Source organism: Microbacterium sp. Leaf159 (genome assembly GCF_001423615.1).
Lineage (GTDB): Bacteria > Actinomycetota > Actinomycetes > Actinomycetales > Microbacteriaceae > Microbacterium.
Window position 1 is genome coordinate 210,742 of the sequence record NZ_LMOU01000001.1, and the last position, 56,693, is coordinate 267,434.

At 67.5% G+C, this 56,693-nt stretch carries 54 protein-coding genes, 1 tRNA gene and 1 pseudogene (1 of these 56 running past the window's edge); 33 read left to right on the plus strand and 23 right to left on the minus strand.

The features are described from left to right. On the minus strand, positions 1-151 hold a 151-nt coding region (gene rpsT, locus ASF80_RS01035; protein ID WP_414845669.1), incomplete at its 3' end, for a 30S ribosomal protein S20. Between the two features lie 325 nt (positions 152-476). Between rpsT and ASF80_RS01040 the strand changes: the two are divergent. After that, positions 477-1,787 (plus strand): annotated as a pseudogene (locus ASF80_RS01040) (MFS transporter); the annotation flags it as partial. On the opposite strand, the gene ASF80_RS01045 reads toward ASF80_RS01040, so the two are convergent. The 5 genes from ASF80_RS01045 to ASF80_RS01065 all read right to left on the minus strand — a co-directional run bounded on the left by ASF80_RS01045 (position 1,687) and on the right by ASF80_RS01065 (position 8,258). Next, on the minus strand, positions 1,687-2,505 hold the full coding sequence (locus ASF80_RS01045) for an alpha/beta fold hydrolase (RefSeq protein WP_082488135.1): 819 nt from the start codon (positions 2,503-2,505) through the stop codon (positions 1,687-1,689). The pseudogene ASF80_RS01040 and the gene ASF80_RS01045 sit on opposite strands and share 101 nt — an antisense overlap. A gap of 85 nt (positions 2,506-2,590) precedes the next feature. Then, complete coding sequence (locus ASF80_RS01050) at positions 2,591-4,303, minus strand: ABC transporter family substrate-binding protein (RefSeq protein ID WP_056307228.1); 1,713 nt, start codon at positions 4,301-4,303, stop codon at positions 2,591-2,593. A 117-nt stretch (positions 4,304-4,420) separates the two neighbouring features. Beyond that, positions 4,421-6,352, minus strand: coding sequence for an ABC transporter ATP-binding protein (locus ASF80_RS01055; RefSeq protein ID WP_056307230.1), 1,932 nt, complete (start codon positions 6,350-6,352; stop codon positions 4,421-4,423). Continuing rightward, positions 6,349-7,275 carry an ABC transporter permease gene (locus ASF80_RS01060; RefSeq protein ID WP_235559844.1) on the minus strand — a complete coding sequence of 309 codons (927 nt, stop codon included), beginning with the start codon at positions 7,273-7,275 and terminating at the stop codon, positions 6,349-6,351. Before ASF80_RS01060 ends, ASF80_RS01055 begins: the two co-directional genes overlap by 4 nt. Then, a complete protein-coding gene (locus ASF80_RS01065) occupies positions 7,275-8,258 on the minus strand; it encodes an ABC transporter permease (protein WP_056307232.1) in 984 nt (327 codons plus the stop codon). Before ASF80_RS01065 ends, ASF80_RS01060 begins: the two co-directional genes overlap by 1 nt. Before the next feature lie 240 nt (positions 8,259-8,498). Here ASF80_RS01065 and lepA point away from each other — a divergent pair, with 240 nt between their 5' ends. From lepA to hemW, 3 genes are all read left to right on the plus strand, one after another. Beyond that, positions 8,499-10,352 carry a translation elongation factor 4 gene (lepA, locus tag ASF80_RS01070; protein ID WP_056307234.1) on the plus strand — a complete coding sequence of 618 codons (1,854 nt, stop codon included), beginning with the start codon at positions 8,499-8,501 and terminating at the stop codon, positions 10,350-10,352. Between the two features lie 72 nt (positions 10,353-10,424). After that, positions 10,425-11,078, plus strand: a complete 654-nt coding sequence (locus tag ASF80_RS01075) for a DUF1990 family protein (protein WP_056307236.1) — start codon at positions 10,425-10,427, stop codon at positions 11,076-11,078. A gap of 100 nt (positions 11,079-11,178) precedes the next feature. Continuing rightward, the gene (hemW, locus tag ASF80_RS01080; protein ID WP_056307237.1) at positions 11,179-12,396 is read left to right on the plus strand and encodes a radical SAM family heme chaperone HemW; all 1,218 of its coding nucleotides are present in this window, start codon (positions 11,179-11,181) and stop codon (positions 12,394-12,396) included. Positions 12,397-12,412: 16 nt separating this feature from the next. Here the strand turns inward: hemW and ASF80_RS01085 are convergent, their stop codons facing one another. Beyond that, the gene (locus tag ASF80_RS01085) at positions 12,413-13,828 is read right to left on the minus strand and encodes a carboxylesterase/lipase family protein (RefSeq protein WP_056307239.1); all 1,416 of its coding nucleotides are present in this window, start codon (positions 13,826-13,828) and stop codon (positions 12,413-12,415) included. Positions 13,829-13,919: 91 nt separating this feature from the next. On the opposite strand from ASF80_RS01085, the gene hrcA reads away from it, so the two are divergent. The 10 genes from hrcA to leuA all read left to right on the plus strand — a co-directional run bounded on the left by hrcA (position 13,920) and on the right by leuA (position 23,841). After that, complete coding sequence (gene hrcA / locus ASF80_RS01090; protein ID WP_056307241.1) at positions 13,920-14,951, plus strand: heat-inducible transcriptional repressor HrcA; 1,032 nt, start codon at positions 13,920-13,922, stop codon at positions 14,949-14,951. A gap of 39 nt (positions 14,952-14,990) precedes the next feature. Beyond that, positions 14,991-16,106: a molecular chaperone DnaJ gene (gene dnaJ / locus ASF80_RS01095; protein WP_056307243.1), complete on the plus strand. Its 1,116-nt coding sequence runs from the start codon at positions 14,991-14,993 to the stop codon at positions 16,104-16,106. Between the two features lie 14 nt (positions 16,107-16,120). Continuing rightward, positions 16,121-16,849 (plus strand): 16S rRNA (uracil(1498)-N(3))-methyltransferase, encoded by a 729-nt coding sequence (locus ASF80_RS01100; RefSeq protein WP_056307245.1) that lies wholly within the window; start codon positions 16,121-16,123, stop codon positions 16,847-16,849. 44 nt (positions 16,850-16,893) lie between these two features. Then, the gene (locus ASF80_RS01105; protein WP_056307247.1) at positions 16,894-17,241 is read left to right on the plus strand and encodes an HIT domain-containing protein; all 348 of its coding nucleotides are present in this window, start codon (positions 16,894-16,896) and stop codon (positions 17,239-17,241) included. 64 nt (positions 17,242-17,305) lie between these two features. Further along, positions 17,306-18,331: a PhoH family protein gene (locus ASF80_RS01110; RefSeq protein ID WP_235559979.1), complete on the plus strand. Its 1,026-nt coding sequence runs from the start codon at positions 17,306-17,308 to the stop codon at positions 18,329-18,331. Between the two features lie 16 nt (positions 18,332-18,347). Then, positions 18,348-18,806, plus strand: a complete 459-nt coding sequence (gene ybeY / locus ASF80_RS01115; protein WP_056307252.1) for an rRNA maturation RNase YbeY — start codon at positions 18,348-18,350, stop codon at positions 18,804-18,806. Continuing rightward, the gene (locus tag ASF80_RS01120; RefSeq protein ID WP_056307253.1) at positions 18,803-20,098 is read left to right on the plus strand and encodes a hemolysin family protein; all 1,296 of its coding nucleotides are present in this window, start codon (positions 18,803-18,805) and stop codon (positions 20,096-20,098) included. Before ybeY ends, ASF80_RS01120 begins: the two co-directional genes overlap by 4 nt. After that, entirely contained in the window at positions 20,091-20,987 is an 897-nt protein-coding gene (era, locus tag ASF80_RS01125; RefSeq protein ID WP_056311591.1) for a GTPase Era, read from the plus strand. The genes ASF80_RS01120 and era overlap by 8 nt, the downstream gene beginning before the upstream one ends. After that, positions 20,987-21,931 carry a quinone oxidoreductase family protein gene (locus ASF80_RS01130; protein WP_056307255.1) on the plus strand — a complete coding sequence of 315 codons (945 nt, stop codon included), beginning with the start codon at positions 20,987-20,989 and terminating at the stop codon, positions 21,929-21,931. The genes era and ASF80_RS01130 overlap by 1 nt, the downstream gene beginning before the upstream one ends. A 155-nt stretch (positions 21,932-22,086) precedes the next feature. Further along, complete coding sequence (gene leuA, locus ASF80_RS01135; RefSeq protein ID WP_056307257.1) at positions 22,087-23,841, plus strand: 2-isopropylmalate synthase; 1,755 nt, start codon at positions 22,087-22,089, stop codon at positions 23,839-23,841. A gap of 75 nt (positions 23,842-23,916) precedes the next feature. Here leuA and ASF80_RS01140 read toward each other — a convergent pair whose 3' ends face one another. Continuing rightward, positions 23,917-24,612, minus strand: coding sequence for a trimeric intracellular cation channel family protein (locus ASF80_RS01140; RefSeq protein ID WP_056307259.1), 696 nt, complete (start codon positions 24,610-24,612; stop codon positions 23,917-23,919). A gap of 34 nt (positions 24,613-24,646) precedes the next feature. Between ASF80_RS01140 and recO the strand changes: the two genes are divergently transcribed. Both recO and ASF80_RS01150 read left to right on the plus strand, forming a co-directional pair. Beyond that, entirely contained in the window at positions 24,647-25,393 is a 747-nt protein-coding gene (gene recO / locus ASF80_RS01145) for a DNA repair protein RecO (protein ID WP_056307262.1), read from the plus strand. After that, positions 25,390-26,193, plus strand: a complete 804-nt coding sequence (locus ASF80_RS01150; protein ID WP_056307264.1) for an isoprenyl transferase — start codon at positions 25,390-25,392, stop codon at positions 26,191-26,193. Before recO ends, ASF80_RS01150 begins: the two co-directional genes overlap by 4 nt. Here the strand turns inward: ASF80_RS01150 and ASF80_RS01155 are convergent. After that, positions 26,133-26,744 (minus strand): AAA family ATPase, encoded by a 612-nt coding sequence (locus tag ASF80_RS01155; protein ID WP_056307266.1) that lies wholly within the window; start codon positions 26,742-26,744, stop codon positions 26,133-26,135. The two genes, ASF80_RS01150 and ASF80_RS01155, sit on opposite strands and share 61 nt — an antisense overlap. Before the next feature lie 53 nt (positions 26,745-26,797). Here ASF80_RS01155 and ASF80_RS01160 point away from each other — a divergent pair, with 53 nt between their 5' ends. Continuing rightward, positions 26,798-27,490 (plus strand): DsbA family protein, encoded by a 693-nt coding sequence (locus ASF80_RS01160; RefSeq protein ID WP_056307268.1) that lies wholly within the window; start codon positions 26,798-26,800, stop codon positions 27,488-27,490. On the opposite strand, the gene ASF80_RS01165 is transcribed toward ASF80_RS01160, so the two are convergent. Beyond that, positions 27,487-27,981, minus strand: coding sequence for a glutathione peroxidase (locus ASF80_RS01165; protein WP_056307270.1), 495 nt, complete (start codon positions 27,979-27,981; stop codon positions 27,487-27,489). The two genes, ASF80_RS01160 and ASF80_RS01165, sit on opposite strands and share 4 nt — an antisense overlap. Before the next feature lie 59 nt (positions 27,982-28,040). On the opposite strand from ASF80_RS01165, the gene dusB reads away from it, so the two are divergent. The 5 genes from dusB (at position 28,041) to ASF80_RS01190 (ending at position 33,427) form a co-directional block, all read left to right on the plus strand. Beyond that, positions 28,041-29,195, plus strand: a complete 1,155-nt coding sequence (gene dusB, locus ASF80_RS01170) for a tRNA dihydrouridine synthase DusB (protein ID WP_056307272.1) — start codon at positions 28,041-28,043, stop codon at positions 29,193-29,195. Beyond that, entirely contained in the window at positions 29,185-30,579 is a 1,395-nt protein-coding gene (locus ASF80_RS01175; protein WP_056307274.1) for a deoxyguanosinetriphosphate triphosphohydrolase, read from the plus strand. Before dusB ends, ASF80_RS01175 begins: the two co-directional genes overlap by 11 nt. Continuing rightward, positions 30,579-32,444, plus strand: a complete 1,866-nt coding sequence (gene dnaG / locus ASF80_RS01180; protein ID WP_056307276.1) for a DNA primase — start codon at positions 30,579-30,581, stop codon at positions 32,442-32,444. Before ASF80_RS01175 ends, dnaG begins: the two co-directional genes overlap by 1 nt. Before the next feature lie 36 nt (positions 32,445-32,480). After that, positions 32,481-33,254, plus strand: a complete 774-nt coding sequence (locus ASF80_RS01185; RefSeq protein ID WP_056307278.1) for an ATP-binding cassette domain-containing protein — start codon at positions 32,481-32,483, stop codon at positions 33,252-33,254. Positions 33,255-33,351: 97 nt separating this feature from the next. Next, positions 33,352-33,427, plus strand: a tRNA-Asn gene (locus tag ASF80_RS01190). Between the two features lie 143 nt (positions 33,428-33,570). Here the strand turns inward: ASF80_RS01190 and ASF80_RS01195 are convergent. Together ASF80_RS01195 and def are read right to left on the minus strand one after the other, a co-directional pair. Continuing rightward, complete coding sequence (locus ASF80_RS01195) at positions 33,571-34,086, minus strand: septum formation family protein (RefSeq protein WP_056307280.1); 516 nt, start codon at positions 34,084-34,086, stop codon at positions 33,571-33,573. Between the two features lie 120 nt (positions 34,087-34,206). Continuing rightward, positions 34,207-34,773, minus strand: a complete 567-nt coding sequence (gene def / locus ASF80_RS01200) for a peptide deformylase (protein ID WP_082488138.1) — start codon at positions 34,771-34,773, stop codon at positions 34,207-34,209. A 49-nt stretch (positions 34,774-34,822) separates the two neighbouring features. On the opposite strand from def, the gene ASF80_RS01205 reads away from it, so the two are divergent. After that, complete coding sequence (locus ASF80_RS01205; RefSeq protein WP_082488328.1) at positions 34,823-35,833, plus strand: DMT family transporter; 1,011 nt, start codon at positions 34,823-34,825, stop codon at positions 35,831-35,833. Positions 35,834-35,843: 10 nt separating this feature from the next. Here ASF80_RS01205 and pgl read toward each other — a convergent pair whose 3' ends face one another. Genes pgl through tkt form a run of 6 tightly spaced genes read right to left on the minus strand, consistent with a single transcriptional unit; the run spans position 35,844 to position 43,943 of the window. After that, positions 35,844-36,629 (minus strand): 6-phosphogluconolactonase, encoded by a 786-nt coding sequence (pgl, locus tag ASF80_RS01210; protein ID WP_164481735.1) that lies wholly within the window; start codon positions 36,627-36,629, stop codon positions 35,844-35,846. Then, positions 36,629-37,564, minus strand: a complete 936-nt coding sequence (locus ASF80_RS01215) for a glucose-6-phosphate dehydrogenase assembly protein OpcA (protein ID WP_056307286.1) — start codon at positions 37,562-37,564, stop codon at positions 36,629-36,631. The genes pgl and ASF80_RS01215 overlap by 1 nt, the downstream gene beginning before the upstream one ends. Then, entirely contained in the window at positions 37,561-39,111 is a 1,551-nt protein-coding gene (gene zwf / locus ASF80_RS01220; RefSeq protein ID WP_056307288.1) for a glucose-6-phosphate dehydrogenase, read from the minus strand. Before zwf ends, ASF80_RS01215 begins: the two co-directional genes overlap by 4 nt. 22 nt (positions 39,112-39,133) lie before the next feature. After that, the gene (locus tag ASF80_RS01225; RefSeq protein ID WP_056307291.1) at positions 39,134-40,741 is read right to left on the minus strand and encodes a glucose-6-phosphate isomerase; all 1,608 of its coding nucleotides are present in this window, start codon (positions 40,739-40,741) and stop codon (positions 39,134-39,136) included. Continuing rightward, positions 40,738-41,850, minus strand: a complete 1,113-nt coding sequence (tal, locus tag ASF80_RS01230; protein ID WP_056307293.1) for a transaldolase — start codon at positions 41,848-41,850, stop codon at positions 40,738-40,740. The genes ASF80_RS01225 and tal overlap by 4 nt, the downstream gene beginning before the upstream one ends. Beyond that, on the minus strand, positions 41,847-43,943 hold the full coding sequence (gene tkt / locus ASF80_RS01235; RefSeq protein WP_056311593.1) for a transketolase: 2,097 nt from the start codon (positions 43,941-43,943) through the stop codon (positions 41,847-41,849). The genes tal and tkt overlap by 4 nt, the downstream gene beginning before the upstream one ends. A 332-nt stretch (positions 43,944-44,275) precedes the next feature. Here tkt and ASF80_RS01240 point away from each other — a divergent pair, with 332 nt between their 5' ends. Beyond that, complete coding sequence (locus ASF80_RS01240; protein WP_414843793.1) at positions 44,276-45,190, plus strand: heme o synthase; 915 nt, start codon at positions 44,276-44,278, stop codon at positions 45,188-45,190. On the opposite strand, the gene ASF80_RS01245 is transcribed toward ASF80_RS01240, so the two are convergent. Together ASF80_RS01245 and ASF80_RS01250 are read right to left on the minus strand one after the other, a co-directional pair. Beyond that, positions 45,136-45,582 (minus strand): hypothetical protein, encoded by a 447-nt coding sequence (locus tag ASF80_RS01245; RefSeq protein WP_056307294.1) that lies wholly within the window; start codon positions 45,580-45,582, stop codon positions 45,136-45,138. The genes ASF80_RS01240 and ASF80_RS01245 overlap by 55 nt on opposite strands. Before the next feature lie 86 nt (positions 45,583-45,668). Further along, on the minus strand, positions 45,669-46,778 hold the full coding sequence (locus ASF80_RS01250; RefSeq protein ID WP_082488139.1) for a COX15/CtaA family protein: 1,110 nt from the start codon (positions 46,776-46,778) through the stop codon (positions 45,669-45,671). A 233-nt stretch (positions 46,779-47,011) separates the two neighbouring features. On the opposite strand from ASF80_RS01250, the gene sufB reads away from it, so the two are divergent. The 6 genes from sufB to ASF80_RS01280 are packed head-to-tail and all read left to right on the plus strand — an operon-like array spanning position 47,012 to position 52,228. Next, positions 47,012-48,430 carry a Fe-S cluster assembly protein SufB gene (gene sufB / locus ASF80_RS01255; RefSeq protein WP_042537589.1) on the plus strand — a complete coding sequence of 473 codons (1,419 nt, stop codon included), beginning with the start codon at positions 47,012-47,014 and terminating at the stop codon, positions 48,428-48,430. Between the two features lies 1 nt (position 48,431). Then, a complete protein-coding gene (sufD, locus tag ASF80_RS01260; protein WP_056307295.1) occupies positions 48,432-49,637 on the plus strand; it encodes a Fe-S cluster assembly protein SufD in 1,206 nt (401 codons plus the stop codon). Then, the gene (locus ASF80_RS01265) at positions 49,634-49,960 is read left to right on the plus strand and encodes a non-heme iron oxygenase ferredoxin subunit (RefSeq protein WP_053096453.1); all 327 of its coding nucleotides are present in this window, start codon (positions 49,634-49,636) and stop codon (positions 49,958-49,960) included. The genes sufD and ASF80_RS01265 overlap by 4 nt, the downstream gene beginning before the upstream one ends. Further along, complete coding sequence (gene sufC, locus ASF80_RS01270; protein WP_056307297.1) at positions 49,961-50,731, plus strand: Fe-S cluster assembly ATPase SufC; 771 nt, start codon at positions 49,961-49,963, stop codon at positions 50,729-50,731. A gap of 10 nt (positions 50,732-50,741) precedes the next feature. Continuing rightward, positions 50,742-51,071 carry a metal-sulfur cluster assembly factor gene (locus tag ASF80_RS01275; RefSeq protein ID WP_045280093.1) on the plus strand — a complete coding sequence of 110 codons (330 nt, stop codon included), beginning with the start codon at positions 50,742-50,744 and terminating at the stop codon, positions 51,069-51,071. 2 nt (positions 51,072-51,073) lie between these two features. Beyond that, positions 51,074-52,228, plus strand: a complete 1,155-nt coding sequence (locus tag ASF80_RS01280) for a MalY/PatB family protein (RefSeq protein WP_056307299.1) — start codon at positions 51,074-51,076, stop codon at positions 52,226-52,228. A 62-nt stretch (positions 52,229-52,290) separates the two neighbouring features. Here ASF80_RS01280 and ASF80_RS01285 read toward each other — a convergent pair whose 3' ends face one another. Next, on the minus strand, positions 52,291-52,875 hold the full coding sequence (locus tag ASF80_RS01285) for a TetR/AcrR family transcriptional regulator (protein ID WP_056307300.1): 585 nt from the start codon (positions 52,873-52,875) through the stop codon (positions 52,291-52,293). Positions 52,876-52,930: 55 nt separating this feature from the next. On the opposite strand from ASF80_RS01285, the gene ASF80_RS01290 reads away from it, so the two are divergent. From ASF80_RS01290 to ASF80_RS01300, 3 genes are read left to right on the plus strand one after another with little or no spacing between them, the layout of a single operon-like run. Then, positions 52,931-53,518, plus strand: coding sequence for a biotin transporter BioY (locus ASF80_RS01290; protein ID WP_056307302.1), 588 nt, complete (start codon positions 52,931-52,933; stop codon positions 53,516-53,518). Next, complete coding sequence (locus tag ASF80_RS01295) at positions 53,508-54,200, plus strand: energy-coupling factor ABC transporter ATP-binding protein (RefSeq protein WP_082488140.1); 693 nt, start codon at positions 53,508-53,510, stop codon at positions 54,198-54,200. Before ASF80_RS01290 ends, ASF80_RS01295 begins: the two co-directional genes overlap by 11 nt. A gap of 20 nt (positions 54,201-54,220) precedes the next feature. Further along, the gene (locus ASF80_RS01300) at positions 54,221-54,790 is read left to right on the plus strand and encodes an energy-coupling factor transporter transmembrane component T family protein (RefSeq protein WP_235559845.1); all 570 of its coding nucleotides are present in this window, start codon (positions 54,221-54,223) and stop codon (positions 54,788-54,790) included. Here ASF80_RS01300 and ASF80_RS01305 read toward each other — a convergent pair. After that, the gene (locus ASF80_RS01305) at positions 54,737-56,053 is read right to left on the minus strand and encodes an acyltransferase family protein (RefSeq protein WP_056307305.1); all 1,317 of its coding nucleotides are present in this window, start codon (positions 56,051-56,053) and stop codon (positions 54,737-54,739) included. The two genes, ASF80_RS01300 and ASF80_RS01305, sit on opposite strands and share 54 nt — an antisense overlap. A 111-nt stretch (positions 56,054-56,164) precedes the next feature. Then, positions 56,165-56,693: the 3' portion of a response regulator gene (locus ASF80_RS01310; RefSeq protein WP_056307306.1), read on the minus strand. It continues 143 nt past the right edge of the window; 529 of the gene's 672 nt are visible here — the last part of the coding sequence; its start codon lies off the right edge, out of view; it ends in the stop codon at positions 56,165-56,167.

Here is a 56,693-nt window from a genome sequence, read left to right on the forward strand (position 1 = left end):
GAGCAGCCTCGGCTGCAGCCTTGTCACCGGAGACGACAGCGGCGCGCGTCGCGCGGATGTGCGTCTTCAGCTCGCTCTTCACGGCCTTGTTGCGCTCGTGAGCCTTGTCGTTGGTCTTGTTGCGCTTGATCTGCGACTTGATGTTTGCCACGTGTGGACGCTTTCTGTACGGAGTTGTTAGGAAATGCCGGCAGAAGAAGAGGGCTTCCACACGGCGGTCGTGAGGGAAGAACCCACACGCAAGCCAAGAACCAACTCTACCAGCATCAGGGCGTTTCGCCCTAAACGGTGCGCGGGCCGTGCGCCAAGACAGGAGCGACACGCGACAGTGACAACGAGACTCGGTCGCGCACAGGACGGCACCGGGTGCACAATCATGAATATCCCGACATCCTCGTCGCGACATCGACGTCAAGGAGCGCCATGAGTTCTGCCCTCCCGCCCTTTTCCCGCGCGACAGCGACGACCCCGCAGGCAGCGCAGAGGTGAACGCCCTGAAGAAGGTCGGCGCGCGATGGATGACGGTGTTCACCCTCGCGTGGCTGGCGATCTGGACGGTGCAGCTGACTCCCGTGCAGCTGCTCCTGCCCCTGCAGCTCAACACCTCTGATGACGATTGGATCAGCGGGGTCGTCTCCTCCGGGTTCGTGCTGGGCATCGGCGGGCTGGCGGGCATCATCGCCGGGCCCGTCGCGGGCGCACTCTCCGACCGCGCAGGCGTCGGCCGGCGACGTCGGCGGCCGTGGGCGATCGGCGGGGTCATCCTCACTGCCGTGTTCCTCGTCGTCACCGGGTTCAGTGAGGGCCCCTGGGCCGTCGGGGGAGCCTGGGTCGGGGTGACGATCGGTGTGGCCGTGTCGTCGGCCGCGTTCACCGCTCTGATCGCCGACCAGCTTCCCGCGACGCAGCGCGGTGCGGCATCCGCAGCCGTGGGCTCGAGCCAGGCGGTGGGAATCGTGCTCGGCGTCGGACTCGTCGTGCTCCTCGGCCTCGGGATCCGCGACGGCTACCTGCTGCTCGCCGCGGTGATCGCGGTGATCGGCACAGGTGCCGCCCTGATCCTGCCGGATCCGCCCGCGCCTGTCGGGGCAACGGCGATCAGCCCGGCAGCGGATGAGAAGGACCGTCGACTGCTGGCATCCCTTCGCGATCGGGACTTCTCCTGGATGCTGTGGGGGCGCCTGGTCACCAACATCGGCAACGCGCTCGGCACCGCTCTCTTCCTCTTCTTCCTGCTCCACGGCCTACACCAGGAGACGGTCGTCGCGCAGGATAACCTGCTGCTGCTGATCGTCGTGTACACGCTGTTCGTCGTTCTCGCGTCGGTGCTCACCGGCATCGTGTCCGACCGCACCGGCAACCGGCGCACCCTCACGATCCTGGCCACGCTCGTGCAGGCCGCGTCCGGGGTCGTGATCGCCGTCGTGCCGACCTTCGAGGCGACCATGATCGCCGCAGCGCTCATGGGACTCGGCTACGGAGCGTTCTCGACCGTCGGGCTGGCCTTCGCCGCCGACCTGCTGCCGGACGAGAAGGACCACGCCCGAGACCTCGGGATCGTCAACGTGACGGCCGCGCTCGGCCAACTGATCGGCCCTGTCCTCGGTGCGGGCCTCGTGGCGCTCGTCGGCGGCTTCTGGCTCGTTTTCGTCGCAGCCGCAGTGTTGTCGCTCGTCGGCGGCGCACTCACCGCTCTGGCGCGACAGCCCGCTCGTCAGAACCAGGATCACCGTCTGGCTCAGGACCAGGCTCCGTCGCAGGACCAGGCTCCGTCTCGGGAGCCGTGAGTCGGGCGTCTATCGTCGCGACGGCCAGCCGCACGACGGCATTGAAGATCTGCGGCCGCATCGCCGTCACGAGGTGTGTCGTGCGAGGGACGATGATGAGCTCGGCGTGGGGCGCGAGCCGTTGGAACAGTGCCTCGTTCACCCGCAGCTGGTCCCACTGGCCGTTGACGAACCACAGCGGCACCCGGATGCGGCCGACCGCTGTCGCGAGGTCCAGTGCCGAGAGGTTGCGCAGCGCGGTGTCCTGCGTGTCGAGTGCATAGCCGCCGGCCGCGAAGTCGGAGCGCGTCTCTTCGGGGATCGTCGCCTCGAGGATCCGCTCGGTGAGCCACATCCCGCGGTCGGGCAGACGATCGACCGCTCTGGCGATGACGCGGTAGGCGGCGAGCCCGGCGCCACGGGGGAGCGAGGTGCACGACGCCGCGATGAGCCCCGCCACCTGCGGTGTCTGAGCACCGCCGACATAGGCGAGCGACAGCAGGCCACCCATCGAATGCCCCACGAGCAGCACGGGACCGCGCGTCGCCGCGTCTCTCACGGCGGCATCGATCGTATGCAGCGCCTCGTGCAGTGTGAAGTCCTCCGCCATGCGCGTCCCGTGACCGGGGAGGTCGACGGCGGTGGCCGCGATGCCCTGCTCCTCGAGGAAGGCGAGCTGCGATCGCCACATGGTCGCGGACGTGCGGATGCCGTGCACGAAGACGATTTGGACGCTCACGCGTTCAGCATAGAGAAAGCGGGGCCGGTGGATGAACCACCGGCCCCGCTTCCCGAAGAACTGATCGAGTCAGCCTTCTCAGGAATTACTTCTCGTATCCCACGTTCTCCACCGGCGTGATGCCGAAGAGGTCGAGACCCACGTAGGGCTCGGGCGTGAGGTTGGCGAGGCCTTCCTTGACGGTCCAGATCTCCGGGCCGTTGAGGACCGGGATGATGCCCCAGGTCTTCGCGAAGATCTCGGACTCCATCTCCATGGCCTTCTTGGTCTGCTCGACCGGGTCGGAGATCGTCTCGAGCTCCTCGTGGATCATCGTGTCGATCTCCTCGGTGCCGGTTCCCGACAGGTTCAGGCCGCTGTCCGAGCAGTACAGCTGGCAGAACCAGGCGGCACCGAACGGGTCGGACGACGTGAAGTTGAGGAAGAAGATGTCACCGTTCTGCGTGGTGTAGTCCTCGGCGAAGTCGGCGGACGGACGGGTGTCGATCGTCACCTCGACGCCGACCTCCTTCAGCTGCTGCTGCACTGCGAGCGAACGGGCCCGGGCGGTCTCGGTGTCGGAGTGGACCGGGAAGACGAGCGACAGACGCACGCCGTCCTTCTCACGGACGCCGTCGGAACCTGCGACCCAGCCGGCGTCATCGAGGAGCTTGTTGGCACCCTCGGTGTCGCCGTCCTTGCGGCCCGCCTCTTCCAGCGCGTTGACGTAGTTCGGCTGGAACGAGAACAGCGTGAGGGACCCTGCGGGCTCCTCGGTGTAGTTCAGACCGTTGAAGACGATGTCCTTGACCTGCTCGATGTTGATCGCCTCGAAGACGGCCTTGCGCACGTCGAGATCCGCGAGTGCGGGGTTCGACGAGTTGAGCGTGAAGATCGCGTTCGCGGTCGCCTGACCCTTGTAGGTCTTGACGCCCTCGAGGCCCTCGACCTGAGCGAGCAGCTCGGCGCTGCCGGTCTCGGCCATGTCGACCTCGCCGTTGCGCAGAGCGTTGACCGCAGCGGTCGGCTCCATCTGGATGAAGGAGACCTTGTCGAGCAGCGGAGCGTTGCCCCACCACTTCTCGTTCGGGACGAGAGTGACGACGCCACCGGTCTTGTCGAAGTTGTCGACCGTGTAGGGGCCAGCGCCCCACTCCGGGTGCCAGTCGCCGAGGAACGCCGTGTTGAAGAGCTCAGGCGTGTTGACGGCGGGGTGCAGGAGCTGCGAGTAGACCATCTCGGGCCAGGCGAACTCGCCCTTGAAGGTGACGATGACGTCGCGGTCGTTCTCGCCGGCCTCGACGGACTCGATCTCCTTCCAGCCGTCGGTCGCGTTCGGCTGGTACTCCTCGTTCTCGCCGTTCTGGGCTTCCCAGGTGGCCTTGAACGCGGTGACGTCGATCGGCGTGCCGTCGTTCCAGACAGCCTTCTCGTTGACCTTGAAGTGCAGGACGGTCTTGCCGTCTTCGACACCGAAGGAGTAGTCGTCGAGGTACGCGTCGTTCTTCTTGACCGTGCCGTCAGGATCCATCAGCAGGATCTGCGGGCGGAACCACGTGCCGACCTGGGTGACGCGAGCGTCGCCGTCGCTGTGGAAGTAGTTCAGCTGCTCGGCGATGTTCGAGATCGGGATGCGGAGTTCGCCACCCTCTGCGAGGTTCTCGCGGGGCTGCGGGTTGTAGTCCGCGCCCTCGACCGTCTGAGGGGTGTCGCCCTCGCCGTTGCCGCCGCCGTTACCTGCCGGTGCACACCCGCTCATGACGAGTGCGAAGGCGGCGCCGAGAGCAGCGATGCCCATCAGCTTCTGATGCCGTTTCATGGTACTCCTTAGTGCCTGTCGGCCTTACTTGGGATAGGGGCAGACTAACCCCGCATGTCGCGGGCGAAACCCCAGGGACACGGAACCGTTATCGGACTGTGCACAATTGTGCGCAGGTCAGCTGACGGCGACGGCCTCGGCGTCGAAACCCTCGACGGGGAGGATGATCCGCTCACGCGTGCGCTCGATGTCGGGATCCGGAATCGGGATCGCTGACAGCAGCGCCTTCGTGTACGGATGCTGCGGATCGTCGAACACCTGATCGACATCGCCGTGCTCGACGAACGATCCCTTGTACATGACGGCGACGCGATCGGCGATGTGGCGGACCACGGCCAGATCGTGGGCGACGAAGAGGTACGACAGCCCGAGCTTGGCCTTGAGCTCGTCGAGCAGGTTGATGACACCGGCCTGGATCGAGACGTCCAGAGCCGACACCGGCTCGTCGAGAACGACGATCTTGGGGTTCGTCGACAGCGCGCGGGCGATGCCGATGCGCTGGCGCTGTCCACCCGAGAACGCCTGCGGGAAGCGGTCGCTGTGTGCCGGGTCGAGACCGACGAGTCCCATGAGCTCCTCGACGCGGTCGAACACATCGTCCTTGCTCATCCCGATCGCGAACATCGGCTCGGCGATGATGTCCCAGACCGTCATGCGGGGGTCGAGTGCGCCCATCGGGTCCTGGAACACGATCTGCAGGTCACGACGGAGCTTGCGCTCCTCCGAACGGTTCTTGATGTCTGCGACGCTCGTGCCGCCGATGCGGATGTCACCGTCCTCCTGCTGGACGAGATCCATGATCTGCAGCAGGGTCGTCGTCTTGCCGCTGCCGGATTCGCCGACGATCGCGAGGGTCTCGCCCTGACGGATGTCGAAGCTGATGCCCTTGACCGCTCGTACCTCGCCGACCTTGCGCTTGAAGAAGGCGCCCTTCATCAGCGGGAACGTCTTGTTCAGGTTGACGGCCTCGAGAGTGATGGGTCGTTCCTCGCGCGGCACCTTGGCGAGCGAGCTCTCGGGGATCTCCGGGATCGGGAACACCGGCAGTCCGCCGATCTTCCCGTCGTCGTCGATGTCGTTCGCGCGGATGCACGCGACGGAGTGATTCGCGTGGCCGCTCGTGGTGATGGGCAGCAGATCGGGCTCCCGCTCACGGCACGCGTCGATCGCGATCGGGCAGCGCGCAGCGAACGGGCAGGCATCCGGCAGGTTGATCAGCAGAGGCGGGTTGCCCTTGATCGGGATCAGCGGCACCTTCTCGGTCTTGTCGACGCGAGGGATGGCTCCCAGCAGACCGATCGAGTAGGGCATCCGGGTGCGGTAGAACAGCTCGCGCACCGGGGCCTGCTCGACGGGCTTGCCCGCATACATCACGAGCACGTCGTCTGCCGTCTTCGCGACCACGCCCATGTCGTGGGTGATGATCATCATCGCGGCGCCGGTCTCCTCCTGCGCCTTCTCCATGAGTTCGAGGATCTGCGCCTGGATGGTCACGTCGAGCGCGGTTGTCGGCTCGTCGGCGATGATCAGTTTCGGGTCGTTGGCCATCGCGATCGCGATCACGACGCGCTGGCGCATTCCGCCGGAGAACTCGTGCGGGAACGCCTTCATGCGGCGCTCGGCCTCGGGGATCCCGACGAGCTTCAGCAGCTCCACCGAGCGGTCCCAGGCCTCCTTCTTCGACAGTCGGCGGTGCACGGTGAGCGCCTCGATCAGCTGGTCGCCGATCGTGAACACCGGGGTGAGCGAGGTGAGCGGGTCCTGGAAGACCATCGCCATGCCGTTGCCGCGGATCACCGAGAGCTGCTTGTCGGTCTTGCCGAGCAGCTCCTGGCCGTCGTAGACGATGGAGCCGGTGACCTTGGCGTTGTCGTCGAGCAGGCCCATGATCGCGAGGGACGTGACGGACTTGCCCGAGCCGGATTCGCCGACGATGCCGAGCGTCTTTCCTGCTTCGAGGTCGAACGAGACGCCGCGCACGGCGTCGACGCGGCCCGCTTCGGACGGGAAGCTGACCTTGAGGTCGCGGACGGACAGAACAGTACTCATGCGCGACCTCCAGCCGCCGAGGTCGGATCGAGGGCGTCGCGCAGACCGTCGGCGATGAGAGCCATCGAGACGGTGAGCAGCGTCAGCGCCGCCGCGGGGAAGTAGAACAGCCACGGCGCGCTCACGAGCGTGCTCGAGCCGTAGCCGATGAGCGCACCGAGCGAGACATCCGGCAGCTTCACACCGAAGCCGAGGAACGAGAGTGCGGTCTCGGTGAGAACGGCCGAGACGACGCCGAGCGTGAAGTTGATCACGAGCAGCGAACCGATGTTCGGCAGCATGTGGCGGATGACGATGCGCATGCCCGAGAGGCCGGCGTACCGTGCGGCGTGCACGTACTCGCGCTCACGGATCGAGAGCGAGAGCGTCCAGATGATGCGCGCGGGGAAGAACCAGCCGACGACGAAGATCATCACGAGCGAGATCACGAGCCAGTTTCCGCCGGCGTCGTTCGAGATCATCGCGAGGATCAGGAAGTTCGGGACCACCATCATGAAGTGGATGATCGCGAGCATGATCCGCTCGTACCGGCCGCCGAAGTAGGCGGCGGTGGCGCCGATGAGCGCCGAGACGACAGTGGTGCCGATCGCGACGAGCGCGGCGATCATCATGGAGCGCTGGAGGCCGACGGCCACCTGGGCGAAGTTGTCGTTGCCCGAACCGTTCGTCCCGAACCAGTGCTCGGCCGAGGGGGCCTGGCGAAGCGCGAGGAAGTCGAGGTCGGTGTGCGAATACGGCGCGATGAGAGGCCCGACGATCGCGAACACCACCAGCAGAGCGAGGATCACGACGCCGATCAGCGCGCCGCGGTTGCGCATGAACCGACGCGTGTACAGCGTCAGCATGGAGGTCCGCTTGCGGTTCTTCGGACGTTCGGGCTTTTCTGCGATCTCGGGGGAGACCCCGATGCTTTCCAGAGCCATCAGCTCACCCGCACTCTCGGATCGAGGACGACGACGGCGATGTCCGCGAGGATCGCGCCGATCGCCGTCATCAGGGCGCCGAATGCCGCGACCGCGACCACGCCGTGGATGTCGTTGTTGTTGAGGGTCTGGATGAAGTAGCGACCCATTCCGTTCCAGTTGAAGATCGTCTCCGTCAGCACCGCTCCGGTGAAGACCGCGGGGATCGTGAACGCGACCTGCGTCGTGACCGGGATCAGCGAGGTCCGCAGCGCGTGCTTGCGGATCGCCTGCTGCTTGGTGAGGCCCTTCGCCCGTGCGGTGCGCACGTAGTCGGCCTTGATGTTGTCGAGCAGCAGCGAACGCTGCAGGAAGTGGATGCCCGCATACCCGGTGAGCACGAGGCCCAATGTGGGGAGTGTCAGATGCTGCAGCACATCTATGAGGACGGGGAAGAAGCCCTCCACCCCCTGACTGGACGAACCCACCACGTAGAAGACCGTCGTGCCGACGGCGTTGTTGAAGTTGATCGCCAGGAGGACCAGAGCGAAGCCGGCGACCACGGTCGGGATGTTCATCGTGATGATGCTGGTGCCCTGACCGATCCGGTCGGCGAGCTTGTACTGCCGCGAGGCGGTGTACACGCCGAGGGCGATGCCGAGGATCGTCGTGATGATCGTCGCACCGAGCACGAGCTCGGCACTGATCCAGACGCGGTAGGCGACCTGCTCGTTGACCGACTCACCTGTGGGACTGAGGCCCCAGTTCCAGTGGAAGAGGATGTTGGAGAACCAGGTCCACCACCGCTCGATGAGAGGTACCGACTCGCTCAGATTGCGAGGACGCAGCAGGCTGTCGATCTGATCGGCCGACAGCGGAGGACGACGCCCGACGTAGTTGTTCTCCGGGTCGAGATAGAGCCACGCGAGGAAGTAGGTGATGTTCGTCGCGATGACGATCATCAGCACCCAACCGAACAGGCGGCGCAACAGATACTTGATCAAGGTGATGATTCTTTCTCTTCTACAGACGCGCGCGGGATCCGCCGACGCAACGCTGAGCCGGGAAGACAGTCAATCACCATCTGCCGATCTGCGCGACACGACGCCTGCACTTGGTCTGTGACGGAGTCTTATCGCTCACGGGATCCGGTGTCACGGATGGCTCCCGGGCAACCTCGGCAGAATATCACCGGATCGGGCGAAGCGAGCATAAGCCTCGCCTCACCGTAGAATCGACGGGACATGTCACCACGCGCCCTCACTCCTCTTCAGCCTGCCGCGACGCCTGCGAAGCAGATCCGCAATTTCTGCATCATCGCGCACATCGATCACGGCAAGTCGACCCTCGCCGACCGCATGCTCCAGATCACCGGCGTGGTCTCGGACCGTGACATGCGCGCCCAGTACCTCGACCGCATGGACATCGAGCGCGAGCGCGGGATCACCATCAAGAGCCAGGCCGTGCGGATGCCGTGGGAGATCGAGGGCGAGACCTTCGCGCTCAACATGATCGACACCCCCGGCCACGTCGACTTCACCTATGAGGTGTCGCGCTCTCTCGCCGCATGCGAGGGAGCCATCCTGCTCGTCGACGCCGCACAGGGCATCGAGGCTCAGACCCTTGCGAATCTCTATCTGGCGCTCGAGAACGACCTGCACATCATCCCTGTGCTCAACAAGATCGATCTGCCGGCCGCTGATCCCGACAAGTACGCCAAGGAACTGGCATCCCTCATCGGTGGCAAGCCCGAAGACGTGCTGCGCGTCTCGGGCAAGACCGGTGTGGGGGTCGAGGAGCTGCTCGACCGTCTGGTCAAGGAGATCCCGGCACCCGTCGGCGACGCCGACGCGCCTGCCCGAGCCATGATCTTCGACTCCGTCTACGACGCCTACCGCGGTGTCGTCACCTATGTCCGCATGATCGACGGCAGCCTGTCGCCCCGCGAGCGCATCCAGATGATGTCGACGGGCGCCAACCACGAGGCGCTCGAGGTCGGCGTGTCCAGCCCCGAACCGGTGCCCTCCAAGGGGCTCGGTGTCGGCGAGGTCGGCTACCTCATCACCGGCGTGAAGGACGTCCGGCTGTCGAAGGTCGGTGACACGATCACGACGGCACGCAAGCCCTCGACCCAGGCTCTGCCGGGCTACACCGACCCGAAACCGATGGTCTTCTCGGGGGTCTACCCGATCGACGGCAGCGACTACGCGGAGCTCCGCGAGGCGCTCGACAAGCTCAAGCTCTCCGACGCCTCACTGCAGTACGAGCCTGAGACGTCCGTCGCCCTCGGTTTCGGCTTCCGCTGCGGGTTCCTGGGACTCCTGCACCTCGAGATCATCACCGAGCGGCTCGAGCGCGAATTCGGCCTCGACCTCATCACCACCGCACCCAGCGTGATCTACGAGGTGCTCACGAGCGACACGGGCGAGACCGTGACGGTGACCAACCCGAGCGAGTACCCCGACGGGCGCATCGGCTCGGTGTCCGAGCCGATGGTGAAGACCGCGATCCTGCTGCCGAAGGACTATGTGGGCACGGTCATGGAGCTCTGCCAGTCGCGTCGCGGAGCACTGCTGGGCATGGAGTACTTCTCCGAGGAGCGCGTCGAGCTCCGCTACATGATGCCGCTCGGTGAGATCGTCTTCGACTTCTTCGACCAGCTCAAGTCCAAGACACAGGGCTATGCCTCGCTCGACTATGAGCCCGCCGGACAGCAGGAGGCGGACCTGGTCAAGGTCGACATCCTGCTGCAGGGTGACAAGGTCGACGCGTTCAGCTCGATCGTGCACCGCGACAAGGCCTACGCCTACGGCACGCTGATGACGGAGCGACTGCGCAAGCTGATCCCTCGCCAGAACTTCGAGGTGCCGATCCAGGCCGCCATCGGTGCCAGGATCATCGCCCGCGAGACGATCAGGGCGCTGCGCAAGGACGTGCTCGCCAAGTGCTACGGCGGTGACATCAGCCGCAAGCGCAAGCTCCTCGAGAAGCAGAAGGAGGGCAAGAAGCGCATGAAGATGGTGGGCCGTGTCGAGGTGCCGCAGGAGGCGTTCATCGCCGCGCTCTCCGGCGATGTCGAGGGCAAGGACAAGAAGTAGGACCCTGCGGGTCGGGGCGTTCCCGGCGAGTGGAGGGTGATCGTCCAGGAAACGGGAAGTAGGCTGGAAATCATGCGGCGCGGGACTTTCCGAGACGACACGGTGGACTATGCGGCCGTGGGTGCGACCCACGCGCCCGATCTGATGCAGTACCCGCCGGAGCGCAGCCTCCCGGCGGAGAACTCCTGGCGGATCGGCAGCGGCATCGAACGCTTCCAGTCCGCCGGTGAATCGCTCCTGACCTGGACGGCGCAGCGCGCCTCAGGGCTGAGCATCGAGGATGTCCGTCCGGCTCCCGGCCCCGCGTACGCCGGCGTGAGCTTCGATGCGGAGGGCAACCCGATCGCCCCGAGCAAGAACGACGTCGAGCAGCGCTTCGATGCCGAGGGCACTCCGTTCGCAGGGCCGGGGATGACCCTTCGTCTGCACGGGCGTGTGAGCGGGATGCGCGCGGATGCCGAACTCCGTGTGATCTCGGTCACCGAAGAGAAGCGCCGCATCGGATTCGTGCTGGGCACGGTCGGCGGCTCGGTCGTGCGCGGTGAGGAATCCTTCGACATCGACTGGCGCGAGGACAACGACGAGGTGTGGTTCTCGGTACGCGCATTCGATGCGCCGAACTCCCTGCTCTACCGCGTCGTCCCCGCGCTCGTGAAGCGCCGTCGCCGCGAGCTGTTCGCACGCTACCTGCGAGCGATCTCGCCGCTCTACGCGACTCCGGTCTGATGGCACGGTTCTCTGATGGCCACGGTTCTCTGATGGCCACGGTTCTCTGATGGCCACGGTTCTCTGATGGCCACGGTTCACTGATGGCCACGGTTCTCTGATGGCCGGTCCCCTTCCCCTGGGCGATCCGGCACCGGCAGACGGACGCCTTCCGTCCGATCTCACGATCGACCCGGCTGTGCCGTTCTCGGCCTATCTGCACGTCCCCTTCTGCCGGGTGCGCTGCGGCTATTGCGACTTCAACACCTATACGTCCGGCGAGCTTCGCGGTGCGAAGCAGGAGGACTACGCCTCGACGCTGATCACCGAGATCGACCTGGCGAAGCGCGTTCTTGAGGATGCGGGCGCACTGCGCCCGATGGACACGGTGTTCTTCGGCGGAGGCACGCCGACTCTCCTGCCCGCGGGAGATCTCGCCCGGATGCTCGGTGCGGCGACCGACGCGTTCGGTCTGACGGACGGCGCCGAGGTGACAGTCGAGGCGAACCCCGACACGGTGACGCCCGAGGTCGCCCGCACACTCGCGGATGCCGGTGTGACGAGGCTCTCGATCGGCATGCAGTCGGCAGTGCCGCATGTGCTCGCCGCTCTCGACCGCACCCATCGCCCCGAGAATGTGACGACGGCGGTCGCTGCGGCGAAGGACGCAGGCCTCGCGGTCAGCGTGGACCTCATCTACGGCGCCCCCGGTGAGTCGCTCGGTGATTGGGAGGCATCGCTCGATGCGGCGCTCGCACTCGAGTCGGACCACATCTCGGCTTACGCGCTGATCATCGAGGACGGCACGAAGCTCGCGCGGCAGATCCGCCGAGGCGAGGTGCCGACGCCGGACGACGACCTGCAGGCCGACATGTACGAGCTCGCCGATGCGCGTCTCGCAGCGGCGGGCTTCGACTGGTACGAGATCAGCAACTGGTCGCGCACTGTGGAACAGCGCTCGCGACACAACCTCGCGTACTGGCGGGGGAGCGACTGGTGGGGCTTCGGCCCCGGCGCGCACAGCCACGTCGCAGGGCTCCGGTGGTGGAACGTGAAGCACCCGGCCGCCTATGCGCAGCGTCTCGCCGCCGAGGAGTCGCCTGCTGCCGGAACCGAGCGTCCTGATGCGGAATCGAGGACCCTCGAGCGGGTCCTGCTGCTGAGCCGCATCCGCGAGGGGATCGCGGTCACCGACCTGCAGCCGGACAAGCGCGCGCGTGTCGCCGGCCTGATCGCGGACGGCCTCGTCGACCCCGCCGCCGCGGTGCGCGGGCGCGTGCAGCTCACGCTGCGCGGACGCCTTCTCGCTGACGCCGTGGTGCGCGAGCTCACGGACTGACCACCGGTCGGGGTCGCTACGGCAGCAGGTCGAGTGCCCCTGTACGTCGCTGTGCGACGGTGGAGGTCTGGGTGTCGAACAGTCGCGTCATCCGTTCGGGGCCGAACCGCGACCACCCCGGGTCACCGGTCTTGATGAAGGCGATCCACGCCGAGTGCATCTCCTCTGCGAGGTCCTGCGGCGCATCGGCACCGGCGAGCCGTTGTGCTTCTGGATCGCCGAGACGGTCGAACACGAAGCCCAGCTCGAGAGCGTGGGCTGCACGCAGGTCGCGGACAGTGCTCTGCCAGGCGAACTCGTAGACATAGGTCGGCGCCGTGCGCGCACTGGCCAGCCGGGTCAGGGGCGCGCGCAGCATGATGTCTGTGGCGAGCTGGCCGAAGATCTCGCCCGTGGAGGCTCCGGGGAAGGTCGCACGATAGGCCGCGACGGCCGTCCGCGGGATCCTCAGGGCGAGTCGTGCGAGCAGCAGCTTCGCCGGACTGATGCCGGCGAGGGCTGCCGGAGGGAACCAGAGGCGATACTCGTCGGTGTTGCTCCCGATGAGAAGCGGGACGTCAGTGTCGGCGAGGACCTCGTGCGGCGAGTGGGGAAGAGACTCGGCATCCACCGCGAACTGGAACCCCGGGGCCCCGCCCAGCGGCGACGAGCCGGCGGCCTGTCGCCTGCGCGCATGGAGCAGCTTCGCGGGAGTTGCTCCGAGGAAGCTCGCGCGGTCGGCTCTGACGCCGAGCCGCTTCGCCAGCTGCGCCGTGACGCGGCCCGCTTTCTTCGCGGTCTGCGCCTCGAGCGGTCCGGATTCGATGATCGCCCGCGCGATCAGCGAGCGGGACGAGGGGTTCGCGAGCAGACCGGCGACGATCGCGCCTCCGGCGGATTCGCCCATGGCCGTGATCTGCGACGGGTCGCCGCCGAACGAGGCGATCTCGCCGTGCACCCAGGCGAGCCCGGCCGCGGCGTCCCGCAGGCCGAGATTCCGAGGGGCACCGTCGAGCACGGAGAAGCCCTCGGAGCCCAGACGGTAGTTGATCGACGCGAACACGATCCCGGCCCGGGCGAACGCGGCCCCGTCGTAGAGAGGGAGTGCGGCGGTACCCCGTTCGAGCGCACCGCCGTGGATCCAGAGCACGACCGGCGCGCCCGCGGCATCCTCCGGCGCCCAGATGTTGATGGAGAGGATCTCGTCTCCCGGGATCTCGACCGAACCCAGCAGGTCGCCGATCGCCCCGGGGTACGGATGCTGCGGAGCAGTCGGCCCGAACGCCGTGGCGTCGCGGACGCCCTCCCACGCGGGAGCGGGCTGCGGCCCGCGAAAGCGGTTCGGCCCGAACGGAGCGGCGGCGTACGGGATGCCCAGGTAGCGACGCACTCCGTCGATCGCTTCGCCCCGCACGATTCCGGTGGACACGGTGACCTGCGGCGCGACACTCATACCCGTCATCGTAGGGGGATCAGCGCGGCACCCGCCTCGGCGGGTAGAATTGGCACTCGTACCCAGTGAGTGCCAGAGGGAGGGAGTTGCGATGGTCAGTGAAAGAGGCCTCCAGGTTCTCCGCGCGATCGTGCAGGACTACGTCGAGACGCACGAGCCGGTCGGCAGTCGATCGATCGTCGACCGCTATTCGTTCGGTGTGTCCGCCGCGACGATCCGCAACGACATGGCACTGCTCGAAGACGAAGAGCTCATCGCCGCACCTCACACATCGTCCGGCCGCGTCCCGACCGACAAGGGCTACCGCGTCTTCGTCGACCACCTCGCGCAGCTGCGTCCGCTCACGGTCGCGCAGCGCACGGCGATCGAGTCGTTCCTGACGGCACCCTCCGACCTCGACGACCTGATGGTGCGCACCGTCCGCGTGCTCACCCAGCTCACGGGCCAGGTCGCACTCGCTCAGTACCCCTCGTTCGCGCGGGCGCACCTCACGCATCTCGAACTCGTCGCGCTGTCGCCCAACCGGCTGCTGATCGTCCTCGTCACCGATGCGGGTGGGGTCTCCCAGCGCATGGCGCCGCTGCCGGTCGACGTCGATGAAGCCGACATGGCGATCCTCCGTGCGCGACTGTCGGCGCTCATCACGGGGCGGGCGGTGAGCGATGCGGCCGAGCGGCTGCAGAACCTGCTCGCCGCAGACGAGCACCCGAACGACGTGGCGCTCCGGGCTCTCGCGACGATCATCATCGACGAGCTCGGTGCTTTCCGCCAGGAGCGCCTGGTGATGGCGGGAGCCGCGACCCTGGCGCGACGCGAGCAGGACTTCCGCGGCAGCATCCACCCTCTGCTCGAGGCGATCGAGGAGCAGGTCACCCTGCTGCGCCTGATGAGCGAGATGGAGGCGGATTCTCATGGCCTCGCGGCCAGCATCGGCACGGAGAACGCCTCGTTCGGCCTCGGCGAGGCATCGATCGTGGCCAGCAACTACGCCGCGCCCAGCGGCACGGCGCGTGTCGGCGTGATGGGGCCGACGCGCATGGACTATCCGAGCAATCTCGCGGCTGCGCGGGCTGTGGCCCGCTACCTTTCGCGGATGCTCGATGAAGACGAGGCGTCCCGCTGACGCGGGCGCCCAGAGAACAGCACACGCAGAAGGGCCATTGTGGCAGACCACTACGAGGTACTCGGCGTCTCCCGTGACGCCTCCACCGACGAGATCAAGAAGGCGTACCGACGCCTGGCTCGTCAGCTCCACCCCGACGTGAACCCGGGTGAAGACGCCGCCGAGCGGTTCAAGCTCGTCACGCACGCGTACGACGTGCTCAGCGACGACGATTCGCGTCGTCGCTACGACATGGGCGGCGGAGACGGCGCGGCCGGGAACTTCGGCGGCTTCGGCGGTTTCGGCGACATCTTCGAGACGTTCTTCGGTGCGGGGCAAGGCGGCGGCAGGGGAGCGCGTCCGCGGTCCCGCCGGGAGCGCGGGCAGGATGCCCTGGTCCGCGTGACGCTCGATCTGGGCGACGTCGTGTTCGGTGCGCATCGCGACATCGAGGTCGACACGGCGGTGCTGTGCGAGACCTGCAACGGTTCGTGCTGCCAGGAAGGCACGTCTCCCGTCACCTGCGACATCTGCGGAGGGTCCGGTCACGTGCAGCGCCAGGTGCGCAGCCTACTCGGCAACGTCGTGACGTCCCAGCCCTGCGGCACCTGCGAAGGCTATGGCACGACCATCCCGTACCCATGCGGCACCTGCGGCGGTCAGGGACGCGTGCGCTCGCGTCGCACGGTCTCGCTCGACATCCCGGCCGGCGTCGAGACGGGTCTGCGTCTTCAGCTCCCCGGCTCCGGCGAGGTCGGCAAGGCCGGCGGCCCGAACGGCGACCTGTACGTCGAGGTCACGGTCAATCCGCACCCTTCGTTCAGCCGTGACGGCGACGATCTGCTGGCGACCCTCGAGGTCTCGATGCCCGACGCGATCCTGGGCACCGAGACCACGATCCAGGGGCTCGACGGCGAGGTCGACCTCGAGGTCCGCTCCGGTGTGCAGTCGGGTGACGTCCTGACGATCAAGGGCCGCGGCATCACTCCGCTGCGAGGCAGCCAGCGCGGCGATCTGCGCGTCGGCGTCCAGGTTGTCACCCCGACCAAGCTCGATTCCGCACAGCGGGCGCTCATCGAGGACTTCGCGAAGAAGACGAAGGCGCCGGGCCCCCAGCTCGCGCAGTTCCAGCAGGGACTCTTCTCGAAGCTCCGCGACCGCTTCCGCTCGCACTGACCCGGACGGCGCTCATGGCTCTGCACTTCCTCGTCGAATCGTCGTCGGATGCCGCAGTCGGCGACCTCGTGTCGCTCACCGGGGCCGAGGCCAAGCACGCCGCGGTGGTCCGCCGACTCCGCGTCGGCGAGGCGGTGACGGTCGGCGACGGCGCGGGCGTGTGGCTCACCGGTGTCGCCGAGGAGGTCTCGCCCTCCCGTGTCGACGTCCGTGTGTCCGAGCGATCGGCAGATCCCGCGCCCACTCCTCGTCTCGTCCTCGTGCAGGCGCTGGCGAAGGGCGATCGCGACGAGCTCGCGGTGCAGGCCGCCTGCGAGCTCGGCGTCGACGAGATCGTGCCATGGCAGGCGAGCCGCAGCATCTCGAGGTGGGAGGGCGCCAAGGCGGTCAAAGGCCGAGAGCGCTGGGCGACCATCGTCCGCGAGGCAGCCAAGCAGGCGCATCGGGCATGGGTTCCTGAGGTGTCGGTCCCGGCATCGACCGCAGATCTCGTGAAGCGTGCGTCGTCCGAGCGCGTGCTGCTGCTCGATCCGAGCGCGACCACCCGGTTGTCGGAGCTCGAGCCCGACGGGCGAGACCTCGTGCTCGTGGTCGGACCGGAAGGCGGCATCTCGGATGATGAGCTGGCGAAGCTGTCCGACGCCGGTGCCGAACGCGTGCTGCTCGGAGACACGGTGCTGCGCACCTCGACAGCGGGCCCCGCGGCCATCGCGGTCCTGTCCGTGGCGCTCGGTCGCTGGTGATCGCGCGAGGGGCCCGTCCGCGCTGCGATCAGTAGACTGAGAGCATGTCCGAGCCCTCGATCTTCACGCGCATCCTGAACGGTGACATCCCCGGCGAGATCCTGCTCGACACCGGTCGGGTGTTCGCGATCCGTGACATCAACCCGCAGGCGCCGCTCCATGCGCTCGTGATCCCCAAGACCGAGGACTATCGCGACGTCACCGAGCTGGCGGCGGGTGACCCCGGTCTGCTCGCGGAGATCGTCGCAGCGGCCGCGCAGCTCGCGTCCGAGCACGCGAACGGCGAGTACCGCCTCATCTTCAACAACGGCGCGAGCGCCGCCCAGTCCGTCTTCCACGTGCACGCCCATGTGCTCGGCAACATCGAGGAGAACAAGCTCGTTGGCTTCTGACGAAAACGATTCCGTGACCGCATCCGACACCGCCGTCGAGAAGATCTACGCCGACGGTGTCGCCATGGTGCAGCTCCTCGGCCCCCAGGACCGACTGCTGCGGATGCTCGAGAAGGAGCACCGAGACGTCCAGGTGCTCGTGCGAGGCAACGAGATCACCCTCACGGGTGCGGCTGACGCCGTCGCGAAGGCGAAGACACTCGTCGACGAGCTGATGACCATGACGAAGGCCGGCCACGACCTCGCTCCGAGCGATGTGACCAGCTCGGCGCGTCTCCTGCGCAATGACGGTGGTCCCCGCCCGAGCGAGGTGCTCGGCGAGGCCATCCTGTCGACCAGGGGCAAGGTCATCCGCCCCAAGACCCTCGGCCAGAAGGAGTACGTCGACGCGATCGAGGAGAACACGATCGTCTTCGGCATCGGCCCGGCCGGTACCGGAAAGACCTACCTCGCGATGGCGAAGGCCGTCCAGGCGCTGCAGCGCAAGGAGGTCACCAGGATCATCCTCACGCGTCCTGCCGTCGAGGCCGGCGAGCGACTGGGGTTCCTGCCCGGCACTCTCACCGACAAGATCGACCCGTACCTGCGCCCGCTCTACGATGCGCTGAACGAGATGATGGACCCCGAGATCGTCCCTCGCCTGATGGCGACGGGGACGATCGAAGTGGCACCCCTCGCGTACATGCGCGGCCGCACGCTCAACGACTCGTTCGTGGTGCTCGACGAGGCGCAGAACACCACGCCCGAGCAGATGAAGATGTTCCTGACGCGTCTCGGCTTCGGCTCGAAGATGGTCGTCACGGGCGACATCACCCAGGTGGATCTTCCCCAGGGCTCGTCGGGACTGCGTCTCGTGACGCGCGTGCTCGACGGAATCGACGACATCCACTTCGCTCGCCTCACGAGTGAGGACGTGGTGCGTCACTCTCTCGTCGGCCGCATCGTCGATGCGTACAGCGAGTACGACGAACGCCGCACCGCTCAGCGCTTCGAGCGCGAGCAGGCTGCCGAGTTCGCCAATCGCGCCGACCGCCGAGGCGCACAACGACCAGGACCCCGGGACCGGATGCCGAAACGCGGCCTCTCCTGATGAAACGAGCACAGCCATGATCGAGATCAACAACGAGTCGGCCATCGACGTCGACGAGACGGTGCTGCAGCGACTGACCGACTTCAACCTCGCGCAGATGCATGTCAGCCCTGACGCCGAGGTCGCGATCGTGCTCGTCGACGAGGGCGCCATGGAGGCCCTCCACGTGCAGTGGATGGACGAGCCGGGCCCCACGGACGTGCTCAGCTTCCCGATGGACGAGCTGCGCCCCGGCACCGAGGACCGCCCGACCGCCCCCGGGCTGCTCGGCGACATCGTGCTCTGCCCGCAGGTCGCCGAGGCGCAGGCCCAGGCCGCCGGTCACACGCTGATGGACGAGCTGATCCTGCTCACCACTCACGGGCTGCTCCACCTGCTCGGGTTCGACCACGCCGAACCCGACGAGGAGCGCGAGATGTTCGGACTGCAGAAGGAGCTCATCCAGGGCTTCGCCGCGGCTGAACGTCGACGATGACCGCGGCCCTCCTTCTCGCCGGCGCCGTTCTGCTGGTCGCGTTCGGCGGCCTCATGGCCGCGATCGATGCGGCCTTCGGCGTCACGTCGCGCTCCGACATCGCCGAGATGGGTACAGAAGGGCGCAACGCCCGGCAGCTGGTGCGCATCGCCGCGGACCCCGACGCACACGTCAACGCGGTCGCCTTCATCCGCGTTCTCGCCGAGACGGCGGCAGCGGTGCTCGTCACGGTCGCCTTCAGCATCCTGTTCGACAACATCTGGTGGGCGATGCTCGCCGCGGCGCTGCTGATGACGGGCATCAGCTTCGTGCTGGTCGGGGCGAGTCCCCGATCCTTCGGCCGTCACCATGCCGAGGGGATGCTGCGCGCCAATGCGCCGGTGGTCCGCGGACTGCGCGTCATCCTCGGGCCGCTCGCCCAGGGGCTCGTCGTGCTGGGCAACCGGGTCACTCCAGGGCGCGGGCGCAGCTCGTTCACGTCGGAGGAGCAACTGCTGAGCATGGTCGACGAGGCTGCCTCGAACGACCTGATCGAGGCGGACGACCGCGACCTCATCCACTCCGTCTTCGACTTCACCGACCAGTTCGTGCGTGCGGTGATGGTGCCCCGAACCGAGATGGTGACCGTCGACGCGACGGCGACGACGAGTGAGGCCATGGCGCTGTTCCTGCAGCGCGGCGTCTCGCGCATGCCGGTGGTCGACGATGACGCCGACGACGTCGTCGGAGTGCTCTATCTCAAGGACCTCGTGCTGTTCGCCTTCCGCGACGAGAACGCGTGGCGAGCGGCATCCATCCGACCCATCTCGCGGCCGGCGACCTTCGTCCCCGAGTCCATGCGCGCGGAGACGCTCCTGCAGCAGATGAAGCGGGATGCCGTGCACGTGTGCCTGGTGATCGACGAACACGGCGGAATCTCGGGACTCGTGACGCTCGAGGACCTCATCGAGGAACTCGTGGGCGAGATCTCCGACGAGTACGATCAGGTGTCGGCTGAAGTCGTCGAACTCGGCGACGGACGCTATCGCGTGAGCGCTCGACTCTCGTTGGAAGATGTCGGCGATCTGTTCGGCCTCGAGCTCGAGGACGAGGACGTCGACTCCATCGGCGGTCTGCTCGGCAAGGCGCTCGGACAGGTTCCGCAGCCGGGAGCCACGGCGACGGTCGACGGACTGACGCTCACCGGCGGAGCCTCCAGAGGGCGAGGCCGCGGAATCGCGACGGTCTTCGTCGAACGAGCAGAGCACGACGCGGAATCGACCGCAGATGAGAGAGATGACGACGATGACTGAGCAGACGCGAAGCGGATTCGTGACCTTCGTGGGGCGGCCGAACGTCGGGAAGTCGACTCTCACGAACGCGCTGGTCGGCGAGAAGATCGCGATCACGAGCGAGAAGCCCCAGACCACACGACGGGCGATCCGCGGGATCGTCAACCGCCCGGAGGGGCAGCTCGTCATCGTGGACACCCCCGGCATCCACAAGCCCCGGACGCTCCTGGGCGAGCGGCTGAACGATCTCGTCGAGCAGGTTCTCGGCGACGTCGACGTCATCGGGTTCTGCGTGCCCGCGACTGAGAAGGTCGGTCCTGGTGATCGCCGCATCGCCGCGTCGCTCGACGGATATCGCCGCGCCAAGAAGATCGCGATCGTCACGAAGACCGATGCGGCCAGCCGCGACGACATCACCGAACGACTCATGGAGGTCGATGCGCTCCGCGAGGACTGGGACGCCGTGATCCCGATCTCCGCGCTCACGAACGACCAGCTCGAGGTGCTCGCCGACGAGGTGCTCTCCCTCATGCCCGAGGGGCCGGCGCTCTACGGCGAGGGCGTCACCACCGACGAGTCGGAGGAGGACCGGATCGCGGAGATGATCCGCGAGGCTGCGCTCGACGGCGTCCGCGACGAGCTTCCGCACTCGATCGCTGTCGTGATCGACGACATCGCACCGCGTGAGGGCACCGACCTGACCGACGTGCACGCATCGATCGTGGTCGAGCGCGACAGTCAGAAGGCGATCATCATCGGCCACAAGGGCAAGCGCCTCGCCGACGTGGGGCGTCGCGCGCGCGTCGGCATCGAGGAGCTCCTGGGTACCCGGGTGTTCCTGGGATTGCACGTGAAGGTCGCGAAGGAATGGCAGCGCGACCCGAAGCAGCTCGGACGTCTCGGCTTCTGATGGCCCGCCACTGGATCGCCACCTCCTGGGGCTTGCCGGATGCCTGGCAGTTCGTCGAGTACGAGGTGCCGCGTCCGGGCCCCGGTGAGGTCACCATCCGGGTGCACGCGGCCGGAGTGAATCCGGCGGACGCCAAGCATGTCGCCGCGGCCAGGCCAGGCGCCGAACTCCCGGTGCCGATCGGATACGAGATCTCGGGTGAGATCACGGCGCTCGGACCGCACACGAGGATCGGGTCGGGCGACGCTGCGGTCGGCGACGAGGTCATCGCGTTCCGCGTGCAGGGCGGGTACGCCACCGAGCTCACGATCCCGGCAGAGAAGGCTTTCGCGAAGCCGACCACGCTCACGCATCCCGAGGCGGCCAACCTGCTCCTCGCCGGCACCACGGCGGCAGAGATGCTGGATGTGACCGGTGCCACCCGCGGTGAGACGATCCTGTTGCACGGTGCATCCGGCGCCGTCGGAGTGAGCGTGCTGCAGCAGGCCGCACTTCGGGGAATCCGAGTGATCGGCACCGCCAGCGCCGGCAGGTTCGGCGTCGTCGAGCGCTTCGGCGGCATCCCCGTGAGCTACGGATCCGGCCTCGCCGACCGGGTCCGAGAGGCCGCAGCCGGCGTGTCCGTCTCTGCGGGGCTCGACGCCGTGGGCACCGATGAGGCCGTCGACGTGTCGCTCGAACTCGTCTCCGACCGGCGTCGTATCGTGACGATCGCCGCTCCGGGCAGGGCGAAGAGCGACGGCATCCTGGCGATCGCAGGCTCGATGCCCGACAGTGCGCGATTCCGGGATGCCGTTCGGGGGGAGCTGGTCGCGCTCGCGCAGGCGGGAGAGCTGGCCGTCCCGCTGGCGAGGACCTTCGCTCTGGAGGAGGCACCGGCAGCGCTCGCGCTCCTCGCCGACGAGCACCCCGGCGGCAAGCTCGCGCTGATCCCGTCGCCGTAGTCGGACGCGTCGATCAATCCTGCTAGCATGGCCGCATGCCTTTCGGCGGTCTGCTTCTTCTTAGCTGCCGCGACGAGTCCTAAAGCTAGGGCCTTCCTCGTCGCGGCGCTTGTGTTGGCCCGTTCACATTTCTGACGAAGAGAAGAAGCCCCATCATGCAGAACACTCAGCGCCCGTCTGCGATGCCGATCCACAAGTATCGGCCGTACCACGAGCAGATCGCGGTCAACCTGCCTGACCGCACCTGGCCCGATGCCCGCATCACCGAAGCCCCGCGCTGGTGCGCGGTCGACCTCCGCGACGGCAACCAGGCGCTCATCGATCCGATGTCGCCCGAGCGCAAGCGCGTGATGTTCGAGCTGCTCGTCAGCATGGGCTACAAGGAGATCGAGGTCGGGTTCCCGTCGGCGAGCCAGACCGACTTCGACTTCGTCCGTCAGCTCATCGAAGAGAACCTGATCCCGGACGACGTCACGATCCAGGTCCTGACGCAGGCGCGCGAGCACCTGATCGCCCGCACCTACGAGTCGATCGCCGGGGCCAAGCAGGCCATCGTGCACCTGTACAACTCGACGAGCGTCCTGCAGCGCGAGGTCGTGTTCCGCACCGACAAGCAGGGCATCATCGACATCGCACTCGAGGGCGCACGCCTGTGCCGTCAGTACGAGAAGACGATCCCCGACACGAAGGTGTACTACGAGTACTCGCCCGAGAGCTACACCGGCACCGAGCTCGAGTTCGCCGTCGACGTCTGCAATCAGGTGATCGAGATCTTCGAGCCCACCGCCGACCGCAAGGTCATCATCAACCTCCCCGCCACCGTCGAGATGGCCTCGCCGAACGTCTACGCCGACTCGATCGAGTGGATGAGCCGCAACCTCGCGCACCGCGAGAACGTCATCCTGTCGCTGCACCCGCACAACGACCGCGGCACGGCGATCGCTGCGGCCGAGCTCGGCTACATGGCCGGCGCCGACCGCATCGAGGGCTGCCTGTTCGGCAACGGAGAGCGCACGGGCAACGTCGACATCGTGGCGCTGGGCATCAACCTCTTCACGCAGGGCATCGACCCGCAGATCGACTTCAGCGACATCGACCAGGTCAAGCGCACGGTCGAGTACTGCAACCAGCTGCCGGTGCCCGAGCGCAGCCCGTGGGCCGGAGACCTCGTCTTCACCGCCTTCAGCGGATCGCACCAGGACGCGATCAAGAAGGGCTTCGAGGCGATGGCCGCCCGTGCCGAGGCAGAGGGTGTCACGGTCGACGACATCGAGTGGGCCGTTCCCTACCTGCCCGTCGACCCCAAGGACCTCGGTCGTTCCTACGAGGCCGTGATCCGCGTCAACTCGCAGTCCGGCAAGGGCGGCGTCGCCTACCTGCTCAAGGCCGACCATGCCATCGATCTGCCGCGGAAGCTCCAGATCGAGTTCTCGGGTGTCGTGCAGACCAAGACCGACGCCGAGGGCGGCGAGGTCACGAGTGAGCAGATCTGGTCGATCTTCAACGACGAGTACCTGCCCGCCGCCGACACCGAGGCCAAGTGGGGTCGGTTCGAGCTGCTGTCGACGCAGACCCGCAGCGACATGTCGGGCGATGTGGTGCTCGATGTGACTCTGCGCGACGACGACCAGCAGGTCGCCGTCGCCGGCAACGGCAACGGGCCGATCGCGGCGTTCATCGAGGTGCTGCGCGGTCAGGGCTTCGACATCACGCTCTACGACTACGTCGAGCACGCTCTCAGCGCAGGCGGCGACGCGCAGGCCGCGGCCTACGTCGAGCTGCAGGTCGGCGACCAGCGTCTGTGGGGCGTCGGCATCGACGGCGACATCTCGACCGCATCGCTCAAGGCGATCGTCTCGGGCGTCAACCGGTCTATCCGCACGCGCCAGCAGGAGCTCGCGGCAGTCTGATCCTCGGATGGACGAACGCCCCACCCGTCATCGGGTGGGGCGTTCGTCGTCCGGGGCGACCTTGAGCGGACCGGGTCACTCGGCGCTGGGCTTGATGATGGGGATCACGCCCGTCTCGGCGGCCACCTTGCGGCGGTAGATGCGACGCTGTTCGGGCAGGGAGACGTCGAAGGTGACGGCGAGGATGCGGATGACGCTCGTCACCGCGATGCCGATGACCGCAGCGATCGTGATGGGCATGCCCAGTGCGACGGCGATCACGATGAACGTGCACCCGGCGCCGGCCGCGACCGCATAGAGCGAGCCCACGTGCATGATGGCGGTCGGCAATCCCATCAGCATGTCGCGCAGCACACTGCCGCCGACGGCCGCGCAGACGCCGATGAACACGGCAGGGACTTCGGGGATGCCGAACGCGAGCGCCTTGCTCGTCCCGAAGGCGCCGAACATCCCGATCACGACGGCGTCGAGCACGACGATCGCCGTGTTCAGCCGGGTGAACAGCCCGGCGAGCAGCATGCCTAGCAGTGCCGCTCCACCGGCGGTCACCAGATACCACTGGTTCTGCAGCGTCGCCGGAGTCTGCCCGAGCAGGATGTCGCGGATCAGACCGCCGCCCATGCCGATCATGATCCCGATGATCGCGACGCCGAGCCAGTCGAGTCGTCGTTGCCCCTGGAATCCCGAGGCGAACATCGCGCCCTGCACGCCTCCGAGGCCGACGCCGAGCAGGTCCGCCCAGAGCGGAATGATGAAGAGCGGTTCGGTCACGCCCCTATTCTCCCGCACGGAGGATAATCGAACGGTGCCCACTTACCGAGACGAAGCGGTGATCCTGCGCACCCACAAGCTGGGTGAGGCGGATCGCATCGTCACGATGCTCTCGCGGCGGCACGGCAAGATCCGGGCCGTGGCGAAGGGAGTGCGCCGCACGTCATCGAAGTTCGGCTCGCGGCTCGAGCCGTTCATGGTCGCCGACGTGCAGCTGTACCAGGGGCGCACACTCGACATCGTGCAGCAGGCGGAGTCGCTCGGCTCCTACGGATCCGACATCGCGGCGCACTACGACCGGTTCACATCGGCCAACGCGATGGTCGAGACCGCCGATCGGCTGAGCGACTCCGAGGCGACACCGGAGCAGTACCTGCTGCTGGTCGGCGGTCTCCGGGCGCTGTCCCGCGGTGAGCACTCTCCTCGCAGCATCCTCGACTCGTATCTGCTGCGCGTGATGGCGCTGTCTGGGTGGGCGCCGTCCCTGGGCGACTGTGCCCGGTGCGCCGCTCCCGGCCCCCACGCCCACTTCGTCGGCCAGCTCGGCGGCGCGGTGTGCGTGAACTGCGCGCCGGCCGGCAGCCCGAAGGTCGCCGAGAAGACCCTGTCGCTGCTCCGCTCGCTGATGGCCGGCGATTGGGAGACGATCGATGCCGCGCCTCACGCCGACAACGCCGCCGCATCCGGTCTCGTCGCGGCGTACGCCCAATGGCACCTGGAGCGCGGCATCCGCTCGCTCGCGCACCTCGTCGCCGACATCCCTCGAGAAGGAGCACGGTGAGCCCGAAGCCCTACACGCACAAGGATGCAGTGGCGTACCGCCCGCTCGACTGGACGGGCGTGTATCCGCCGACCTTCCCCGCTGTGCCCGAGCACGTCGCGATCGTCATGGACGGCAACGGGCGCTGGGCGAACCGCCGCGGTCTCAATCGCGTCGAGGGTCACAAGGCGGGGGAGGAGGTGCTTCTCGACGTGGTCGCCGGCGCGATCCAGGCCGGGGTGAAGCACCTCTCCGTGTACGCGTTCTCGACAGAGAACTGGGCGCGGTCTCCTGAAGAGGTGCGCTTCCTGATGGGGTACAACCGCGACGTGCTCCATCGCCGCCGCGACCAGCTCAACGAGTGGGGTGTGCGGGTCCGCTGGGCCGGCCGCAAGCCGCGTCTCTGGGGCAGCGTCATCAAGGAGCTGCAGTACGCCGAGCAGCTGACGAAGGACAACGACGTGCTCACGCTCACCATGTGCGTGAACTACGGCGGGCGAGTCGAGCTCGTCGACGCGATGCGGTCGATCGCGGCCGACGTGGCGGCTGGCAAGGTCAAGCCGAATGCGATCAGCGAGAAGATGATCCGCCGCAACCTCTACGTGCCCGACATGCCCGACGTCGACCTGTTCGTGCGCAGCTCGGGGGAGCAGCGCACCTCGAACTTCCTGCTGTGGCAGGCGGCCTACGCCGAGATGGTGTTCCTCGACACGCTCTGGCCCGATTTCTCCCGCGAGGAGCTGTGGCGCTCGATCAGCATCTACCTGTCGCGCGACCGTCGCTTCGGTGGGGCGATCGACACGCCTGACGCGCCGGCCTGAGCGCGCAGCCACCTCTCCGTCTCGCGTGGGTGGCGCATCCTCACGATCGTCAGATGCGGGTGGTCGCCTGTGACGTCCGGCATCCGTTCCGCCCACTTGTGCAGGGTCTTGGTCTGCCACGCGATGATGTTCTCTTCGGGGTCGCCGGAGAACATCCTCCAGATCGGCTTCTCGACATTGTCGTTCCACATCCGGGTGCGCAGGATGCTGCGCCCGATCGTTCGCCGCAGCAGGCGCGTGCGGACCACCCGGTACGGGTAGTCCAGCCAGATCACGAGCTGCGCACGCGGGGCGAGGATCGCGTCGGTGCCCTTGCTCGTGTACTGCCACTCGGTGACCCAGCGATCCTCTGCGGCGAAGGCGCGCACGTCGTCGATGAACGATTCACGCGGCGTCCAGTTCTCGCCGTGGAACAACCCGTCGATCTCGACGTGGCGAAGATCCCACATCTCGGCCACGCGTCGAGCGAGTGTCGTCTTGCCCGATCCCGTCACTCCGGCGATCAGCACTCTCTCGGGGCCGAGAGGCAGCGGATCGTCGGCAGTGAGCATCCGAGAATCCTACCGACGGAATAGCCCATAGCTGCATGCGGTTGGATGACAGTGTGAGTGAAGCCATCTCGATTGACATCTGGTCCGACATCGCCTGCCCCTGGTGCTACATCGGCAAGCGCAACCTCGAGAAGGGACTCGAAGCCGTCGCCGGCGACGACGACGCCCCGCAGGTGAACATCACCTTCCACTCGTTCGAGCTCTCGCCCGACACCCCCGTCGACTTCGACGGCGACGAGATCGACTTCCTCGCCGGTCACAAGGGGATGCCGCGCGAGCAGGTCGAGCAGATGCTCTCGCACGTCACAGGCGTCGCCGAGGGCGCAGGACTCGCGTACCGCTTCGACCTGCTGCAGCACACGAACACGGTCAAGGCCCATGAGCTGCTGCACTTCGCGAAGGCTCAGGGCGTGCAGCACCAGATGGAAGAGCGCCTCATGTCTGCCTACTTCACCGAGGGCAAGCACGTCGGCCGCATCGACGACCTGGTCGAGCTCGCGGTCGAGGTCGGGCTCAACCCGGATGACACCCGTGAGGCACTCGTCTCAGCCCGCCACCTCGCGGATGTCCGTCAGGACCAGGCGCAGGCCCAGGCCTACGGCATCCAGGGCGTCCCGTTCTTCGTGATCGACGGACAGTACGGCATCAGCGGTGCGCAGCCGCCCGCAGCGTTCGAGAACGTCCTCCGCGACCTCTGGGCCAAGCGCGGCGACGCCGAGGCCGAGCCCGAGGCCGCAGCGGTCTAGCGGGTCAGCGCGGCTTCGATCGCGCCGACGATCTCGGGGTCGTTCGGCTTCTGCTTCGGGCGGAACCGGACGACCTCGCCGTCGGGCAGCACGAGGAACTTCTCGAAGTTCCACTCGACACGGCCCGCCTTGCCGCCGGCATCCGGAGTCTCCTTCAGCGACTTGTAGAGCTCCGTGGCGTTCTTGCCGTTGACCTTCACCTTGTCGTTGATGGGGAAGGTCACCCCATAGGTGGTGGAGCAGAACTCGAGGATCTGGTCGACCGAGCCGGGCTCCTGACCGAAGAACTGGTTGCACGGGAACCCGACGACGCTGAACCCGCGGTCGCTGTAGAGGCGCTGCAGTTCTTCGAGCTGCTCGTACTGCGGGGTGAGGCCGCACTTCGAGGCGACGTTGACGACGAGCACCACATCGGCACCGAGATCATCGAGCGTCTTCTCGTTGCCGTCGGCGTCTGTGAAGGGGATGGAACGGACTGCGGGATCGGTCATATTCACAGCTTAGGTCGATGCGCCGAGACGGGCTCCGTGTCTGGGAGAATGGGAGGGACATGACTCTCGCCACCGCTTCCGCTCGCACCCTCAACATCGGTCCGATCGCTCTCGACGTACCGGTCGTCCTCGCACCCATGGCGGGTATCACCAACACCGCGTTCCGTCGGCTCTGCCGCGAGTACGGCGCAGGGCTCTACGTGAGCGAGATGATCACGTCTCGCGCGCTCGTCGAGCGCAACGAGACGACGATGCGCCTGATCCGCCACCACGAGTCGGAGACGCCGCGCTCGATCCAGCTCTACGGCGTCGATCCGCACACCATCTCCGAGGCGGTCCGCATCATCGTCGCCGAGGATCACGCCGACCACATCGACCTGAACTTCGGGTGCCCCGTTCCCAAGGTCACGCGCAAGGGCGGGGGAGCGGCGCTGCCGTGGAAGAGCTCCCTCTTCTCGCAGATCGTCACGCAGGCCGTGAAGGCCGCAGGCGACGTGCCGTTGACCATCAAGATGCGAAAGGGCATCGACCACGACCACCTGACTTTCCTCAACGCCGGGCGCGCGGCCGAAGACGCGGGCGTCTCGGCGATCGCGCTGCACGCCCGTACCGCGAGCGAGTTCTACTCCGGCTTCGCCGACTGGAACGCGATCGGCGAGCTCAAGCAGGCCGTGACCAGCGTCCCCGTGCTCGGCAACGGGGACATCTGGTCTGCCGACGACGCCGTGCGCATGATGCAGCAGACCGACTGCGACGGCGTCGTCGTCGGACGCGGATGCCTGGGCAGGCCCTGGCTCTTCGGCGAGCTCGCCGAAGCGTTCGGAGCCGAATCGCACCCGGTCGACGCGACGCTCGGCTTCGTCGCCGACGCCTTCCGTCGTCACGCCGAGCTGCTCGTCGAGTTCTTCGAAGACGAGGACCGCGGATGCCGCGACGTCCGCAAGCACGTTGCCTGGTACTTCAAGGGCTACCCGGTCGGGGGAGACATCCGTACCGGGCTCGCGACGGCATCCAGCCTCGCCGAGATCGATGAGCTGCTGGGTCAGCTCGATCACACGGCGCCGTACCCCGGTGCGGACGCCGAGGGTCAGCGTGGTCGCTCGGGTCGCCCGAAGCGCCCCGCGCTGCCGGACAAGTGGCTGGAGTCGCGCGAACTCGCGGCGTCGGCATCCGAGATGATGCGAGGGGCGGAGATCGAGAACAGTGGCGGTTGATCCTCAGGTGGACTCGGCGCGCGGGCGCTCGGACGGATACGACCCGCGCGACGCCGAGCGATTCTTCGCCGAGACGCATCGATCCGAACGCGACGACTTCGCCCGCGACCGCGCGCGCGTGCTGCACTCCGCGGCGCTGCGCCGCCTGGCAGCCAAGACGCAGGTCCTCAGCCCTGCCAGCACGGCCGACTTCGCTCGCAACCGCCTCACCCACTCGCTCGAGGTCGCCCAGGTGGGCCGCGAGCTCGCGACCGCGCTCGGCGTCTCCGCTGATGTGGTCGACACTGCGTGCCTCAGTCACGACCTCGGACACCCGCCCTTCGGGCACAACGGCGAGCGGGCGCTCAACGAGTGGGCGGAGCCCATCGGCGGTTTCGAAGGCAACGCGCAGTCGCTGCGCATCCTCAGCCGCCTCGAGGCGAAGGCCATCGACGACGACGGACGCTCGGTCGGGCTCAACCTGACCAGGGCCAGCCTCGACGCGACCTGCAAGTACCCGTGGACGGTCGACAGCCCCGTCCCCGACCCCGGCGGACGCCTCAAGTTCGGCGTGTACCCCGAAGACGAAGAGGTCTTCCGGTGGATGCGCGACGGAGTTCCCGGGCGTCGCAGGTGCATCGAGGCCGAGATCATGGACCTCTCCGACGACATCGCCTACTCGGTGCACGACTTCGAGGATGCGATCGTCAACGGCTACGTCGACGTGGCGCAGCTCTCCGACCCGAGCCAGCACGAGGCGCTGATCGACCGCATCCAGCAGTGGGTCGGCTACGACTTCACGCGCGACGATCTCGCCGATGCGCTGTACCGTCTCGCCTCGCAGCCGATGTGGCTGCAGTCGTTCGACCGCTCCCGTCACGACCTGGCGCGGCTCAAGAACCTGACGAGCGACTTCATCGGCCGCTTCGCCCGCGCCGCCGTCTCCGCCACCCGCGAGGCCTACGCCGGGCCGATGCTCGTGCGCTACAACGCGCATGTCGTGGTGCCGCGGGTGATCGAGGCCGAGATCGCGGTGCTCAAGGGCATCATGGGGCAGGCCATCGTCACGATCGACGCGCGCAAGGGCGTCTACAAGGAGCAGCGACGCGTGCTCAAGCGGCTCGCCGACGCGCTGTGGTCGACCGATACGCTCTGGTCCGCCGGAGCGGATGTGCTCGAGCCCGCGTTCTCTGCCGACTTCCGCGCCGCGACGACCGACGGCGAACGCGCGCGGGTCATCGTCGATCAGATCGCGAGTCTCACCGACCAGAGCGCGATCGACTGGCACAACAGGCTCGTCGGCGAGATCGACCCCGCGGAGGTGGGAATCTGGACGCCGCGTCATGCGCGACCGGGTGCTCGTCAGCACACGCCGCGGCAGGCGGTCGTCGAAGGGGCCGGCTGATGCCCCGCATCCGCCAGGCCGACGTCGACGAGGTCAAGGCCCGCACCAACATCGCCGACATCGTCGGAGAGCGCGTCGCGCTCAAATCGGCCGGAGTCGGATCCCTCAAGGGACTCTGCCCTTTCCATGATGAGAAGAGTCCGAGCTTCCATGTGAGGCCCCAGGTCGGCTACTACCACTGCTTCGGATGCGGTGAGTCCGGCGACGTGTACTCCTTCCTCCGCGAGATGGACCACGTCAGCTTCACCGAGGCGGTCGAGCGCCTCGCGGGCCGCATCGGCTACGCGCTGCACTACGAGGACGGCGGTTCTGCTCCCGAGACGAGCGGCCGCAGTCGTCTGTACGCCGCGAACACCGCCGCTGCGGAGTACTTCCGCGGACAGCTGCTGACGGCGGATGCCGAGGCAGGGCGGCGCTTTCTCGGGGAGCGCGGTTTCGACGCCGGCGCGGCAGCGCACTTCGGCGTGGGATTCGCCCCTCGAGGCTGGGACAAGATGCTGAAGGCGCTCACGGCGCAGGGCTTCACGCGCGACGAGCTGAGCGCCGCGGGGCTGGTCTCGACCGGTCAGCGCGGTGTCTACGACCGATTCCGCGGGCGTCTCGTCTGGCCCATCCGCGATGTGTCCGGTCAGACGATCGGGTTCGGCGCGCGCAAGCTGTTCGACGACGACCAGGGCCCGAAGTATCTGAACACTCCCGAGACGCCGATCTACAAGAAGGCGCAGGTGCTCTACGGGCTCGACCTCGCCAAGCGCGACATCTCGCGTGGCGACCCGCGTCGGGTCGTGGTGGTCGAGGGGTATACCGACGTCATGGCCTGCCACCTCGCCGGTCTCACGACCGCGATCGCGACCTGCGGCACGGCATTCGGCACCGACCACATCAAGGTGCTGCGCCGGGTCATGGGCGACGACAACGCCTCGGGTGAGGTCGTCTTCACGTTCGACGGCGACGAGGCGGGGCAGAAGGCCGCGCTGCGCGCGTTCACCGAGGACGACCGCTTCAATGCGCAGACCTTCGTCGCCGTCGCCCCTGACGGCCTCGATCCCTGTGATCTCCGACTCCAGCGCGGCGATGCCGCCGTGCGGTCGCTCATGGAGACCAAGCAGCCGATGTTCGAGTTCGCGATCGACCGCAAGCTCTCGGGCTTCGATCTCTCCACGGTCGAAGGACGCGTCGGCGCGCTGCGCGCAGCGGCGCCGATCGTCGCCGAGATCCGCGACCGTCTGCTGCGCCCCGGATACGAGCGGGTGCTGGCCAGGCGCCTGGGCATGGACCCGACCGAGGTGCACAACGAGGTCGAGCGCGCGTCGCGCGGCGGAGCGCAGACGACGCGTCACGAGTCGCCCCGGCCCGAGGTGACCATCGACCCCACGACCGGTGCGCCGACGGTGGCTCCGGTGACGCTGGCCAGCCTGCCGCGCACGGCGGATGTCGCCGTCGAGCGCGATGCGCTGATGGGCGCCCTCCAGTACGGACACCAGATCGACCAGGCGCTGCTCGGCCGCGCGCTCGGCAGTCCTTTCCGCACACCCGGGCTCGACGCCGTGCGTGAGGCCGTCGCAGCCGCCCCCGACCGCACTCGCGCAGGCTGGGTGACCGACGCCGTGAATTCGGTGCGTGAACCGTACCGTTCGCTGGCAGGTGAGCTGCTCATGACGCCGTTCCCCGCTCGGAACGAAGCCGGAGCAGTCGCATCGACCACCGACCTCGCGCGCAGGCTCATCATGCGCAGCCTCGAGCACGAGAAGCAGGAGCTCCTCGGCGCTGTGCAGCGGGTGCCCGCGGACTCCGACGGCGGGCGTGCGCTGCGCATGCGGTTGCGTGACATCGACGTGGAGCGTCAGCGGTTCGCCGAGTCGTAACGGCAGCTGCCCAGCAGGGCAGGGCAGGATGGAGGAATGTTCTCCCGGCCCGAATCGACCAACGCGATCGACAGCTCCGACCTGGTCATCGACCGCATCGGGCACAGCGGTGCGACCCGTGCGATCGACGGTGTGAGCTTCTCGCTCGCACCCGGCGAGCTCATCTGCGTCGCGGGGCCCACAGGGTCGGGCAAGTCCACGCTGGTCGCCGCTCTGGCCGGATCCACGGATCCGTCGGTGCGAGTCGTCGGAGGCAGCGCCCAGGTGTGCGGCGTCGACATCCGTCGTCCTGGGCGCAAGCACCGCCTGCTGACCTACCGCACCGGGTTCGTGCCGCAGGGCGCGGGGGCTGATCTGCCGCCGCAGCTCACGGTGAACGAAGTCATCGCCGAGCCGATCCTCATCCGCGAGAAGCGCGTCAACACCAAGGCACTGTCGATCAGGGTGGCGACGCTGCTCGACGAGCTGCACCTGCCGCTGGGCACCGCCGCGAAGTTCCCCTACGAGCTCAGCGCCGGCATGCGGCAGCGCGTCGCGATCGCGCGATCGTTCGTGCTCGAACCCCGCGTTCTCATCGCCGACGAGATCCTCGCGAACCTCGACCTCGAGGTTCGTCCCGTCGTCTTCGATGCGATCACCCGGCGCCGCAAGGAGCAGGGGATGGGTGCGCTGCTCGTCACCAACGACGCCGACTTCATCCGGGAGCTGAACGCCGAGACGCTCATGCTCCGCGGCGGTCACGTCGTCGCTCGCGGGGTGGGAAAAGACCTCCTGTGGGCGCCGAACGCGGAGGCGGATTCGCAGCACTGAGGGTGCCCACGGGCGACACGCCCGATGTGCGGCCCGTGTCACGAGCACGCTCCGGAGTTTGCTAGGATTGACGAGTTGCCCGCGCAGCGGAGCACATTCCTCGGTAGCTCAATTGGCAGAGCAGCCGGCTGTTAACCGGCAGGTTCTTGGTTCGAGTCCAAGCCGGGGAGCCAATGAAAAGCCCCTCTTCGGAGGGGCTTTTCCCTTTCCCTCAGTCCGACCGTGGCGACGGAACGCACCCTGCGTCGGGCGATCGCTTCCGCGTACGAAAGAAGGCCCCGTCGATGACGGGGCCTTCTTTCGTATCAGCGTCGGATCAGCGTGCTGCGCCCTGGAGCGAGCCCGTGGTCTGACCGGCCGGGTCCGAGATGACACACTGCACGATGCGGTCGTTCAGCTCGTCCCAGGTCTGCTGGGTCGGCGTGATCGGGTAGACCTCGAGCACGGAGTCGTTGAACGCGATTCCGACGAAGCTCGTGTAGGCATCGCCGATGCACTCCTGCGAGGCTGCGTCGACGCTCTCCTCGGAGAACTCGCCGTCGTCCATGGTGATCTCGTAGTAGACCTCTTCGTCGTGCGGCTGGTCGCACGGGACGACGTCCGCGTCCTCGATCAGGCCGGTGGCGCTGGCCATCTTGCAGTCGCCCAGCTTGAGCGCGAAGATGTCGATGTTCGAGCTTTCGGTGACCTGCCCGGTGTCCTCGTCGCGGTCGGCATCGCCCGAACCGCCACCCAGGATCCCGTTCAGCGCGCTACATCCGGTCAGTGCGACCGACAGCGCCACAGCAGAACCTGCAAGCGCCAGTGCGCGTCGCGTGCGCAGTTTCATCATGATTTCCCCTCCCAGAGCCTCTTGGTGCGTGGTATGTCGAAATACCACCTCAAGCACGCTATCCGGCTCGGAGTCTGTGATGCAACTCCGAGAAGGCTTTGATTGGGCTGAAAGGTAAGGTCAGCCTTCCAAGTCATCGACTCCGGGCATCCAGCTGGCGCCGGCCTTGCCCCAACCGCGCTTCTTCGCGATCTTCTGAACCGTCTTCCAATCGCCGTCCGAGAGTCGGTCGATGTAGAGGATGCCGTCGAGGTGATCGAACTCGTGCTGCATGATCCGCGCACGCCAGCCGTCGACCGCGATCTCGACCGGCGCACCGTCGAGATCCACACCCGTGACGCGCACCCGCTCGGAGCGGCGCAGAGGGAAACGCTCGCCCGGGAAGGAGAGGCAGCCTTCCGACTCGAGGTCGTCGTCCGGCTCGCCCGGTTCCAGCGGAACCATCCAGAGCTCGGGGTTGATGATGACGCCGCGCCACGGCTGGTCGTCATCGTCGACGTAGGCATACGTGTAGAGGCGCAGCGGCACACCGACCTGGGGCGCCGCCAGACCGACACCGGGAGCCGTGTCCATGGTCTCGAACATGTCGGCCACGAGAGTGCGGATGTCGTCGGAGATCTCCTCGACGACGGAAGCGGGGGAGTGCAGGACGGGATCGCCCATGATGCGAATAGGAAGAACAGCCACGCCATAACCCTACTCGGCGCATATCGCCGGGTAGGGTCGTAGGGTGAGCATCTCCGTATGGACAGCTGGGGCGGAAGACGTCACCGACCAGCTGGTAGGCGCGTTCCAGAACCCGGGACTGCTCCTCGGCATCCCCCTCGCACTCGCGGGTGCGGTCTTCATGTCGCTCGGCGCTCAGTACCAGCACCGCGGCGTCGAGAAGATGGAACGGCTGAGCGGTGCGGACGGAGCATCGGGTCTGTCGATGGCTCAGGTGCGCGGGCTGCTGACGAGGCCCTCCTGGCTCGTGGGCACTTTGATGCTGGGCCTTGCCATCGTCTGTCAGCTCGCAGCTCTGACCGTCGCGCCTCTGATCGTCGTGCAGCCGCTCGGTGCGATCGCGCTGGTCATCACCACACTGCTCAACGCCCGCATCTCGGGGCATTCACCGACCAAGCAGTCCATCACGGCGATCATCTGCTGCGTCGGAGGGATCTTCCTCTTCGTCTTCTTCGCGGCGATATTCGCCACCGAGAAGGACGTCACAGACACCGAGCTGTTCACGATCCTCGCGATCCTGCTCGTCGTGATCATCATCCTCGGCGCCTGCTGGCTCGTGCTCCGTCACCGGATGCGCGCGCTCTTCTACATCGTCGGCGCCGGAATCCTCTACGGCTTCGTCGCGACACTCGCGAAGGTCGTGATCAAGCGCGTCCAGGCCGGTGACTTCGAGTGGATCACGCTCGTATGCGTGATCGCACTGATCGCCGCAAGCGCAGTCGGCGCCTACTTCGTGCAGACAGCGTACAGTTCTGGTCCGCCCGACCTCGTCATCGCCGGGCTCACCGTCGTTGACCCGCTGGTCGCCGTGCTGATCGGCATGGTCGTGCTCGGTGAGGCCGCCGCCGCGCCGCCGTGGGTTCTCGTGATCTTCGGCATCGCCGGCGCGATCGCCGTGTGGGGCGTCGTCGGACTGGCTCGATATCACCCGCAGGTGCTGAGCGACAGCCAGGACCTCGGCATCACCCGCGGAAGCGACGAGCATGCGAAAGGCCCCGAGGCGAAGAACCCCGAGGCCTGATCACATCGGCTCAATAGGCCGGATCGATGAGATCCGGTGAGACCTCCGAGGCTGCGGCCTCGTCGACGAAGAACACCGTGCGCTTGCGCCCCTTGGCGCCCGCTGCCGGAACATTCGTGTAGCTGGCCCCGGCGAGAGCCAGACCCAGAGCTGACGCCTTGTCGGCGCCGGTGAGCACGAGCCAGACGCGCTTGGACGCGTTGAGCACCGGGCGGGTCAGCGTCACACGCTCCGGCGGGGGCTTGGGGGAGTCGCGCACGGGCAGTGCCGCGGCATCCGTCACGGTGACCTCGATGCGATCGGGGAACAGCGACGCGATATGGCCGTCGGGACCGACACCGAGGAAGCACACGGCGAACGAGGGCCACGGATGCTCGTCGGTGCCGAACTTCGCGAGCTCAGCGGCATAGGCCTCGGCGGCCTCGTCGAGGGTCAGTCCCTCGCCCGCGGCCGCGACCTCGTGCACGTTCTCTGCGGGGACGGGGATGTGGTCGAGCAGAGCCTCCCGGGACTGCAGCGCGTTGCGATCGGCATCGTCAGGAGCGACGAACCGCTCGTCGCCCCACCAGAAGTGAACGAGCGACCAGTCGATCTGCGACGAGCGCGGGTCGTCGCGCGTGGCGCGCAGGACCGCACCACCCATCGAGCCGCCCGTGAGGGCGACGTGGGCGATGCGGCCGTTGCGCGTGCGCGCGCGAAGACGTGTCAGGAATCTGTCGGCCACCCTCACGGCGAGTGCTGCGGGGGTGGATTCGACCACGACCCGCTTCTCTGCGGACGCTGTCTGCGACGACATCATTCTCCTGTCTCGGGCGGACCCAGCTTCTCCCAGCCCTCGGTGATCACTCGACCGTACAGGACGTCGGGGTCGAGGCGACGCAGCTCCTCGGCGAGGCACTCGCGCAGAGTGCGGCGGGGGAGGTGCAGATCGTGGTCGGGCTGATCCGGCTGCGTCAGCACCGCGACTCCCGGCGTCGGACGCTCGAGCAGGATGTCGCCCGAGGCGCGGTGGAGCCGCACGGACTTGATGCCCTCCTGCCAGTGCTCCGGGTCTTCGTACGACCAGGTGACGGGGATCTCGAGCGCCATCTGCAACCAGGCGGCGAGCAGCGCGGTCGACGGCGAGGCGGAGCCGCCTCGCACCTCGACGGCGGCGACCTCTTCGAACGGCGGCTGGTCGAGCACGGCGGCGAGCTGCTCGCGCCAGTGCGTGAGGCGCGTCCACGCGAGGTCGGTGTCGCCGGGAGCATGTGTCTCGCCGAGCAGGGCGAGGCGGTCACGCACGTCCGGCGCGGTGGCCGCATCCGTGATGCGCCGCTGGGCGATCTTGCCGAGGGGCGACGTGGCGGGCGAGGTCGGTGCCTCTTCCGGCCACCAGGCGACCACCGGTGCATCGGGCAGGAGAAGACCCGTGACCAGGCTCTCCTCGTTGCTGGCGGCGTCTCCGTAGGCGTGGAGCACGACGACCTCGGAGGCGCCGGCGTCACCGCCGACGCGGATCTGCGCGTCGAGGCGCGACTCGCCCTCACCCGTGGTGAGAACGATCACGCGCATCGGGTGCTCGCGAGAAGCATCGTTGGCCGCATCGATCGCAGCCTCGGCGACGCCATTGCGTGCCGAGATGATCAGCGTGAGCACGCGGCCGAGGGCGACGGCGCCGCCCTCTTCGCGGACCTTGACCAGCTGCTTGGCGACCTGGCTGACCGTCGTGTCGGGAAGGTCAATGATCACGGGCGTCTCCAGACTCGTCCATCACGGGCAAGGAGGTCGTCGGCGGATGCCGGACCCCACGAGCCGGGTGCGTACTGATCGACCGGACCGCCGACGGCAGCCCAGTACTTCTCCACCGGGTCGAGGATCTTCCAGGAGAGCTCGACCTCTTCGTGGCGCGGGAACAGCGGCGGGTCGCCGAGCAGGACATCGAGGATGAGTCGCTCGTAGGCCTCGGGGCTCGCCTCGGTGAACGCGTGGCCGTAGCCGAAGTCCATCGTGACGTCGCGCACGTTCGTTCCGTTGCCCGGGACCTTGGATCCGAAGCGGATCGTGACGCCCTCGTCGGGCTGCACGCGGATCACGAGGGCGTTCTGGCCCAGCTCCGACGTGTTCGAGCGACCGAAGAGGTGCTCGGGCGCCTTCTTGAAGACGACGGCGACCTCGGTGACACGGCGTCCGAGGCGCTTGCCGGTGCGCAGGTAGAACGGCACGCCGGACCAGCGGCGGGTGTCGATCTCGAGCTTGATCGCGGCATACGTCTCGGTCGCGGACTCCGGGTTCATGCCGTCTTCGTCGAGGAAGCCAGTGACCTGCTCGCCGCCCTGCCATCCGCCGGCGTACTGGCCACGGGCGGTCGCGAGGGAGAGATCGTCGGGCACGTGCACCGCAGCGAGGACCTTCTCCTTCTCAGCGCGGAGGTGCTCGGCCGAAAGGCTGATCGGCTCTTCCATCGCGGTGAGCGCCAGCAGCTGCAGCAGGTGGTTCTGGATGACGTCGCGAGCGGCGCCGACACCGTCGTAGTATCCCGCACGGCCACCGACGCCGATGTCCTCGGCCATCGTGATCTGCACGTGGTCGACGTAGTTGCGGTTCCAGATCGGCTCGTACAGCTCGTTCGCGAAGCGCAGCGCCAGGATGTTCTGGACCGTCTCCTTGCCGAGGTAGTGGTCGATGCGGAAGATCGAGTCCGCCGAGAACGCGACTTCGAGGGCGGCGTTGAGCTCGCGCGCGGATTCGAGGTCGTGCCCGAACGGCTTCTCGATGACGACGCGACGCCAGCGCTCGTCGTCATCGTCGTTCTCGCCGACGAGACCCGAGTCCTTGAGCTGCTTCGCGACCAGCGGGAAGTCCTTCGGCGGGATCGACAGGTAGAACGCGTGGTTCCCCATCGTGCCGCGCTCGACGTCGAGCTGGTCGACCGTCTCGCGGAGCTTGCGGAAGGAATCGGGGTTGTCGAACTCGCCCGAGACGAACCGGATGCCCTGGAGGAGCTGCGCCCACGTCTCCTCACGGAACGGAGTGCGCGCATGCTGCTTGACGGCGTCGTAGACGACCTGAGCGAAATCCTGGTCCTCCCAGTCCCGACGGGCGAAGCCGACGAGAGCGAATCCGGGCGGCAGGAGTCCGCGGTTGGCGAGGTCGTAGACCGCGGGCATGAGCTTCTTGCGTGACAGGTCTCCGGTCACGCCGAAGATCACGAGGGCGCTGGGCCCCGCGATCCGGTTGAGACGGCGATCATCGGGGTCACGCAGCGGGTTGTGCCCGCGCGAGATGGGAACAGACATCGGTGGGGGATTCTCCTGGCTGTTACTTCTGTGCTGCTTCGAAGAGGGTGAGGACGTCGGCCGACGAATCGGTGATCGTCAGGGAGACGACCGGACGGCCGTGCTCGGCGAGGACACCGGCATCGCCGGCGGCCTGCGCTTCGATGAGCTGCCCGAACGTGAAGGGCCTCTCGGGGATCTCGAGATCGACCTCGGTGCGCTCCAGGATCTGCAGGAACACTCCCTGAGCGGGCCCGCCCTTGTGATACTGACCCGTGGAGTGCAGGAAGCGCGGTCCCCATCCGAACGTCGTGGGGCGACCGGAATCGGCGGCCACGAGCTCGCGGAGGCCCTGCAGCTGCGGGACGTCGAGTCGGTTCACGTAGGCCTGGATCGAGACGTAGCCGTCTGCCGGCAGCTGAGCCCAGAGCGCATCGAGCACGCCTTCGACTGTGCCGGATGCCGCGAGAGCGGGATCGGACACGCGCACCTCGACGCCGTTCTCGACGAACGCGGGAGCGGTCGGCTCGGGACGTGCGTCGAGCAGACCACGGGCCGCCACCTTGGCGGACTCGACGTCGGGCTGGTCGAAGGGGTTGATGCCGAGCAGGTAGCCCGCGATCGCTGTGGCGTACTCCCACACGACGAGCTGAGCGCCCAGCGATCCGCTGACCAGGATCTCGCCCTCGTGCCGCTCGCGGAGGTGGAACTCGTTGGCGTCGTCGACCAGACGCACGATCTGCAGGTCCGACGGCTTCGAGTCGAGCTCCGGCGACACAGGAAGGAGGACGACAGGCAGGATGCCGGTGCTGTCCTTGCCCGTGGACTCGGCGATGAGCTGCTCGATCCAGTCGGGCAGGCCGTTGATGTGCGTGCCGTCGGTGATCAGGCCCAGCTTGTCGCGGCGCGGCGACGTGGCGGAGATCGCGGCAGCGAGCCGCAGCGCCGGGTTGTCTGCGGAGTCGATCGCGACCTCGAGAAGCGAGGCGTCGGCCTCGTTCAGGAGTTCGTCGATGTCGGCTCCGGCGAGCCCGGACGGGACGAGGCCGAAGGCGGTGAGCGCCGAGTAGCGCCCTCCGACGTTCGGGTCCGCGTTGAACACGCGGTACCCCGCCTCGCGAGCCGAGACGTCGAGCGGCGAACCGGGGTCGGTGACGACGATGATGCGCTCGACCGGATCGATGCCCACGTCGCGGAATGCGGCTTCGAACGTGCGGCGCTGCGAGTCGGTCTCCACCGTGGAGCCGGACTTCGACGACACCACGAGCACGGTGCCCTCGAGACCGTCGTCCAGTGCGGCGAGCACCTGGCTCGGAGCGGTGGAGTCGAGGATCGTGAGCGGGACGCCCGCGGTCTGGGCGATGACCTCGGGTGCGAGCGACGATCCGCCCATGCCGGCGAGCACGACTCGAGTCACACCCTTCGCATGGAGATCCGCGCGAAGCGCCGCGATCTCGGCGACCAGTGGGCGCGAGACCGAGACCGCCTCGATCCATCCGAGGCGGATCGAGGCCTCGGACTCGGCTGCCGCACCCCAGAGGGTTGCATCTCCGCCGGTGAGGCGGGAGGCGATGAGGTCGTGGACGAGAGCGGGGACCGTCTCGTCGATCGCGACCCGAGCCGCGCCCGAGGCGTGGATCGCGAATGTCATCGCTGCGCCTCGAGGCCCTCTGCCACCTGCGTGAGCAGGTCGTGCCAGGAGTCGATGAACTTGGCGACGCCCTCGTCCTCGAGCACCTGGGTCACGTCCGTGAAGTCGATTCCGAGGTCGGCGATGCCGGCGAAGACGGCGCGGGCCTCTTCGTAGCCACCCGTGATGGTGTCGCCCGTGACCACGCCGTGGTCGAAGGTCGCCTCGAGCGTCTTCTCGGGCATCGTGTTGACGACATCCTTTGCGACGAGCTCGGTGACGTAGAGGGTGTCGGGCAGCGCCGGGTCCTTGACGCCGGTCGATGCCCAGAGCGGACGCTGGGCGTTCGCGCCGGACGAGATCAGGTCCTGAGCACGCTTCTCGGCGAACTTCTGCTCGAAGAGCTCGTAGGCGAGGCGTGCGTTGGCGAGCCCTGCCTTGCTCTTGAGCGCCTCGGCCTGGTCGGTGCCGATCGCGGAGAGACGCTTGTCGGTCTCGGTGTCGACGCGCGACACGAAGAACGAGGCGACCGAGTGGATGCTCGACAGGTCGATGTCGGCGCTGTGCGCGCGCTCGAGACCGGCGAGGTAGGCGTCGATGACCTCGGCGTAGCGCTCGAGGCTGAAGATCAGGGTCACGTTGACGCTGATGCCGGATGCGATCGCCTCGGTGATGGCCGGGAGTCCTGCCTTCGTCGCGGGGATCTTGACGAGGAGGTTCGGACGGTCGACCTTGGCCCAGAGCTGCTTGGCCTGAGCGACGGTGCCCTCGGTGTCGTGCGCGAGGTCGGGGGAGACCTCGATCGAGACGCGGCCGTCGACGTGGCCGGAGGCCTCCCAGACGGGGCGGAAGACGTCGAGCGCTGCAGCGACGTCCTGCGTGGTCGCGGCGAACACGGCCTCTTCCGCCGTCGCGCCCGACGCTGCGAGCTCGGTGACCTGAGCGTCGTACGACGTGTTGTTCTTGTCGGTGATCGCGTTCGCGAAGATCGTCGGGTTGGTGGTGACGCCGACGACGTTGCGGGTCTCGATCAGCTCGGCCAGGTTGCCGGAGGAGATGCGGGTGCGCGACAGGTCGTCGAGCCAGATGCTGACACCGGCTGCTGCGAGGTCTGCGGTGGGGGTGCTCATGCGTTCTCCTTGATGGTCTCGCGTGCGGCCGCGATGACGGCCTCTGTGGTGATGCCGAACTTCTCGAACAGGGTCTTGTAGTCGGCGGATGCGCCGAAGTGGTCGATGCCGACCGAACGGCCGCGGTCGCCCACGATGCCGCGCCAGCTGAGGACGGATCCGGCCTCGACCGAGACGCGGGCGGTGACCGCCTTCGGCAGGACCGACTCGCGGTACGCGTCGTCCTGCTCGTCGAACCACTCCAGAGAGGGAGCGGAGACGACGCGGACGCCGACGCCCTCCTCGGCCAGGGCCGCACGGGCGTCGACCGCCAGCTGAACCTCGGAGCCGGTCGCGATGATGATCACGTCGGGGGTGCCGTTCGGAGCCTCGGCGAGCACGTATGCGCCCTTCGAGACGCCGTCGGTCGAGGCGAAGACGTCGCCGTCGGCTGCTCCCTGACCGCGCTCGAACACCGGGATGTTCTGACGGGTGAGGGCGATGCCGGCCGGGCCCTCGTGGCGGCGCAGGATCTCGAGCCAGGCGGCCGAGGTCTCGTTGGCGTCGGCGGGGCGCACCAGCGTGAAGTTCGGGATGGCGCGGAGCGTGGCGATCTGCTCGACCGGCTGGTGCGTGGGGCCGTCCTCGCCGAGCGCGACGGAGTCGTGCGTCCAGACGAAGATGCTGGGGACGTTCATCAGCGCGGCCAGACGCACCGGCGGGCGCATGTAGTCGCTGAAGATGAGGAACGTGCCGCCGAAGGCGCGGGTCGGGCCGTGCAGCACGATTCCGTTGACGATCGCGCCCATGGCGTGCTCGCGGATGCCGAAGTGCAGCACGCGGCCGTAGGGGTCACCCGACCATTCGTGGGTGGACCACTCGGCGGGGATGAAGGACTTCGAGTCCTTGATCGTGGTGAGGTTCGACTCGGCGAGGTCGGCCGATCCACCCCAGAGCTCGGGGAGCTCGGCGGCGAGGGCGTTGATGACCTGGCCGGAGGCCGCGCGGGTCGAGACGTCCTTGCCGCTGGCGAAGACGGGGAGAGCTGACGTGATGTCGGCCGGGAGCTCCTTGGCCTCGAGACGGTCGAGGAGTGCCTTGCGCTCGGGGTTGGCCGCGGCCCACGCGTCGAACGACGTCTGCCACGCGGCACGCGTCTCGGCGGCGCGGTCGGCGAGCGCGCGGGTGTGGGCGATCACGTCGTCGGCGACGGCGAAGTGCTCCTCGGGGTCGAAGCCGAGGACCTTCTTGGTTGCAGCGAGCTCGTCGCCGCCGAGGGCCGAGCCATGGATCTTGCCCGAGTTCTGCTTGCCGGGCGACGGCCAGCCGATGATCGTCCTGAGGATGATGAGCGACGGCTTGGAAGTCTCGCCCTTCGCGGCCTCGATGGCGGCGTTCAGCTCGGCGACGTCCTCGACGTACTCGCCCGTCTTCTTCCAGTCGACGGTCTGGACCTGCCAGCCGTAGGCCTCGTAGCGCTTCGCGACATCCTCGGTGAAGGCGACGTTGGTGTCGTCCTCGATCGAGATCTGGTTGGAGTCGTAGATCGCGATCAGGTTGCCGAGCTCCTGGTGGCCGGCGAGCGAGGAGGCCTCGCTGGTGACGCCCTCCTGAAGGTCGCCATCGCCGGCGATCACGTAGACGAAGTGGTCGAACGGGCTCGTGCCCGCAGCGGCCTCAGGGTCGAACAGGCCACGCTCGTAGCGGGCTGCATAGGCGAACCCGACCGCCGAGGCGAGACCCTGGCCGAGCGGGCCCGTGGTGATTTCGACGCCCTTGGTGTGGCCGTACTCGGGGTGTCCGGGAGTGAGCGAGCCCCAGGTGCGAAGCGCCTTGAGATCGTCGAGCTCGAGACCGAAGCCGCCGAGGTAGAGCTGCACGTACTGCGTGAGCGACGAGTGACCGACCGAGAGGATGAAGCGGTCGCGGCCGAGCCAGTCGGTGTCGGTCGGGTCGTGGCGGAGAACCCGCTGGTAGAGGAGATACGCGGCTGGAGCGAGGCTCATCGCGGTGCCGGGGTGGCCGTTCCCGACCTTCTCCACGGCATCCGCTGCCAGAAGACGCGCGGTGTCCACCGCACGTCGGTCGATCTCATCCCACTGCAATTCCGACACTGTGAAGCCCTTCTGCAACTGTTCGAGAGCGTCCGGAGTGCACATTCGCAGACCGCAACGTTACGGAGGGGTGTGTGATGTGCGCCGGGCGCGCGAGTCATTTCAGCATAGCGCCGTGGTGTGACCCGTTACCCAGTCTTACAACGCGTCACCAGCCCAGGAATTCCATGGCGGAGGGGGTGTGTCGCACACTCCTGGGACCGAAGATCAACGTGCACGGAACGCGGTCTCGCGACGCCCCGGGCGCGTCTGCGGAGGCGGGGCGGGCCGAGTCCTCGGCGTGCCCTAGACTGGGAAACGCTGTCGTGACGCGTGTGGAGGAGGCGATCGAGATCTCGACGATGTCTGATCAGACCGTTGTGAAGAAGTCCATCGGTCGTACCGTGAAGGCGTACGTCGCCCTCACCAAGCCGCGTGTCCTCGAGCTGCTGCTGGTGTCGACCGTCCCGGTGATGTTCCTCGCCCAGGGCGGGATGCCCGACCTGTGGCTGGTGCTCGCCACGGTGATCGGCGGCTCGCTGAGCGCCGGTTCGGCAGCGGCGTTCAACATGTACCTCGATCGAGACATCGACGCGCACATGCACCGCACGGAGAACCGTCCGCTCGTGACGGGAGAGATCACCCCTCGGGGCGCTCTGATCTTCTCCTGGACCCTCGCCGTGCTCTCGACGGTCTGGCTCTGGTTCACGACGAACTGGCTGGCGGCCACGCTGTCGGCAGTCGCGATCTTCTTCTACGTCGTGATCTACACGATGATCCTCAAGCGCCGCACCGAGCAGAACATCATCTGGGGCGGCATCGCCGGATGCTTCCCGGTTCTCATCGGCTGGGCGGCCGTCACCGGTTCGCTCGACTGGCCGGCGTTCATCCTCTTCGCCCTGATCTTCCTCTGGACGCCGCCGCACTACTGGCCGCTCTCGATGAAGTACAAGGACGACTACGACGACGTCGACGTGCCCATGCTCGGAGTGACCCGCAACGCCTCGCAGGTCGGCCTCCAGGTCATCCTGTACGCCTGGGCGACCATCGCCTGCTCGCTGCTGCTGATCCCCATCGCGAACATGGGCCTCGTCTACACCGTCTCCGCCCTGGTGTTCGGCGGTTGGTTCATCTACGAGTCGCACCGCCTGTACAACCAGGCTGTGCGGGGGAACGAGGCGCGGCCGATGCGAGTCTTCCACGCCTCGATCACCTATTTGACGCTGATCTTCGTGGCCGTCGCGGTCGACCCGCTGCTTCCGTTCTGAGGCTCGTCGTTCTCGACGATCGTCTCGTCCTCCGACGAGACGAGGGTGGGGGCGTCATCCGTGGCCGGCTCGATCGCGTCGTCGGCGTCAGCCTCTGACGTCCAGTCGATGGGCTCGACGACGACCGGTGCGGTCGTGGGCATGAGCGCCTGCACCGCCGTGAGAGCGATCGCGATGAGGAGTCCGATGACTCCGGCGCCCAGCAGGGCCGCGCCGACCACGACGAGCGACTGGCCGACATAGACCTCGATGCCCGTGGCCGTGCCGTCGAGGAGAGTGCTCGTCATCGTGCCGACCTGCCCGGCGATCAGCCATCCGCCGACGCCCGCCGAGGCGAGCGAGAGCACGAGGAGGAGCCAGAAGCCGATGCTGCGTGTCAGTGACTTGTTCATGTCTGCCACGGTGCACGACGAACTGATGAGCCTCTGATGTCGCAGCTATGCATCCACTGTGCCGGTCGCCGGGCCGGCGGTCGTCGTCACTCCCGAGCGGCGACCGGCTTCTTCAGGTGCAGCACCACGACCGTGTAGGCGGCGGCCGACAGCGAAGCGAGCACCATGTGGATGCCGACGAGCAGCGGGGGAAGTCCCTCACGCGCCTGCCAGATGCCGACGCCCACCTGCACGAGGATCGCGAGCACGAGGACGAGCAGCCATTTGCGGGGTTCCAGCCGAAGAGCCCACGCCGAGATCGTCAGAGCGGCGACGAGAGCGGCGAGGATGTATCCGGGCCACGAGTGCACGTGGGCGAGGATCGTGGCGTCGAATCCGTGCCGCAGCACGTCGGCGTCGCCGGAGTGCGGCCCCGAGCCCGTCGTCAGAACACCGAACACGATCGTGACGGCCAGTGCGAGACCGGTGACATGGCTGAGGATGGCGAACCACTTCGGGACGGCGCTCACACGGGGTCCGGCAGCAGCGTAGAGGCGCACCAGGAACGCCGCCGTGACGCACACGAGCAGCAGCGACGAGACGTAGTGGAACCCGACGATGAAGGGGTTCAGGCCGGTGAGGACGGTGATGCCTCCCACGAGTGCCTGTGCCACGACTCCGACGAGCACGACCCAGGCGAGGACGACGAGATCACGCCGCTCTGACGCGAGCCTGAGTGAACGGATCATCGCGGCGATCACCGTGACGAGCAGCGCGCCCATGGCGAAGGGCGTCGCCGGAAGGGAGAACAGAGAGACCAGCCCGAAGACGACGGCCGCGGCGACGATGCCGCTCGCGGCGAAGCGCAGAGCGGAGAACACGAGGCGTCTGCCGCCCACGCGCGCCAGCACGAGCAGGAGGACTGCGAGCGCGATGATGCCGACGACGCCCGTCATCACGCGGTTGCCGAACTCGATGATCCCGTGTATTCCCTGATCGGCATAGATCGGCACGAGGGACTCGGGAGTGCACAGCGGCCACTCCGAGCATCCGAGCCCGGAGCCGGTGAGGCGCACCGCGCCTCCGGTGCCGATGATGATGGTCTGCGCAAGGAACGAGAGCCAGGCGCACACGCGCAGCATCCGTCCCCACAGGAGCGCGGCCGTCGAGGTCGTCTGCGGTGCATTCGTGGGGGAGGAGATCGTCGTCTCGGGCATAAGTCTCTCCGAACCGCGCCGGACACGGCGAGCGGCCCTGTCTTCAGGCGGAACCTGTAGAATCGGATTGTTGTGATGAGCGCTGACCGCGCTGAAGCATCGCTAACAGTTTAGGCGCGATGGATGCGCCGGTGATGAGGGCCCACCAACGGCACCCGCTCCCGCAGACTCGACGGGGATCAGGTGTGTCGGGGCGGATGACACCGTTTTGGGACCTGTGAGGAGAGTGTGTGATGTCGGATGTGCTGATCGACCGCCCGGAGCTTGACGGCCTGGGGGTGTACGAATTCGGGTGGCATGACGAAGATGCTGCCGGAGCCATCGCCAAGCGCGGTATCTCCGAAGAGGTGGTCCGTGGGATCTCGGCGCTCAAGCATGAGCCCGAATGGATGCTGAAGACCCGTCTCAAGGGATACCAGCTCTTCGGACGCAAGCCGATGCCGACCTGGGGCGCAGACCTCAGCGAGATCGACTTCGACAACATCAAGTACTTCGTGCGCTCCACCGAGAAGCAGGCGCAGTCGTGGGAAGATCTTCCCGCCGAGATCCGTGAGACCTACGAGCGCCTCGGCATCCCCGAGGCCGAGCGTCAGCGTCTCGTGGCCGGCGTCGCGGCTCAGTACGAGTCCGAGGTCGTCTACCACCAGATCCGCGAAGACCTGGAGGAGCAGGGCGTCATCTTCATGGACACCGACACGGCGCTCCGTGAGCACCCCGAGTTCTTCGAGGAGTACTTCGGATCGGTGATCCCGGCCGGGGACAACAAATTCGCGGCCCTGAACACCGCCGTGTGGTCGGGCGGATCGTTCGTCTACGTCCCCAAGGGCGTGCACGTCGAGATCCCCCTGCAGGCGTACTTCCGCATCAACACCGAGAACATGGGCCAGTTCGAGCGGACCCTGATCATCGCCGACGAGGACAGCTACGTCCACTACATCGAGGGCTGCACGGCCCCGATCTACAAGTCGGACTCGCTGCACTCGGCCGTCGTCGAGATCATCGTGAAGAAGAACGCCCGCGTTCGCTACACGACGATCCAGAACTGGTCGAACAACGTCTACAACCTCGTCACCAAGCGTGCGGTCGCGCACGAGGGCGCGACGATGGAGTGGGTCGACGGCAACATCGGCTCCAAGGTGACGATGAAGTACCCGTCGATCTACCTGATGGGCGAGCACGCCAAGGGCGAGACGCTCTCGGTCGCGTTCGCGGGCCCCGGACAGCACCAGGACGCCGGCGCGAAGATGATCCACATGGCTCCCTACACGCAGTCGTCGATCGTCTCGAAGTCGATCGCGCGTGGCGGTGGACGTGCCGGATACCGTGGCGAGGTGCGAGTGGACGCCAACGCGCACCACTCCGCGAACACCGTGCGCTGCGACGCCCTGCTCGTCGACACCAAGTCGCGCTCCGACACCTACCCGGCGATCGACATCCGTGTCGACGACGTGCAGCTGGGCCACGAGGCCACGGTCTCGAAGGTCAGCGAAGAGCAGCTCTTCTACCTCCAGTCCCGCGGCATGCCCGAGGACGAGGCGATGGCGATGATCGTGCGCGGCTTCATCGAGCCGATCGCGCGGGAGCTGCCGATGGAGTACGCGATGGAATTGAACAAGCTCATCGAGATGGGCATGGAAGGATCGGTCGGCTGAGATGACGGCCCAGACGACGACGCCCACGGCGTCGCATCATTCGAGCGCGCATGTCGACCCGGCCGCGCAGGTCGCGGACGCCGGATTCGTTCCGGTTCAGACGCGTTCCGAGCGCCCGCATTCGTTCGAGCCGGCGGACTTCGGCGCGCCGACCGGCCGCGAGGTCAACTGGAAGCACACGCCCGTCGCGAAGCTCTCGTCCCTCTTCGAGGTCGCGGGCTCCGCTGAAGGAGTGAGATACACGTTCGGCGCAGGAGAGCAGTACGTCTCCGCGCCGCTCGCCTCCGGCGATGCTCCCCGCGGCGAAGTCTTCCTCGCCGAGGACATCACCGCGGCCATCGCGTGGCAGGGCTCGCCTGAAGCGCTGCACATCCGCATCCCTCGTGAAGAGGAGGTCGCAGAGCCGATCCTCGTGGCGATCGACGGTCTCGGCGCAGAACTGCGCGCCGATGCCCACATCGTGATCGAGGCGCTCGAGCACAGCTCGGCCACCGTCGTGCTCCAGCACACCGGAGCCGCGCAGTACTCGCAGAACGTCGAGATCATCGTGCGCGACGGAGCGAAGCTCACCGTCATCAGCCTGCAGCAGTGGCAGGATGCGGCCGTGCACACCTCTGCGCACCAGGCGCGGGTCGACGCGGATGCCACCCTCAAGCACTTCGTCATCAGCTTCGGCGGCGGCGTCGTGCGCGTGAACCCGAGCGTCGAGCTCGCGGGTGCCGGATCCGAGGGCTACCTCTACGGTCTGTCGTACGCCGATGCGGGTCAGCACCTCGAGAGCCAGGTGTACCTGCACCACAAGGGCGCGCACACCAAGGGCGACGTGCTCTACAAGGGTGCGCTCCAGGGCGAGGGCGCGCACAGCGTCTGGATCGGCGACGTGCTGATCGGCGCCGACGCGACGGGCACCGACTCGTACGAGGCGAACCGCAACCTGGTGCTCACCGAGGGCGCTCGTGCCGACTCGATCCCGAACCTCGAGATCGAGACCGGAGACATCCTCGGCGCCGGCCACGCCAGCGCCACAGGTCGCTTCGACGACGAGCAGCTCTTCTACCTGCAGGCTCGCGGCATCAGCGAAGAGGAAGCACGCCGTCTCGTGGTGCTCGGATTCCTCACCGACATCGTCCAGCGCCTGGGCATCCCGGCTCTGGAGACCGAGCTGCTCGACGCTATCGAGACGGAGCTCGCCGAGGTGAACGCGTGAGCGCCGAGCGCGTGTGCGGCGTCGCGGAACTCGAGCAGGACATGCCGATCCGTGTCGAGCCGAACGGCGTGCCGATCACCGTGATCAAGGACTCCGAAGGCGTCATCCACGCCATCGGAGACACCTGCACGCACGGCGACATCTCTCTCGCCGAGGGCTTCGTCGAGGGTGACACGGTCGAATGCTGGGCCCACGGCTCGGCGTTCTCGCTGCTCACCGGCAAGCCCCAGAATCTCCCCGCTTATGAGCCCGTTCCGGTCTACGTCGTCGAGATCGACGGCGACGACGTGCTCATCGACCCGACTGTGACGAAGGAAGTCTGAATGTCTGTTCTTGAAATCCGCGACCTGTACGTGACGGTCGAGACCGAGGCGGGTACCACCCCGATCCTCAACGGCATCAACCTCACCATGAACACCGGTGAGACGCACGCGATCATGGGCCCCAACGGCTCGGGCAAGTCGACGCTCGCTTACACGATCGCCGGACACCCGAAGTACACGGTGGCCTCGGGCTCGATCACCTTCGACGGCCAGGACGTGCTCGAGATGAGCGTCGACGAGCGCGCTCGCGCCGGACTGTTCCTCGCCATGCAGTACCCGGTCGAGATCCCGGGTGTGACGGTGACGAACTTCCTCCGCACCGCCAAGACGGCCCTCGACGGTGAAGCCCCCGCGATCCGCGGCTGGACCAAGGACGTCAAGGCGGCCATGGCGAACCTCCGCATGGATCCGAAGTTCGCGCAGCGCAACGTCAACGAGGGCTTCTCGGGTGGCGAGAAGAAGCGTCACGAGATCCTCCAGCTCGAGGTGCTCAAGCCGAAGTTCGCGATCCTCGACGAGACCGACTCCGGTCTCGACGTCGACGCACTGAAGATCGTCTCCGAGGGTGTCAACCGCGCCAAGGAGTCGACCGGCCTCGGCGTTCTGCTCATCACGCACTACACGCGCATCCTCCGCTACATCCGTCCCGACTTCGTGCACGTGGTCGTCGCGGGCAAGATCGTCGAAGAGGGCGGCCCGGAGCTGGCCGACCGGCTCGAGGACGAGGGATACGACCGTTTCCTCGACCCCGCAGCCCCCATCGAGGCGTAGGCTGATTCGCATGACAGCCACCCTCACGGACCAGAAGTACGACGAGGTCACCGAGGCACTCAAAGACGTCATGGACCCGGAGCTCGGGATCAACGTCGTCGACCTCGGTCTCATCTACGACCTCGCGTGGGATGACGAGAACGATGCTCTCGTCATCCACATGACACTGACCAGTGCCGGCTGCCCGCTGACCGACGTCCTCGAAGACCAGACCGCGCAGGCTCTGGACAGCGTCGTCGATCGCTTCCGCATCAACTGGGTGTGGATGCCGCCGTGGGGTCCGGAGAAGATCACCGACGACGGCCGCGACATGATGCGCGCCCTCGGCTTCGCCATCTGAGGATGCTCGAGGTCAAGGCTCTGCCTCTGGCCGAGCTCCGCGAGCGGACGAGCGAGAAGTGGCGGGAGTATCCCGCCGATGTGCTTCCGCTGTTCGTCGCGGAGACCGACTTCCCTCTCGCGCCCGCGATCTCGGCAGCGCTTCGCCGCGCCGTCGAGACGGGGGACACCGGGTACATCGCGTCGCGGACGCCGTTGCCGTCCGCCTACGCGGCATTCGCCCGGCGACGATTCGGATGGGACGTCGATCCTGCGCGCATGCGCAGTACTGCGGACGTCAGCATGGGCATCGTGGAGATCCTCCGTCGCGTCACCCAGCCGGGGGAGCGCGTCGTCGTGACTCCTCCCGTGTATCCGCCGTTCTACGATCTGGTCGCCGAAGCCGGCGCTGAGGTCTCGCGGGTTCCGCTGCGTGACACGGGCACGGCGTGGGAGCTCGACCTCGACGGCATCCGTGCCGCGTTCGAGGACGGCGCGACCGCGATCCTGCTCTGCAACCCGCATAACCCGACGGGGACGGTCCACAGCCGCGACTCTCTCGCCGCGCTGGCCGAGATGGCGGACGAGTTCGGCGCATCCGTGATCTCCGACGAGATCCATGCGCCGCTGGCGCAGCCGGGAACCGGGTTCACGCCGTTCCTCGACACCGGCGAGGCTGCCGAGCGGGTCGGATTCGCGGTCGTCAGCGCCAGCAAGGCGTTCAACCTCGCCGGCCTCAAATGCGCCTTGATGGTGACGGCATCCGACGCCACGAGCGAGGTCGTGCGTGGCCTGCCTATCGAGGTCGTCTGGCGCACCGGGCAGTTCGGTCTTCTCGCCGCGGTCGCCGCGTTCTCGGAGGAGAGCGACGAGTGGCTCGACGGACTGCTGAGGACGCTCGATGCGAATCGAGTGCTTCTCGAGGATCTGCTGGCATCGAGACTGCCCGAGGCACGCTATCGGATGCCGGACGCGGGCTACCTCGCGTGGATCGACCTCTCAGGCCTCGGATGGGGTGAGAACCCGGCGCGCCGCATCCTCAAGGAGGCCAGGGTCGCCCTGCACTTCGGCCCGGCCTTCGGAGACGAAGGCGCGGGGTACGTGCGTCTGAACTTCGGCACGAGCCCCGAGATCATCACCGAAGCCGTGGAGCGCATCGCGGCGCTCGTGCAGAGGTGACCGCGCAGAGGTGACTGCGCGGAGGTGACTGCGCAGAGCTGACTGTCAGATGGGTGGCAGGCTCACCGGAGCCGTCTGTCGGCAGCCTCGTCATCGATCGTGCCTCTCGCCAGCGCTCTCACGCCGAGGTCGAAGATCCGATCGAGCCCCGCGGTGACGTCGACCGCGTCGCCTGCGGGGAGGGCGCCGTGGCTGTCGGCGTGCATGCGCTGCTGCACGAGCGTGGCGTGACCGAGGATGAAGTGCAGGAGGGCGACCGCACGCTCCCGGGAGTCCTCGGCTCCCACGCGGTGCAGGGAGTCCTCGAGCGCCGTCTGCGCCTGTGAGGAGCCGAGCTGCAGTGCGTACGTGCTGAGCACGAGTTCAGCGCCGTCGCGATAGGTGAACAGGGCGTCGCGGATGCTGCGCGCTGTGGTCAGCACATCGGCGTCATCACGCGGGATGGTCGAAGTGATGCGGTCGGCGAGATCGGCGAGCAGCTCCTGTTTGCTCGTGAAGTGCCAGTAGAGCGCGCTCGGCTGGACATCGAGCCTGCTCGCGATCCTGCGCATCGAGAGGTCGGCGAGCCCGACCTCGTCGAGGAGCACCAGGGCCGCCCGCGCGACGCCGTCGCGATCGTGGCGGGTCGAGTTGTGATCGGGGCTCATGTTCTCACTATAGTGAACACCGTTCAGGTGAACAGTGTTCAGGAAGGTGTCGGATATGACGCAGCAGCGAGGCGACCTCGGTCGCGAACTGGCCAGGGTGGCGATCTTCGCCGCCCTCATCGTGGTTCTCGGGATGGTGACGATACCGATCCCCGGCGGGGTGCCCATCACCGCGCAGACCCTCGGGGTGATGCTCGCCGGTGCCGTCCTCGGCCCGCGGCTCGCTCCGCTCTCGATCCTGCTCGTGCTCGCTCTCGCGGCTGTGGGGCTTCCGGTCCTCGCCGGAGGGCGCGGTGGGCTCGGGGTGTTCGTCGGTCCCACGGCCGGGTACCTGCTCGGATGGGTGGTCGGAGTCGTCGTGATCGGACTGATCGTGCATCGAGGCAGGCTCACGTGGTGGCGCATCGCGCTCGGCACCGTGATCGGCGGCATCCTGGTCGTATACCTGTGCGGGATCCCCGTCACCGCGCTCGTCCTGGGCCTCGACCTCACGCCTACGGCCGTGGCGGCTCTCGTGTTCCTGCCGGGGGACCTCCTCAAGGCTGCGGCGACCGTGGCGCTGACGCTCGCGGTGCGGCGCGCGTACCCGAGGGCTTTCGGCGCTCGCGGAGCTCTCGTGGCGGCGCCCGTCCGTGCGGCCTGAGACGAGCGTCGCACGCATCGCGCTCGACGGGGTGACCGTCGAGCGCGAGGGCCGACGGATCCTCCGGGATGTCAGCGTCGATCTCACGGCGCCGCGCATCGCGGTCGTCGGCGCGAACGGATCGGGCAAGTCGACCTTCGCACGGCTTCTCAACGGTCTCGTCGTGCCCTCGTCGGGGCGGGTGAGCGTGCACGGCCTCGACACGCGACATGACGTCGCGGCGTTGCGTCGCCGCGTCGGCTTCGTGTTCACCGATCCGCAGGCACAGATACTGATGCCGACTCCCGCCGAGGATCTCGCGCTGTCGCTGCGCGGCCTGCCCAGGGCGGAGATCGATGCTCGAGTGGCCGACGCGCTCGCTGAGCACGGACTCGCGGATCGGGCGGACGTCGCGGCATCGGACCTCTCCGGTGGTCAGAGACAGCTCCTCGCACTCGCGTCGGTGCTGATCACCCAACCGCAGCTGATCGTCGCAGACGAGCCGACGACGCTGCTCGATCTGCGCAATGCCCGGCGCATCGCAGACCTCCTGCTCGCGCAGACGGCGCAGGTCCTGATCGTCACCCACGACCTCGACCTCGCGGCGCGCTGCGATCAGGCGGTTCTGTTCGACGACGGCGCTGTCGTGGCGGCGGGCGAGCCCGGTGCGGTGATCGCCGCCTACCGGAACCTGTGCCGATGATCCAGATGTACAGGCCGGGCATGAGCATCGTCCATCGGATGCCTGCGGGGGCCAAGCTCGCGATCTTCGCCGCACTCGGGATCGGGCTGTCCGCCTATCCGCATGATGCCTGGAGTGTCGGCGTCACCGTGAGCGGCGCCTGCGCGCTCTTCGCCCTCGCCCGCCTGCCGCCGCGCGTGCTGGCCGCTGAGGTGTGGCGCCTCCGCTGGCTCGTGATCGTGCTCGGAGCAGCGCTGTGGATCTTCGTTTCGCCACTTGCGGCCTGGGTCAGCACCGCACGCGTCATCTCGCTCGTACTGCTCGCCTCGTTGCTCACGATCACGACGCGAATGGGCGATCTGCTCGACGTGCTGCACCGGATGCTCCTCCCGCTGCGACGCCTGGGCGTCGACGCAGACGCCGTCTCGATGGCGATCTCGCTCACGATCACGATGATTCCGGTCGTGGCGTCGTTCGCCCACGAGATCAGGGACGCGCAGCGGGCGCGGGGGGTTCGGCTCGGCATCAGGGGCGTCGTGCCCCTTCTCGTCCGCACGCTACGCCACGCGGACGACGTGGGCGACGCTCTCGCCGCTCGCGGTCTGGTGTGAGCGCCGAGCCAGTCGAAGTGCCCAGAGCATCCCGCAGACGGCGACGGCGGCGGTCAGTACGGTCGTGCCGATCAGCAGCAGCAGGACGACAGCGGTGAGCCCCACTGTCACGGCGCCGAGCACGCGGCGAGGCGACTCCGTCAGCACAGGAGACGGTCGCGTCTCGACGCGGGTGAACGCGACCGCGACCGCAGCGGTGAGGGCCAGCGCGGTCACGAGCCAGAGCGGACGGGAGAGCCACCAGGAGATGCTGCTCGGCTCGGGGAGCGCCAGACCCGTCGTCAGCGCCGCGACGGCCGAGAGACCGGCCATGCCGAGAAGCACCGGCATGTGCCAGAGATAGATCGTCATGGTGCGCCGGTTGACGAACGCGGCGAAGGCCGCCGCCCGTGGGCGTCGGCTGAACGCCTCGATGCGGACGCGGAACAGCGACACGGCGCTCAGGTGCACGACGCCGACGAGCAGGAGTGCTCCGGTGGGCGGGTTGATGTTGGCGATGAGGTCGGGAGAGTAGATGCCGCTGACGAACGTCGCGACGAGCACTGTGGCCGCCGCTGCACCGCAGACGGCTCTGCAGCGCCTGCTCAGTCGCTCGATCGTTCCGTCCGCGAGGAAGAATCCGACCTGTTGCAGCGCGAGCCACACGAAGGCGAGGTTGATGAACCCCAGGCCGTCGACGCCCGTCAGCGCTCGGAGCCCGTCGACAGCGAGTGATGCCGCCACCAGTACCGCCAAGGTCGATATCGGCGCCCTGGCATGTGCAGTCGCGAGCGCCGGGAGCAGAGCCTGGCAGAGGAGGAAGACCCCGAGGAACCAGAGCGGTTGACCGTAACGGAAGCCGGCGACCCCCACGATCTCGGCGGGCACTCCGGTGAGACTCAGCACCACGAGCGCGATGCCCACGATCCCGATCGCGAACACGGCCGGCCGGAGGAGTCGGTGCACGCGAGCGGCCACGAAGCCGGATGCGGTGCCGCCGCGCTCACGCTGGCGCCGGTGGGCGAGGAAGCCCGCGAAGCCGCCGATGATGAAGAACAGCGGCATGACCTGCAGCATCCAGCTCACCGGCACGATCCACCCGGTGCCCTCGCTGGCGTTCTCGAAGACAGGAGCGCCGTCGACGACGGTGACGCCCACCATGATCGCGTGAAGGAGCACGACGCCGACGACGCAGAGTGCACGCAGGAAGTCGATCGCGGTGTCTCGACCGCTCGGGAGCGGAGCCTGCTGAGCGGTGAACGGGGGTGCCTCGACGATGGCCATGGTTCCTCCTCGGATGGGGTGTCCGAGGAGCGTATGAAGACGGTGGCTGGCGGGGGATCAACCCCTGGGGCTGTTCACACCCCTACCGGGGGGTGATCTCTTCGGTGATGTTCACGACGCAGGCTCGACGAGCCCGGTGTCGTAGGCGAGGATCACCGCGTGCACGCGGTCTCGCAGCCCGAGCTTGGCGAGCACCTTGCCGACGTGGGTCTTGACCGTCTGCTCGGCGATGAAGAGGTCGCCTGCGATCTCGCTGTTCGATCGACCGCGGCCGATCAGCACCAGCACTTCGCGTTCGCGTTCGGTGAGGTCGGCCAGAGCGGCGGCTGCCCGAGGCGTGCGCGGCCGGCGGCCGGCGAACTGCTCGATCATCCGCCGGGTGACGCTCGGCGCGAGCAGCGCGTCGCCGCCGGCGACCACGCGCACGGCATGGACGAGCTCTTCCGGGAGCGCGTCCTTGAGCAGGAATCCGCTTGCGCCGGCCTCCAGCGCGTCATAGACGTAGTCGTCGATGTCGAAGGTCGTGAGCATGAGGATGCGGGGCACATGTGCTGCGGGATACCCGGGCCCCAGGATGCGCCGCGTCGCCTCGATGCCGTCGAGCTCGGGCATCCGCACGTCCATCAGGATGACGTCCGGG

Coding starts and splice junctions, on each gene's coding strand:
- ASF80_RS01110 (WP_235559979.1), top strand. CDS start 17,306: ATGGTGCAGCTCCTCGGCCCCCAGGACCGACTGCTGCGGATGCTCGAG.
- ASF80_RS01290 (WP_056307302.1), top strand. CDS start 52,931: ATGACGCAGCAGCGAGGCGACCTCGGTCGCGAACTGGCCAGGGTGGCG.
- ASF80_RS01120 (WP_056307253.1), top strand. CDS start 18,803: ATGACCGCGGCCCTCCTTCTCGCCGGCGCCGTTCTGCTGGTCGCGTTC.
- dnaG (WP_056307276.1), top strand. CDS start 30,579: ATGCCCCGCATCCGCCAGGCCGACGTCGACGAGGTCAAGGCCCGCACC.
- ASF80_RS01225 (WP_056307291.1), bottom strand. CDS start 40,741: ATGACATTCGCGATCCACGCCTCGGGCGCGGCTCGGGTCGCGATCGAC.
- ASF80_RS01085 (WP_056307239.1), bottom strand. CDS start 13,828: ATGAGTGTCGCGCCGCAGGTCACCGTGTCCACCGGAATCGTGCGGGGC.
- sufD (WP_056307295.1), top strand. CDS start 48,432: ATGACGGCCCAGACGACGACGCCCACGGCGTCGCATCATTCGAGCGCG.
- ASF80_RS01305 (WP_056307305.1), bottom strand. CDS start 56,053: ATGGCCATCGTCGAGGCACCCCCGTTCACCGCTCAGCAGGCTCCGCTC.
- pgl (WP_164481735.1), bottom strand. CDS start 36,629: ATGTCGTCGCAGACAGCGTCCGCAGAGAAGCGGGTCGTGGTCGAATCC.
- ASF80_RS01060 (WP_235559844.1), bottom strand. CDS start 7,275: ATGGCTCTGGAAAGCATCGGGGTCTCCCCCGAGATCGCAGAAAAGCCC.
- ASF80_RS01285 (WP_056307300.1), bottom strand. CDS start 52,875: ATGAGCCCCGATCACAACTCGACCCGCCACGATCGCGACGGCGTCGCG.
- ASF80_RS01055 (WP_056307230.1), bottom strand. CDS start 6,352: ATGAGTACTGTTCTGTCCGTCCGCGACCTCAAGGTCAGCTTCCCGTCC.
- ASF80_RS01195 (WP_056307280.1), bottom strand. CDS start 34,086: ATGATGAAACTGCGCACGCGACGCGCACTGGCGCTTGCAGGTTCTGCT.
- ASF80_RS01245 (WP_056307294.1), bottom strand. CDS start 45,582: ATGAACAAGTCACTGACACGCAGCATCGGCTTCTGGCTCCTCCTCGTG.
- hemW (WP_056307237.1), top strand. CDS start 11,179: ATGGCCGGTCCCCTTCCCCTGGGCGATCCGGCACCGGCAGACGGACGC.
- ASF80_RS01275 (WP_045280093.1), top strand. CDS start 50,742: ATGACAGCCACCCTCACGGACCAGAAGTACGACGAGGTCACCGAGGCA.
- lepA (WP_056307234.1), top strand. CDS start 8,499: ATGTCACCACGCGCCCTCACTCCTCTTCAGCCTGCCGCGACGCCTGCG.
- ASF80_RS01075 (WP_056307236.1), top strand. CDS start 10,425: ATGCGGCGCGGGACTTTCCGAGACGACACGGTGGACTATGCGGCCGTG.
- sufB (WP_042537589.1), top strand. CDS start 47,012: ATGTCGGATGTGCTGATCGACCGCCCGGAGCTTGACGGCCTGGGGGTG.
- tal (WP_056307293.1), bottom strand. CDS start 41,850: ATGAGCACCCCCACCGCAGACCTCGCAGCAGCCGGTGTCAGCATCTGG.
- ASF80_RS01100 (WP_056307245.1), top strand. CDS start 16,121: ATGGCTCTGCACTTCCTCGTCGAATCGTCGTCGGATGCCGCAGTCGGC.
- ASF80_RS01185 (WP_056307278.1), top strand. CDS start 32,481: ATGTTCTCCCGGCCCGAATCGACCAACGCGATCGACAGCTCCGACCTG.
- zwf (WP_056307288.1), bottom strand. CDS start 39,111: ATGTCTGTTCCCATCTCGCGCGGGCACAACCCGCTGCGTGACCCCGAT.
- hrcA (WP_056307241.1), top strand. CDS start 13,920: ATGGTCAGTGAAAGAGGCCTCCAGGTTCTCCGCGCGATCGTGCAGGAC.
- ASF80_RS01105 (WP_056307247.1), top strand. CDS start 16,894: ATGTCCGAGCCCTCGATCTTCACGCGCATCCTGAACGGTGACATCCCC.
- ASF80_RS01165 (WP_056307270.1), bottom strand. CDS start 27,981: ATGACCGATCCCGCAGTCCGTTCCATCCCCTTCACAGACGCCGACGGC.
- ybeY (WP_056307252.1), top strand. CDS start 18,348: ATGATCGAGATCAACAACGAGTCGGCCATCGACGTCGACGAGACGGTG.
- leuA (WP_056307257.1), top strand. CDS start 22,087: ATGCAGAACACTCAGCGCCCGTCTGCGATGCCGATCCACAAGTATCGG.
- era (WP_056311591.1), top strand. CDS start 20,091: ATGACTGAGCAGACGCGAAGCGGATTCGTGACCTTCGTGGGGCGGCCG.
- ASF80_RS01155 (WP_056307266.1), bottom strand. CDS start 26,744: ATGCTCACTGCCGACGATCCGCTGCCTCTCGGCCCCGAGAGAGTGCTG.
- ASF80_RS01280 (WP_056307299.1), top strand. CDS start 51,074: ATGCTCGAGGTCAAGGCTCTGCCTCTGGCCGAGCTCCGCGAGCGGACG.
- ASF80_RS01130 (WP_056307255.1), top strand. CDS start 20,987: ATGGCCCGCCACTGGATCGCCACCTCCTGGGGCTTGCCGGATGCCTGG.
- ASF80_RS01050 (WP_056307228.1), bottom strand. CDS start 4,303: ATGAAACGGCATCAGAAGCTGATGGGCATCGCTGCTCTCGGCGCCGCC.
- ASF80_RS01250 (WP_082488139.1), bottom strand. CDS start 46,778: ATGCCCGAGACGACGATCTCCTCCCCCACGAATGCACCGCAGACGACC.
- ASF80_RS01300 (WP_235559845.1), top strand. CDS start 54,221: ATGAGCATCGTCCATCGGATGCCTGCGGGGGCCAAGCTCGCGATCTTC.
- dusB (WP_056307272.1), top strand. CDS start 28,041: ATGACTCTCGCCACCGCTTCCGCTCGCACCCTCAACATCGGTCCGATC.
- sufC (WP_056307297.1), top strand. CDS start 49,961: ATGTCTGTTCTTGAAATCCGCGACCTGTACGTGACGGTCGAGACCGAG.